The 57,671-nt window shown below is 46.1% G+C and carries 48 protein-coding genes and 3 tRNA genes (2 of these 51 cut by a window edge); 21 read left to right on the forward strand and 30 right to left on the reverse strand.

The window, feature by feature from the left end; all coding sequences use genetic code 11:
* On the forward strand, nt 1-304 hold the 3' portion of the coding sequence (locus FTU55_RS02185) for a phosphoenolpyruvate carboxykinase (GTP) (protein WP_104470892.1). It extends 1,526 nt beyond the left edge of the window; the window shows 304 of its 1,830 coding nt (coding positions 1,527-1,830); the start codon falls outside the window, past its left edge; its stop codon occupies nt 302-304.
* A 175-nt stretch (nt 305-479) separates the two neighbouring features.
* A complete protein-coding gene (locus tag FTU55_RS02190) occupies nt 480-914 on the forward strand; it encodes a hypothetical protein (RefSeq protein WP_005176335.1) in 435 nt (144 codons plus the stop codon).
* A 30-nt stretch (nt 915-944) separates the two neighbouring features.
* Here the strand turns inward: FTU55_RS02190 and FTU55_RS02195 are convergent, their stop codons facing one another.
* Both FTU55_RS02195 and folD read right to left on the reverse strand, forming a co-directional pair.
* Nucleotides 945-1,613, reverse strand: coding sequence for a methyltransferase (locus tag FTU55_RS02195; protein ID WP_180046079.1), 669 nt, complete (start codon nt 1,611-1,613; stop codon nt 945-947).
* 201 nt (nt 1,614-1,814) lie between these two features.
* The gene (gene folD / locus FTU55_RS02200) at nt 1,815-2,663 is read right to left on the reverse strand and encodes a bifunctional methylenetetrahydrofolate dehydrogenase/methenyltetrahydrofolate cyclohydrolase FolD (RefSeq protein WP_005176331.1); all 849 of its coding nucleotides are present in this window, start codon (nt 2,661-2,663) and stop codon (nt 1,815-1,817) included.
* Between the two features lie 153 nt (nt 2,664-2,816).
* On the opposite strand from folD, the gene FTU55_RS02205 reads away from it, so the two are divergent.
* From FTU55_RS02205 to FTU55_RS02215, 3 genes are all read left to right on the forward strand, one after another.
* Nucleotides 2,817-2,890 (forward strand) — tRNA-Cys (locus FTU55_RS02205).
* Nucleotides 2,891-2,904: 14 nt separating this feature from the next.
* A tRNA-Leu gene (locus tag FTU55_RS02210) sits at nt 2,905-2,990 on the forward strand.
* A 91-nt stretch (nt 2,991-3,081) separates the two neighbouring features.
* The gene (locus FTU55_RS02215) at nt 3,082-3,813 is read left to right on the forward strand and encodes a hypothetical protein (protein WP_075167184.1); all 732 of its coding nucleotides are present in this window, start codon (nt 3,082-3,084) and stop codon (nt 3,811-3,813) included.
* Nucleotides 3,814-3,853: 40 nt separating this feature from the next.
* Here FTU55_RS02215 and FTU55_RS02220 read toward each other — a convergent pair whose 3' ends face one another.
* A complete protein-coding gene (locus FTU55_RS02220; RefSeq protein WP_180046081.1) occupies nt 3,854-5,623 on the reverse strand; it encodes an alkaline phosphatase in 1,770 nt (589 codons plus the stop codon).
* A gap of 199 nt (nt 5,624-5,822) precedes the next feature.
* Here FTU55_RS02220 and FTU55_RS02225 point away from each other — a divergent pair.
* Nucleotides 5,823-5,908 (forward strand) — tRNA-Leu (locus tag FTU55_RS02225).
* A gap of 363 nt (nt 5,909-6,271) precedes the next feature.
* Here FTU55_RS02225 and FTU55_RS02230 read toward each other — a convergent pair.
* The 5 genes from FTU55_RS02230 to rlmE all read right to left on the reverse strand — a co-directional run bounded on the left by FTU55_RS02230 (nt 6,272) and on the right by rlmE (nt 11,024).
* Entirely contained in the window at nt 6,272-6,586 is a 315-nt protein-coding gene (locus FTU55_RS02230; RefSeq protein WP_180046083.1) for a DUF5713 family protein, read from the reverse strand.
* A 105-nt stretch (nt 6,587-6,691) separates the two neighbouring features.
* Complete coding sequence (gene folP, locus FTU55_RS02235) at nt 6,692-7,543, reverse strand: dihydropteroate synthase (protein ID WP_180046085.1); 852 nt, start codon at nt 7,541-7,543, stop codon at nt 6,692-6,694.
* A gap of 78 nt (nt 7,544-7,621) precedes the next feature.
* Complete coding sequence (locus FTU55_RS02240; RefSeq protein WP_180046087.1) at nt 7,622-8,236, reverse strand: GNAT family N-acetyltransferase; 615 nt, start codon at nt 8,234-8,236, stop codon at nt 7,622-7,624.
* A gap of 113 nt (nt 8,237-8,349) precedes the next feature.
* Nucleotides 8,350-10,239: an ATP-dependent zinc metalloprotease FtsH gene (gene ftsH, locus FTU55_RS02245; RefSeq protein ID WP_005176319.1), complete on the reverse strand. Its 1,890-nt coding sequence runs from the start codon at nt 10,237-10,239 to the stop codon at nt 8,350-8,352.
* 134 nt (nt 10,240-10,373) lie between these two features.
* A complete protein-coding gene (gene rlmE / locus FTU55_RS02250; RefSeq protein WP_005176316.1) occupies nt 10,374-11,024 on the reverse strand; it encodes a 23S rRNA (uridine(2552)-2'-O)-methyltransferase RlmE in 651 nt (216 codons plus the stop codon).
* A 196-nt stretch (nt 11,025-11,220) separates the two neighbouring features.
* Here rlmE and yhbY point away from each other — a divergent pair, with 196 nt between their 5' ends.
* Nucleotides 11,221-11,544: a ribosome assembly RNA-binding protein YhbY gene (yhbY, locus tag FTU55_RS02255; protein ID WP_005176314.1), complete on the forward strand. Its 324-nt coding sequence runs from the start codon at nt 11,221-11,223 to the stop codon at nt 11,542-11,544.
* A gap of 9 nt (nt 11,545-11,553) precedes the next feature.
* Nucleotides 11,554-12,093 carry a DOMON-like domain-containing protein gene (locus tag FTU55_RS02260; protein ID WP_075167187.1) on the forward strand — a complete coding sequence of 180 codons (540 nt, stop codon included), beginning with the start codon at nt 11,554-11,556 and terminating at the stop codon, nt 12,091-12,093.
* A gap of 95 nt (nt 12,094-12,188) precedes the next feature.
* On the opposite strand, the gene FTU55_RS02265 is transcribed toward FTU55_RS02260, so the two are convergent.
* The gene (locus FTU55_RS02265) at nt 12,189-12,680 is read right to left on the reverse strand and encodes a hypothetical protein (protein ID WP_005176311.1); all 492 of its coding nucleotides are present in this window, start codon (nt 12,678-12,680) and stop codon (nt 12,189-12,191) included.
* Nucleotides 12,681-12,990: 310 nt separating this feature from the next.
* Here FTU55_RS02265 and carA point away from each other — a divergent pair, with 310 nt between their 5' ends.
* From carA to FTU55_RS02295, 6 genes are all read left to right on the forward strand, one after another.
* Entirely contained in the window at nt 12,991-14,130 is a 1,140-nt protein-coding gene (carA, locus tag FTU55_RS02270) for a glutamine-hydrolyzing carbamoyl-phosphate synthase small subunit (protein ID WP_005176309.1), read from the forward strand.
* A gap of 14 nt (nt 14,131-14,144) precedes the next feature.
* Nucleotides 14,145-17,375, forward strand: a complete 3,231-nt coding sequence (gene carB / locus FTU55_RS02275; RefSeq protein WP_180046089.1) for a carbamoyl-phosphate synthase large subunit — start codon at nt 14,145-14,147, stop codon at nt 17,373-17,375.
* Between the two features lie 92 nt (nt 17,376-17,467).
* A complete protein-coding gene (gene greA, locus FTU55_RS02280; RefSeq protein ID WP_016659940.1) occupies nt 17,468-17,944 on the forward strand; it encodes a transcription elongation factor GreA in 477 nt (158 codons plus the stop codon).
* Between the two features lie 132 nt (nt 17,945-18,076).
* On the forward strand, nt 18,077-19,513 hold the full coding sequence (locus tag FTU55_RS02285; RefSeq protein WP_016659939.1) for a deoxyribodipyrimidine photo-lyase: 1,437 nt from the start codon (nt 18,077-18,079) through the stop codon (nt 19,511-19,513).
* Nucleotides 19,514-19,555: 42 nt separating this feature from the next.
* The gene (locus tag FTU55_RS02290; RefSeq protein ID WP_005176296.1) at nt 19,556-20,179 is read left to right on the forward strand and encodes a CatB-related O-acetyltransferase; all 624 of its coding nucleotides are present in this window, start codon (nt 19,556-19,558) and stop codon (nt 20,177-20,179) included.
* A 317-nt stretch (nt 20,180-20,496) separates the two neighbouring features.
* Nucleotides 20,497-20,934, forward strand: a complete 438-nt coding sequence (locus FTU55_RS02295; RefSeq protein WP_005176293.1) for a universal stress protein — start codon at nt 20,497-20,499, stop codon at nt 20,932-20,934.
* Nucleotides 20,935-20,986: 52 nt separating this feature from the next.
* Here FTU55_RS02295 and FTU55_RS02300 read toward each other — a convergent pair whose 3' ends face one another.
* The 3 genes from FTU55_RS02300 to FTU55_RS02310 form a co-directional block, all read right to left on the reverse strand.
* Nucleotides 20,987-21,316: an MGMT family protein gene (locus tag FTU55_RS02300; RefSeq protein WP_168390664.1), complete on the reverse strand. Its 330-nt coding sequence runs from the start codon at nt 21,314-21,316 to the stop codon at nt 20,987-20,989.
* Between the two features lie 137 nt (nt 21,317-21,453).
* The gene (locus FTU55_RS02305; protein WP_016659937.1) at nt 21,454-22,359 is read right to left on the reverse strand and encodes a neutral zinc metallopeptidase; all 906 of its coding nucleotides are present in this window, start codon (nt 22,357-22,359) and stop codon (nt 21,454-21,456) included.
* A gap of 47 nt (nt 22,360-22,406) precedes the next feature.
* Nucleotides 22,407-23,333, reverse strand: coding sequence for a DUF808 domain-containing protein (locus FTU55_RS02310; protein ID WP_075174426.1), 927 nt, complete (start codon nt 23,331-23,333; stop codon nt 22,407-22,409).
* Nucleotides 23,334-23,536: 203 nt separating this feature from the next.
* Here FTU55_RS02310 and trpS point away from each other — a divergent pair, with 203 nt between their 5' ends.
* From trpS to FTU55_RS02325, 3 genes are all read left to right on the forward strand, one after another.
* Nucleotides 23,537-24,550, forward strand: a complete 1,014-nt coding sequence (gene trpS / locus FTU55_RS02315; RefSeq protein WP_075167197.1) for a tryptophan--tRNA ligase — start codon at nt 23,537-23,539, stop codon at nt 24,548-24,550.
* A gap of 404 nt (nt 24,551-24,954) precedes the next feature.
* Nucleotides 24,955-25,602: a YqiJ family protein gene (locus FTU55_RS02320; RefSeq protein ID WP_045796468.1), complete on the forward strand. Its 648-nt coding sequence runs from the start codon at nt 24,955-24,957 to the stop codon at nt 25,600-25,602.
* 25 nt (nt 25,603-25,627) lie between these two features.
* A complete protein-coding gene (locus FTU55_RS02325) occupies nt 25,628-27,358 on the forward strand; it encodes a flotillin family protein (protein WP_075167198.1) in 1,731 nt (576 codons plus the stop codon).
* A gap of 59 nt (nt 27,359-27,417) precedes the next feature.
* Here the strand turns inward: FTU55_RS02325 and pgaD are convergent, their stop codons facing one another.
* The 13 genes from pgaD to sdhC form a co-directional block, all read right to left on the reverse strand.
* On the reverse strand, nt 27,418-27,906 hold the full coding sequence (gene pgaD / locus FTU55_RS02330) for a poly-beta-1,6-N-acetyl-D-glucosamine biosynthesis protein PgaD (protein WP_005176275.1): 489 nt from the start codon (nt 27,904-27,906) through the stop codon (nt 27,418-27,420).
* A complete protein-coding gene (pgaC, locus tag FTU55_RS02335) occupies nt 27,899-29,167 on the reverse strand; it encodes a poly-beta-1,6-N-acetyl-D-glucosamine synthase (RefSeq protein ID WP_171065070.1) in 1,269 nt (422 codons plus the stop codon). Before pgaC ends, pgaD begins: the two co-directional genes overlap by 8 nt.
* Nucleotides 29,167-31,017 carry a poly-beta-1,6-N-acetyl-D-glucosamine N-deacetylase PgaB gene (gene pgaB, locus FTU55_RS02340; RefSeq protein WP_075174424.1) on the reverse strand — a complete coding sequence of 617 codons (1,851 nt, stop codon included), beginning with the start codon at nt 31,015-31,017 and terminating at the stop codon, nt 29,167-29,169. The genes pgaC and pgaB overlap by 1 nt, the downstream gene beginning before the upstream one ends.
* On the reverse strand, nt 31,017-33,476 hold the full coding sequence (pgaA, locus tag FTU55_RS02345) for a poly-beta-1,6 N-acetyl-D-glucosamine export porin PgaA (protein ID WP_180046091.1): 2,460 nt from the start codon (nt 33,474-33,476) through the stop codon (nt 31,017-31,019). Before pgaA ends, pgaB begins: the two co-directional genes overlap by 1 nt.
* A gap of 191 nt (nt 33,477-33,667) precedes the next feature.
* Nucleotides 33,668-34,558, reverse strand: a complete 891-nt coding sequence (gene sucD / locus FTU55_RS02350) for a succinate--CoA ligase subunit alpha (protein WP_005176265.1) — start codon at nt 34,556-34,558, stop codon at nt 33,668-33,670.
* A gap of 11 nt (nt 34,559-34,569) precedes the next feature.
* Complete coding sequence (sucC, locus tag FTU55_RS02355) at nt 34,570-35,736, reverse strand: ADP-forming succinate--CoA ligase subunit beta (protein ID WP_005176263.1); 1,167 nt, start codon at nt 35,734-35,736, stop codon at nt 34,570-34,572.
* A gap of 170 nt (nt 35,737-35,906) precedes the next feature.
* Entirely contained in the window at nt 35,907-37,340 is a 1,434-nt protein-coding gene (gene lpdA, locus FTU55_RS02360) for a dihydrolipoyl dehydrogenase (protein ID WP_045796462.1), read from the reverse strand.
* A 99-nt stretch (nt 37,341-37,439) separates the two neighbouring features.
* The gene (gene odhB / locus FTU55_RS02365) at nt 37,440-38,648 is read right to left on the reverse strand and encodes a 2-oxoglutarate dehydrogenase complex dihydrolipoyllysine-residue succinyltransferase (RefSeq protein WP_005176259.1); all 1,209 of its coding nucleotides are present in this window, start codon (nt 38,646-38,648) and stop codon (nt 37,440-37,442) included.
* Between the two features lie 16 nt (nt 38,649-38,664).
* The gene (locus FTU55_RS02370) at nt 38,665-41,490 is read right to left on the reverse strand and encodes a 2-oxoglutarate dehydrogenase E1 component (RefSeq protein WP_005176258.1); all 2,826 of its coding nucleotides are present in this window, start codon (nt 41,488-41,490) and stop codon (nt 38,665-38,667) included.
* A gap of 818 nt (nt 41,491-42,308) precedes the next feature.
* Nucleotides 42,309-43,019 carry a succinate dehydrogenase iron-sulfur subunit gene (locus FTU55_RS02375; RefSeq protein WP_005176256.1) on the reverse strand — a complete coding sequence of 237 codons (711 nt, stop codon included), beginning with the start codon at nt 43,017-43,019 and terminating at the stop codon, nt 42,309-42,311.
* A gap of 14 nt (nt 43,020-43,033) precedes the next feature.
* On the reverse strand, nt 43,034-44,932 hold the full coding sequence (locus FTU55_RS02380) for an FAD-binding protein (protein WP_104470394.1): 1,899 nt from the start codon (nt 44,930-44,932) through the stop codon (nt 43,034-43,036).
* A gap of 12 nt (nt 44,933-44,944) precedes the next feature.
* The gene (gene sdhD, locus FTU55_RS02385) at nt 44,945-45,310 is read right to left on the reverse strand and encodes a succinate dehydrogenase, hydrophobic membrane anchor protein (protein ID WP_005176252.1); all 366 of its coding nucleotides are present in this window, start codon (nt 45,308-45,310) and stop codon (nt 44,945-44,947) included.
* The gene (gene sdhC, locus FTU55_RS02390; RefSeq protein WP_005176242.1) at nt 45,310-45,708 is read right to left on the reverse strand and encodes a succinate dehydrogenase, cytochrome b556 subunit; all 399 of its coding nucleotides are present in this window, start codon (nt 45,706-45,708) and stop codon (nt 45,310-45,312) included. The genes sdhD and sdhC overlap by 1 nt, the downstream gene beginning before the upstream one ends.
* Before the next feature lie 1,021 nt (nt 45,709-46,729).
* On the opposite strand from sdhC, the gene gltA reads away from it, so the two are divergent.
* Nucleotides 46,730-48,004, forward strand: coding sequence for a citrate synthase (gene gltA, locus FTU55_RS02395; RefSeq protein ID WP_005176240.1), 1,275 nt, complete (start codon nt 46,730-46,732; stop codon nt 48,002-48,004).
* Between the two features lie 119 nt (nt 48,005-48,123).
* On the opposite strand, the gene FTU55_RS02400 is transcribed toward gltA, so the two are convergent.
* From FTU55_RS02400 to FTU55_RS02420, 5 genes are all read right to left on the reverse strand, one after another.
* Complete coding sequence (locus tag FTU55_RS02400) at nt 48,124-49,578, reverse strand: NAD(P)/FAD-dependent oxidoreductase (protein ID WP_180046103.1); 1,455 nt, start codon at nt 49,576-49,578, stop codon at nt 48,124-48,126.
* A 175-nt stretch (nt 49,579-49,753) separates the two neighbouring features.
* Entirely contained in the window at nt 49,754-50,605 is an 852-nt protein-coding gene (locus FTU55_RS02405; protein ID WP_180046105.1) for an SDR family oxidoreductase, read from the reverse strand.
* 15 nt (nt 50,606-50,620) lie between these two features.
* Nucleotides 50,621-51,577, reverse strand: coding sequence for a metal-dependent hydrolase (locus FTU55_RS02410; RefSeq protein WP_016659915.1), 957 nt, complete (start codon nt 51,575-51,577; stop codon nt 50,621-50,623).
* Nucleotides 51,578-51,787: 210 nt separating this feature from the next.
* Entirely contained in the window at nt 51,788-53,251 is a 1,464-nt protein-coding gene (locus FTU55_RS02415; protein ID WP_180046093.1) for a VWA domain-containing protein, read from the reverse strand.
* The gene (locus FTU55_RS02420; protein ID WP_180046095.1) at nt 53,239-54,741 is read right to left on the reverse strand and encodes an AAA family ATPase; all 1,503 of its coding nucleotides are present in this window, start codon (nt 54,739-54,741) and stop codon (nt 53,239-53,241) included. Before FTU55_RS02420 ends, FTU55_RS02415 begins: the two co-directional genes overlap by 13 nt.
* Nucleotides 54,742-54,895: 154 nt before the next feature.
* Here FTU55_RS02420 and FTU55_RS02425 point away from each other — a divergent pair, with 154 nt between their 5' ends.
* The 3 genes from FTU55_RS02425 to FTU55_RS02435 form a co-directional block, all read left to right on the forward strand.
* On the forward strand, nt 54,896-55,396 hold the full coding sequence (locus FTU55_RS02425; RefSeq protein ID WP_016659914.1) for a hypothetical protein: 501 nt from the start codon (nt 54,896-54,898) through the stop codon (nt 55,394-55,396).
* 374 nt (nt 55,397-55,770) lie between these two features.
* Entirely contained in the window at nt 55,771-57,396 is a 1,626-nt protein-coding gene (locus tag FTU55_RS02430; RefSeq protein ID WP_005176221.1) for an NAD+ synthase, read from the forward strand.
* A gap of 237 nt (nt 57,397-57,633) precedes the next feature.
* Nucleotides 57,634-57,671, forward strand: partial view of a hypothetical protein gene (locus FTU55_RS02435; RefSeq protein ID WP_180046097.1) — the 5' portion only. 157 nt of this gene lie beyond the right edge of the window; 38 of the gene's 195 nt are visible here — the first part of the coding sequence; it begins with the start codon at nt 57,634-57,636; its stop codon lies beyond the right edge, outside the window.

A 57,671-nucleotide genomic window follows, 5' to 3' on the forward strand; every position in this document is an offset into this window, starting at 1 on the left:
CAACTTCGTATGGCCTGGTTTCGGTCAAAACATGCGTGTACTTGAGTGGATCATTGACCGTTGTGAAGGTCGTGCAGATGCTGTAGACACTCCAATTGGCCGCGTTCCAACTTACGAACAGCTGAACTGGACTGGTTTAGATTTCTCTAAAGAGCAATTTGAAACTGTGACAGCACAAGACAAAGATCAATGGATCAAAGAACTGGAAAGCCACACTGAGTTATTCAATAAACTGGGTGATCGTTTACCAGAAGCATTGAAAAAACGTCAAGCTGAGCTTTTAGAAGCGGTTAAATCTGCTTAATTGCTGATTAACATGAAAGAGGTCGCGAAAGCGGCCTTTTTTATTGCCTGCCTATATACGCTACATTTTACCGGCAATAAATTTCAACACATCATTGAGGAAAGCAGTCGTCCCCAGGTCAGGCTTTTATGGCATACTTGAAAGTATAAATTAGAGATCATGAGCCATAATAGCGATGAACAATACTTATAAACTTTTAGGACTTGCCTGTACGGTTACCCTGCTCACTGCCTGCCAGAGTGGGCCACGCGAATTTAATGGCAATGTCGGTTATCAGATCGAAAGCCGCACTGACAGCACAGCCACCTTGGCTTACACCCTTGCAACACGCAACAATCAGCAATTAGATGAACAGCGCCTACAACGTGCCTGCCAGAAAGTGCTGGCCAGCAATAAAGTCTTTAAATTAAATATTCTCAGCGTCAATGAAATTGCCAACCCGGCGGCCGGTAATAATCTTACTGCTCCAGGACGTCAAATTGGCGATACCCGTGCCACCTTCAGCCTGTCGAATACCCCTGGCCTGCACAGCAGTGAAAATCCGGCCACACGTGATGCCCTCACTGCCCGCCCAAGCACTTTAACTGTGGTGCGCTATACCTGCTCTTAAGCTTCTGCAAGCCAATAAAAAAGACGCTGTTTACAGCGTCTTATAAAAACTGACATTACGAAATTCGGGCGACTCATCTAAATCGGGCCAAGTGGTGGCACTACGCTCATCCAGCTTTTCATATTTGGGATGGCGAAAGTTTTTCACCCGGCTGTCCGCCACCCACACTTCTGGGGCAAATTTTAAAAACTCATCCAGGAAAAAACGGTTGCATTGATCGTATAGCACATCCGCTGCGAGTAGTACATCAACCTGCTCGGCTTTGTAGAGATCATCCAGATATTCCAGCTCGACGCCATTAAGTTCGGCATTGACTCGACAGGCATCCAGACTGACCTGATCAATATCACAGCAGATCACCCGTTTAGCACCCGCCATTTTGGCAGCAATGGCCACCACACCTGAACCTGCGCCAAAATCTAGCACTACTTTATCTTTCACATGATGCGGCTCAGCTAGCAACCACTGTGCCATCGCCAATCCTGAGGCCCAGCAGAAAATCCAGTATGGCGTATCATTCCAGATCCGGCGGATCACTTCATCATCGAGTTTATCGGTGGGAAAAACCGGCGGAATCAACCAAAGTGAAATCGGTGTTTCAGGCAATTGCTGTGCCTGCAGTTCACAATGTGGAATCACATCATGCAAAGCACTTAATAGATGTTCAGGGGCTTTAGGAAATTGAAAGGTGCAGCTCATTGGGTTTTTATTCTTTATGTATTTCAGCAAAAATCTGATGTTAGAGGTTTTACCCTCATCCCAACCTTCTCCCTGAGCCGTATACGGCGCAAGAGAAGGAGTATCCATTATTTTTACAATGATTTTTCCCTCTCCTGAGCAAGATTTAAAGCACTGCTTTTAAATCGAAGCGCAAGAGAGGGTCAGGGAGAGGTCAATTTATTAACCCAAAGCCTTCTCAGCCGCTTCTACGGTTTGACGAATCAAGGTTGTAATCGTCATCGGACCAACACCACCTGGCACTGGTGTGTAAGCAGAAGCGATGTCTTCGATACCAACGAGTTGGATATCACCAACACCGCCGCCTTCACGTGGGTGGAAGCCCGCATCAACGACCACTGCACCTGGCTTAATCCAGTCTTTCTGAATCAGTTCAGCTTTACCAACTGCGCCCACAATAATGTCTGCCTGCTTCACGAATTCAGCCAGGTTTTGTGTGCGTGAGTGACAGGTGGTTACAGTTGCATTGGCTTCTAGCAGCATCGCCGACATTGGTTTACCCAGAATAGCCGAACGACCAACCACCACTGCATGTTTACCCGCGATTTCGATGTTGTTTTCTTTCAGAATAGTCATGATGCCCGCTGGTGTTGCCGAACCATAGGCCGCTTCACCCATCGCCATACGACCATAACCCAAACAAGTCACACCATCGACATCTTTTTCAAGTGAAATGGCATCGAAGCAGGCACGCTCATCAATTTGTGCCGGTACCGGATGCTGTAACAGAATACCATGTACATCAGGATTGGCATTGAGCTTTTCAATTTCAGCCAATAACTGCTCAGTGGTGGTTTCCTGTGGAAGCTCGATTTTTAAAGAGTCCATACCGACACGGCGGCAGGCATTCCCTTTCATACGTACATAAGTTGCAGATGCACCGTCGTCACCTACCAAAATAGTCGCCAGAATTGGGGTACGACCTGTTTTCGCCTTTAATGCTTCTACGCGTGTTAACAAGTCAGCTTCAATTTGCTTTGCTAATGCACGACCATCCAAAACTAATGCCACGGCACATCTCCAAATGTTGATAGGAATCAATTTTGCAAATAATACATGATAATTTAGGCAATTTTCTTTCATATGCCGAATTTATGTGCATATGCGCGATTTATAGTATTGTTTTTTTTCCAGAGCTTGCTAATATGTGCATCACCAAGACGTGGCGGGGTGGCAGAGTGGTCATGCAGCGGACTGCAACTCCGTGGACGCCGGTTCGATTCCGACCTCCGCCTCCAATCTTGGTAAAAATGCCCGAGTGGTGAAATCGGTAGACACAGGGGATTTAAAATCCCCCGCCCTCAAAGCGTGCCAGTTCGAGTCTGGCCTCGGGCACCATTTTAACAGATCTTAAAATGGTGCAGTAAAGAATCCAGCGTCAAGCTGGTTTTTTTATGCCTGCAATTTAGCTTCTGCGTTGACCCTGCCCATGCCCCCACAACAGCCCCTGCTTTTTCTACAACAGCTACAACAACACCATCCGGCTGCATTTAAACGCAATTTTCTGCTGTATGGCGCAATAAAAATCAAAGGCATGCTGGATGAGTGGAAAGAAATCCTCCCCTGGGTGCTGGCCCTGCTGATTTTTATTCCGCTGTCGATGGTCTTTGCAGATGCGATTCAGCAGCACTTGCCACAGTTTGATGCCGCACAAAGCAAAAGTATGGCAATTTTAGCGCTCATGTTGCTGTTGATGCTCACGACACCCTATGTGATTTACCAACTCAAACACAGTGCAGCGGCCTTATATCGCATGCTCCGCCATACCCCAATCAAACTGGCGATCGTGATTTTAGTGCAGGCGCTGAATGTCTATTACTGGCAAAGCGTATTCTTGCAAGGCGTACTGTTCTTTTTTGCCCTGAGTTTTGGCTTTGTACGTTTTTATAAAGAAAACCTGTTTCGTCATGAGGCTACACCAGAACAGCAATACTGTTTGCAGCAGATTCGACGTGCAGCGTACTGGTCACATCGTCAGCTTCGTAATACCCACCTAAAAATGTACTTTTATCCAAAAAGTTCGGCACGCTATGCAGACCTGGCGGTACAGCGGATGAAATATGCCAATCTGCATCAGCAAATCATGCAGTTTGAACACAAGTTTGCGCAGCAGATTAAATTTATTGATCTGGACAGTTATCTCAACGAAATCAGCCAATAAAAAAAACCGGGACAATCCCGGTTTTTTATAGAAACAGGGTTTAAGCACTGGCCGGCAGGTCTTTAATTTCCACCAGAGCCGGCGTGTATTGCAGACGGTGATAACGCGTATCATCCAGTTGATAATCTGCTGCTTTGACCGTGTTCACGAATTTCCACTCGGCCAGCATCTCATCTGCCGTAAAGCTGACGGTCAGATAACCTCGCTGATTCAGGTTGCAATAACTCAGCTCATCAATCAGGGTATTAAAGGCAAATTCAAACTCGTACAGCTTGGCCGCCGGAATCTGCAGATATTTTTCCATCCCCGGAGAGGACACCGAACTGGTGGCCAGCTCCACCCCGACAAAGTTCTGCTGGGCATCATACAGCTGTGCAGACCAGGCATTATGAGTATCGCCCGCCAGCACCACCACTTTTTTACCCAGTTGACCCAATACGCTATACAGTGCTTCACGCTCGTAAGCATAGCCATCCCAAGCATCCAGATTATACGGCACCACGGTCAAAATACGGGCCTTTTCCTGTGCGGTTAAAGTGGGATCGCCCTTTAAATAACGGCTTTTCAATGTGACCAGTTCTACCAGCATCCGCTCGACATTGGCCAAGGTCTCTACGGTTGCCTGACCACTGGTGATTTGCCCGAGCACCTGCAAGATTTCCGCCGGAATCAGCATTTTCGCCATCAGCACCTGTTGCCCCAGCACATTCCAGGTGGCTTGAGATTGAGTCAGCTGCTGGGCCAGCCAGGCAAACTGAGTACGCCCAAGCAAGGTACGGTTAGTGTCAGTTAAATCTGCGCTAAATCGGGCGGCATCCAGACCGGTCGCGGTTAAATAATGGGCATAATCCAGCTGCTTGTGACGCGCCAATACCCGCGTATCCAGCATATTTAACTGCACCAGCTGACCGAAATTAAACTGGCGATAAATATTCAGATGGTCATTTTCAGAGACCGGACGAATTGGCATCCACTCAAAATAGGCCTGCAATGCAGCCAACTTGCGTGCAAAGAAATCACCTTCGTTGTCCTGATGATTCTCCGCCCCTTCCATCCAGGTATCATTGGTCAGCTCGTGGTCATCCCAGATTACAATAAATGGATGGCGCTGATGCACTGCCTGCAAATCGGCATCTCCACGATACAGAGCATAACGCTTGCGATAATCATCTAAACGGATAATTTCCTGATTGTTATCGGCGGCCAGGGTACGCCCCAGTTTTTCGGCATCTTCAGTGGCATAACCATCGGCGCCATATTCATAAATATAATCACCCAGGTGGATGACCACATCCAGATTTTCCTTGGCCATTTCCTTATAGACATGGAAATAACCGGCCGGATAGTTAGAGCAAGAACAGACTGCAAACTTTACGGCAGCGGTATCAAGCGGCAAGGTTTTGGTCTGGCCCACCAGTGAGCTTTGTGCGCCATAGCGGAAACGGTAGAAATAGGTCTGATTGGCTTGCAAACCGTCTGCATCAACTTTGACGGTAAAGTCCTGCGCCTGTGTGGTCAGCACTTTGCCCGTATTTACAATGTGCTGAAACGCCTGATCGGTCGCGATTTCCCACTGTACTTCCAGACGCATAGCCGTATCTTCGGGGCTAAGACGGGTCCATAGAATCACCCGGTCTGCCAATGGGTCACCACTGGCCACACCATGTAAAAATTGTATTTGTGGCGCATCAGGAGATGAATGCTCTGGATCATCATCGCCACAGGCAGTTAAGCTGAGTGGCAAAGACAGTGCCCCAAAACCTGCAATGGTTTTTTGAATCAGTTCGCGACGGTTCATGTGCGTTGTCATACGGTTTTCCTGTTGTTTTTATTTGCACTACCTTAGAAAACCGAGGTTTAGCTTTGATCTCATTTTGATGAAAAAATGATGACAGTCGACATCCAGCCTGCTTCGAGTTTAGGCTAATACAATGATTTGCTTGAAAAGAAAGCAATTGTAAGCAAATTTACTTGCCAAGTTTTCCATCCTCCTCTATTATTGCGCACATGCCCGAGTGGTGAAATCGGTAGACACAGGGGATTTAAAATCCCCCGCCCTCAAAGCGTGCCAGTTCGAGTCTGGCCTCGGGCACCATTTTAATAGATCTTAAAATGGTGCAATAAATTACCCAGCGTCAAGCTGGTTTTTTTATGCCCGAAATTTAATAAAACAGATTGAATAGAAAGAGAAGAAATATAAAAAGAAGAATGAAATATCAGGTCACCCTACTCACCTTGCCAAGCTGTTTTTCAAGCATTTATGCCGCCGATGAATCAAGCATTTAATATGATCAAGAAACGCCCGTACAGCAGAGCAACACACTGAGTAGGTCGTGCAGGTAGATGAGAGGACTAAAGCATATCCGAAACAGAGCTGCTATTTACTGGACACCCTGTAAGATTGAGCGATGGAATCATCTCAAACCCAGATCATTCCATCATAAAAAAAGAGAGCGGCTTACCACTCTCGATTCGATACCAGCTCTTCCATTTCCAGCTCAAAATAGCCGGCGTCTTGCAGCACCATCATCATCGCTTCAGCAATATAGTCCGCTGCAGTATCATCCAGTGAGGAATCCAGATCTTCAAATTGTGGTTTCATCTTGTTGATAACGTTTACCGTTTCATGTGCGAAGTGATAAATATCCGCCTCGGATAAATTCGGCTTGGCGACTTTTTTCGCAAACTGTTCAATGGACTGTTTGATTTCTGCAACCAGAATATCGGGATAATATTCATCATCGAACATGGGGAGAAGTAAATCTGCAAACATTACAGGCACTCTAAAAGATGACAATCTAACTTAAGCGTGCCTGTATAGCACATTGCTGTTTAAAAGCCAAACAGCTTGTGCTCCTATATGTCTTTCAGCCCAGATTTAGGCATTTTGCATAGCTTTCCAGATTTTGATGGCGTCTGCTGTTACCTTGACATCATGTGCTCGAACCATACAGGCACCTTGCTGAATGCTCAGCAAATGCGCCGCAGCCGAACCTACTGCACGTGCTTGTGGTTCTGCACCATTCAGAGCAGCACCAATAAAACGTTTGCGGGATAAAGCAGACAAAATCGGATAGCCCATTTCTGTCAATTTATAAAACTCTTGCAACAGCTTTAAATTTTGCTGGGCATTTTTTGCAAATCCAAAACCAGGATCAATCATGATATATTCAGCTTTAACACCCACATCTAGAGCATCTTGAACCCGTTGTGACAGTTCCCGAATCACATCCTGAGTCACATCATCATACTGATCCAGATTATTCATCGTAGTCGGCTCACCACGCATATGCATGATGATCACCGGAATATTCAGTTCTGCTGCCGTCTCTAACGCTTGTGGACGAGTGAGCGCGCGTACATCATTCCAGATATGTGCACCCGCTTTCACGGCTGCTTTAATCACTTCTGGCTGTGAAGTATCAATCGAGATGATCACATCATGCTTGGCCAGTTCTTCAACTACAGGCACAACACGACGGATTTCTTCTTCAACTTCCACGACTGATGCACCTGGACGTGTAGATTCACCACCCACATCAATTACGGTGGCACCATCAGCAATCATTTCCAGGGCTTTTACTACTGCCTGATCTTTCTGATTGTGCAGCCCCCCATCGCTAAAGGAATCCGGAGTCACATTTAAAATTCCCATTACATGCGGCTGAGACAAATCCAGTTTCAAATGACCGAAAGTCCAGATCTGTGGTCGTAGTGGCTTCAGCTGCATGGTTCAATCCTAGTTCACAATAACCCCGGTATTGTCTTATGGAAAGATCAATAAAGCAAAGCTCAATCTATTCAATAGCTAGATTTCAAAATAGTTCTTATTGGAATATTGCATCAGCTTGGATTGCAGTAACGCTTTTACATCAACCCATTCGCTTTTTAAAATACTATAGATATAACTATCTCTGAGTGTCACGCCATCTTTACGCAGCATATGACATCTAATGATGCCATCCTGTTTGGCACCCAGAGCTTCAATAGCTTTTTGACTTTTAAGATTCAGATGATCAGTCCGAAAGCCTACCACTTGAGCATTCAGCTCTTCAAATGCATGCTGCAGCAAAAGATATTTACAGACCCGGTTTACATAGGTTCGTTGATAAGGTTTGGCATACCAGGTAAAGCCAATTTCAACACGTGGAATTTCCGGCTTGATATCATGAAAGCTGGTGGTGCCGATTGCTCGGTCTGAAGTTAAATCAATCACGGCAAAAGCCATTCTTTCACCTTTGGACTGCTGTTCAAAAGCTTGGGTAAAGTAGTGTTTAAGTTTATGTAGGTAAGGTACCGAATTATATAACACTTCCCCCAAGCCCCCTTCGGCACATGCATTTTCTAATTCTGCAAAATGTTCCCAGCTCAGTGGTTCTAAACGTAGCTGATAAATACTGGATTCCAGAACAGGTAAAGTCATTCTTATTTTTACTCAGTGATTTTTATAAATTGACTATACTATAGCATTCAACTAGATATGACAAAACAATAGCCATAAAAAAACCACCCGAAGGTGGTTTTCTTAAAATATTCTTAGTTGGCTGGCAATGGTGGCGGTGTGCTTGGACCATTGCTTGGGGTTACATCAATCACCGGATTTTCTGCAACATATACTTTTGGTGGCTGTGGTTCACGACCTTCCATAATGTCACGAATCTGCTCACGATCAATGGTTTCCCAATCCATCAGCGCTTTTACCATAGCATGGGCAATATCTTTGTTGTTTTCCAGGATATCCCAGGCCACTTTATATTGCTCATCCAGAATGCGGCGCACTTCACGGTCCACTTCCAGCTGCGTCGCTTCAGAAATGGTCCGGCTACCCAGGCTGCCCATGAAGGATTGCTGTGAATCATCTTCATAAACCATCACACCTAGTTTGTCCGACATACCGTATTTGGTCACCATGGCACGCGCCATTTTGGTTGCACGCTCAAAGTCGTTCGATGCACCGGTAGATTGCTGATTAATGAAAATTTCTTCAGCAATACGACCACCAAACAGGATTGAAATTTCTTTCAGCATCTTGTCTTTGTAATGGCTGGTCTGGTCAAACTCAGGCAACTGCCAGGTTACACCCAGCGCCCAACCGCGCGGCATAATCGTGACTTTATGCACAGGATCCGTACCCGGCAGCATTTCTGCCACAATGGCATGGCCTGCTTCATGATAAGCCGTCGCACGACGTTCTTCTTCACGAATCACCATTGATTTACGTTCAGGACCCATGTACAGCTTGTCTTTGGCGTCTTCAAAGTCATGCATGTCGACCGTGTTCTTGTTACGACGTGCAGCAAATAGCGCTGCTTCGTTCACCAAGTTGGCCAACTGTGCACCCGAGAAGCCCGGTGTACCACGTGCAAGGACTTTTACATCCACACCTGTGGTTGAAGGCAATTTTTTCAGGTGAACATTCAAGATTTGCTCACGACCTTTAATATCGGGTAAGCCCACCATCACCTGACGGTCAAAACGACCTGGACGTAATAAAGCTTTATCCAGTACATCGGCACGGTTGGTTGCAGCAATGACAATAATACCTTCATTACCTTCAAAACCGTCCATTTCGACCAGCATCTGGTTTAAGGTCTGCTCACGCTCATCATGACCACCACCGGTACCTGAACCACGGTGACGACCGACCGCATCAATCTCGTCAATAAAGATAATACATGGCGCGTGGCGTTTCGCCTGCTCGAACATGTCACGGACACGAGAGGCGCCCACACCCACGAACATTTCTACGAAGTCAGAACCTGAAATACTGAAGAATGGCACTTTAGCTTCGCCAGCAATGGCTTTTGCCAGCAAAGTTTTACCGGTACCCGGAGGACCAACCATTAACACGCCTTTCGGAATGGTTGCCCCCAAACGTTTAAATTTGGCCGGATCTTTCAGGAAGTCGACAATTTCAACCACTTCCTGTTTGGCTTCATCACAACCTGCAACATCGGCAAAGGTTACTTTAATCTGGTCTTCAGACAGCATTTTCGCTTTGGACTTACCAAAGCTCATTGGGCCGTTTTTACCACCTGCACCGCCACCCATGTTGCGCATAAAGAACATGAATAACAAAATGATTAAAAGTACAGGGAAACTAGCAATGAGTAGTTGCATCAACAAACCTTGACGTTGAGGTGCAGTACCTTCAACAACAACGTTGTTTTCAATGAGGCTCGGCATGAGTTCAGGATCTTGAACCGCCGGACGAATACTTTCAAATGGTGAGCCATTGGCTTTTTCACCACTAATTCTTTCGCCATCAATTGTAACTTTTTTAATTTGACCAGCATCCACCGCCGCAACGAACTCGGAATAGTTCATTGACGTTGGCTTATCACTGCCATTGATGTTACTGAAAATCAGAATCAGTACACCAAGTATAATTAGCCACAATACGGCATTCTTGAAGAGATCGCTCAAAGCTTTATTCCCATATCAATCTAATTTGATCATGCCCTTTACAGGGTGACCTTAATGTTAAAGCTGAAGATCAGCCTACAAAACTCTTAAAAACGTACAAAATGCACAATTTTTAACGGCTTGGCAAGTAAACTTTATTTGAATGCCTTCTTCCGGCCCTGTCCGATCAAAAACACTTCTTTCGAACGTGCACGAGAAGCTGCCGGTTTTGCAGTCTTTAATACATCGAAGCTGTCGACGACCTGTTTGCGAAATTCATCGAAGCCAGAACCCTGGAACACCTTCACAACAAACTGTCCGTTTGGCCCCAGCACTTTTTGCGCAAAGTCCAAAGCCAGTTCACATAAATAGATTTGTCGTGGCTGATCTACTGCTCTATTACCTGATGTATTGGGGGCCATATCGGAAATTACAACGTCTACAGTCCGGCCATTTAAAATATTTAACAATTTTTCAAAAACTTCTTCCTCACGGAAGTCACCTTGCAGGAAGGTCACATCTGGTAAGGCATCCATAGGCAAAATATCCGATGCAATCACCAGCCCTTTGTCACCGACCAGTTTGCCGGCAATTTGCGACCAGCTGCCGGGCGCAGCACCCAGATCGACCACCGTCATGCCGGGTTTGATAATTTTATATTTTTCCTGAATCTCTAGCAGTTTATACGCAGCACGCGCACGATAACCTTCCTTCTGGGCTTTTTTCACGAAAGGGTCATCCAGGTGCTCTCTCATCCACGCACGACTACTTTTGGATAATTTCTGGTTGGTAATGCGTGTTGCCATAACTCTCTAAATATTAAAAACCTTCTAATTTATAATTGTACGTGAAAATTGCCGCGCTTGCAGTACAGATGTGTAGTTAAATGGACGTAGAGGGTGTGATTTTTTCTATTATTTGCATCGATTATTTGCGCAGATTTTACAGCGTTTCAAATTGGGATTTGCTATACTAAGCCGTTTTTAAAATCAGGTTATTTTTATGGCGGCTTTATCTATTCAGGAACGCAAGCGTTTACGTCAAATCGGTCATGCACTCAATCCGGTTGTGATGATTGGCGGACAAGGGCTTACTGAAAATGTCATTGAAGAAACCACGCGTGCGTTAAACGACCACGAACTGATTAAAGTGAAAATTGGCGGTGAAGACCGTGAAGCACGTGCAGCTGTAATTGAGGCAATTGCAGAAGCGACTGGTGCAGAAGTGGTACAGACCATTGGTAAAATTGCCCTGCTGTATAAAAAAGCCAAACCGCAAAATCCAAAATTATCGAACCTGGTTCGTCACGCGCATCTGGCAAAATAATTTTTCCTTATGGCAAGTTATGAACTGAGTGCTTTTGATCGCCGTTTTCAGGCCATCTCCCTAGTCGGGGCGATTGAGCAGCAAAGCCCGTTTAACCTGAATATTGGTTACTGGCTGCGTGATCCGAACCAGTATGTGCAGTGGCCCGATCTGGTGTCTGCGCATCCGCGTCAGGATTTTCTCTGGCAGAACACCTGTTTTGAAGTGTTTATTGGGGTTCATGGGGAAGATTTTTATCGTGAAATTAATCTTTCTCCATCTCAAGCCTGGCAGGCCTATCAGTTTGAGGAATATCGCTATCCGGAAGATATGCCGCCGCAAGCCGCCTATGATATTGAGCTCAACCAGCTGAAACGCACCCATTATGGACTGAATGTCAGTCTGGACTTGGGCGAATTCATGGCCAAGCATAAATTAAAGTGGTCGGATCTGTTCATTGGTTTAACTGCCGTGTTAAACACTTCTGAAGGTGAACACTATTACGCCATGCAGCACAGCAGCCCACAGGCCGATTTTCATAACAAGCGCGATTGGCTGCATCAGTTCTAGGCATTATGTCTGAACTAAAACGCAGTATAAAAAAAGTGAGGCACATGACCTCACTTTTTTATTGCCTGCATCGCACGCACCCGCTACAACACGCCTTAGCTTTTAAGGGTGGTGTCGGTTTCAGAAGCAGGTGCCGCCTCTTTTGCTGGTACAACTTTTTTCCAGGTTTCCAAGGTATGTTCTTTGGAGCGCTTGAAGGTTTCGGTTAACTGGTCTTTATGCTTGACTGAAATCTGGCTGACATCGGCTTTAAGCTCTTTGCCAATTTTATTCAAATCTTCAATCACCGCATTAAACTCGGTTTTCACAAACTCTTTCAGTTCACCAAGATCTTTTTGTGAGCTGCCAAAATGCTCCTTGAGCGATTCAATTTTCTGTAGCAGCTCTTTCTTGAGCTGACTGAGCTGCTCCTGCACGCTGCCATTAAATTTTTTCGCTTCGGTCTGCAGTTTTTCCTGGGTCTCCCCGACTGCTTCAGTAACCTGCTGCTTGGCCTCTTGCGCTGCCTGTTCAAGCTTTTCAGTGCCTTCTGCCACCACGTCTTTTAAGGAGTTTTTAGCCGCTGGCTGTTTTTGTTCTGCTGTCATTGCCGTTCACCCGCCTGTTATTATGAAAGACCATAGCATAGTAGAAACAGATAAAATTTAAGTTTTGATTTGTTAGACAATTATTAAATGCTTACATTTCTGTGACATTGCGTGACAAACATGCTTTTGCACCAAAAGAATACTTTTTTATTGGATATTCCGCTTCAATAACGTGGACTTTTTCAGAGTTGGTGCGTATAATGCGCTGTTAAGTTCAAGCGAGCAGATGTGAGGAGGGTAGGTTGTATAGTAGCCTTCCTTTTTTTTCGTCTACTCGCTTTTTTACAGCCTAAATTTCAGGAGCTTTGGTTTGAGCACCCCCGCCATTTTAGCCCTTGCCGACGGTACGATCTTCAAAGGAACGTCAATCGGTGCATCGGGTAGTACGACTGGTGAAGTCGTTTTTAACACTGCCATGACTGGCTATCAAGAAATTTTGACTGACCCGAGTTATGCACAGCAACTTGTGACTTTAACTTACCCACATATTGGTAACACAGGTTGTAATGAAGAAGACGCAGAATCTGGTCGTATTCATAAAGTATGGGCCAACGGATTAATCATTCGTGATCTGCCTTTATTGCATAGCAACTTCCGTTCTACACAGTCTTTAGCGGATTACCTGAAGCAACACAATGTGGTTGCCATTGCCGATATCGACACGCGTAAACTGACTCGCATTTTACGTGCAAAAGGTGCGCAAAACGGTTGTATTCTGGCTGGTGAAAATATCACTGAAGAAGAAGCAATTGCAAAAGCACGTGCATTTGGCGGCTTAAACGGTTTAGACCTTGCAAAAGAATGCTGTGACCCGAACGGTTTTGAATGGACCGAAGGCTCATGGGAACTTGGCAAAGGCTTTACTCAACCTGAACTTAAATTCCATGTGGTTGCATACGACTACGGTGTCAAAACCAACATCCTGCGTATGCTGGCAGACCGCGGCTGTAAACTGACCGTTGTGCCTGCACAAACCCCTGCTGCTGACGTACTTGCGTTAAATCCAGATGGCGTGTTCCTGTCGAACGGCCCTGGCGACCCAGCTGCTTGTGATTATGCAATTGAAGCTGTAAAAACTATTGTTGAAACCACCAATCTCCCTGTGTTTGGTATCTGTTTAGGTCACCAGATTCTTGCTCTGGCTTCTGGCGCAAAAACCATGAAAATGGCGCACGGTCACCACGGTGCCAACCATCCTGTACAAAACATCGAAGATGGTACAGTGATGATTACCTCGCAAAACCACGGCTTCGCAGTGGATGAAAGCAACCTGCCAGCAGTCTTGCGTGTTACCCACCGTTCACTGTTCGATGGTACTAACCAGGGTATCCACCGTACAGACAAGCCGGCATTCAGCTTCCAGGGTCACCCTGAAGCCAGCCCAGGTCCACACGACTGTGCCCCACTGTTCGATCATTTCATCGAACTTCTTGAAGCAGCTAAGAAGTAATTAAGGAGCAAATAATGCCAAAGCGTACGGATATTAAAAGCATCTTAATTATTGGTGCTGGTCCTATTGTTATCGGTCAGGCCTGTGAGTTTGACTACTCGGGTGCTCAAGCCTGCAAAGCGCTGCGTGAAGAAGGTTACCGCGTCATTCTGGTGAACTCGAACCCGGCGACGATTATGACTGACCCGACAATGGCGGATGCAACCTATATCGAGCCAATCACCTGGCAAACCGTTGCAGCGATCATTGAAAAAGAACGTCCAGATGCAGTTTTACCAACCATGGGCGGCCAGACTGCACTGAACTGTGCCCTTGCTCTGGATGCCAACGGTATTTTAGAAAAATACAATGTTGAGCTGATTGGCGCGACTAAAGAAGCGATTGAAAAAGCAGAAGACCGTAAACTGTTTGACGAAGCAATGCGTAAAATTGGTCTGGAATGTCCAAAAGCTGCGATTGCGGAATCTATGGAAGAAGCGCTGGACATTCAGGCGCGCTTCGGTTTCCCTGTGATTATTCGTCCATCATTCACCATGGGTGGTTCTGGTGGCGGTATCGCGTACAACCGCGAAGAATTCCTTGAAATCTGTGAACGTGGTTTCGACCTGTCTCCGACTCACCAGTTATTGATTGATGAATCACTCATTGGCTGGAAAGAATACGAGATGGAAGTTGTTCGTGACAAAAACGACAACTGTATTATCGTCTGTTCAATCGAAAACTTTGACCCAATGGGCGTGCATACTGGTGACTCCATCACAGTTGCTCCGGCACAAACATTGACCGACAAAGAATATCAACTCATGCGTAACGCGTCTTTAGCGGTACTGCGTGAAATTGGTGTAGAAACCGGTGGTTCTAACGTTCAGTTCGGTATTAACCCGAAAGATGGCCGTATGGTTATCATTGAAATGAACCCGCGTGTATCGCGTTCATCTGCCCTTGCGTCTAAAGCAACAGGTTTCCCGATTGCGAAAATCGCAGCGAAACTGGCAGTGGGTTATACCCTGGATGAGCTGAAAAACGACATCACTGGCGGTACAACTCCTGCATCGTTCGAGCCATCAATTGACTACGTTGTAACCAAGGTTCCACGTTTCAACTTCGAAAAATTCCCGCAAGCAGATGCAACACTGACGACTCAGATGAAATCTGTGGGTGAAGTAATGGCAATTGGCCGTAACTTCCAGGAATCTGTCAACAAAGCCCTTCGTGGTCTAGAAGTCGGTGCTTCTGGTTTTGATGAAAAAATCGAAGTGGGTACTGAAGGCGCACGCGAGAAAATCCTGCAAGAACTTAAAGTTCCAGGCCCAGAGCGTATCTGGTACGTGGCCGATGCCTTCCGTCATGGCTTCACTTTAGACGAAGTATTTGAAGCGACCAAAATTGACCGCTGGTTCCTGATTCAGATTGAAGACATTATCAATACTGAAAACCAGATCAAAACTTTAGGTTTCGGCGACTTAAACGCAGACAATATCCGTGCGTTCAAACGCAAAGGTTTATCGGATCTGCGCATCGCCAACCTGATGGGTATTTCACAAAAACAATTCCGTAAACACCGCTGGAACCTGGGCGTGACTCCGGTTTACAAACGTGTGGATACATGTGCGGCAGAATTCGAATCTGATACCGCTTATATGTATTCAACTTACGATGAAGAATGTGAATCGAATCCATCTGCGAAAGACAAAATCATGGTCATCGGTGGTGGTCCTAACCGTATTGGTCAGGGTATCGAATTCGATTACTGCTGTGTACACGCGGCGCTTGCGATGCGTGAAGACGGTTTTGAGACCATCATGGTGAACTGTAACCCTGAAACGGTTTCTACTGACTATGACACCTCAGATCGTCTGTACTTCGAACCAATTACTTTGGAAGATGTGCTTGAAATCGTGCGTACCGAGAAGCCTAAAGGCATTATCGTACAGTACGGTGGTCAAACACCGCTGAAACTGGCGCGTGCGTTAGAAGAGGCTGGTGCACCAATCATTGGTACATCTCCAGATGCGATTGACCGTGCCGAAGACCGTGAACGTTTCCAGCAAATGATTCAACGTCTGCAACTGCGTCAACCAAACAACAGCATCGTAAAATCTGCTGAAGAAGGTATTGCTGAAGCGGCGAAAGTGGGCTATCCACTGGTGGTACGTCCATCATACGTACTAGGTGGCCGTGCGATGGAAATCGTGTACAACGAAGAAGAGTTGAAGCGTTACTTACGTGATGCCGTTCAGGCGTCGAATGATGCCCCTGTTCTTCTTGACCGCTTCCTGGATGATGCGATTGAAGTTGACGTAGACTGCGTATCTGACGGTAAGGATGTGGTGATCGGCGGGATCATGCAGCACATTGAACAGGCGGGTATTCACTCAGGTGACTCTGCATGTTCGATTCCACCTTACTCGTTATCAAACGAAGTACAGGACGAAATGCGTCGTCAAACCGTAGCGATGGCCAAAGAGCTGGGCGTTATCGGTTTAATGAACGTACAGTTCGCGGTAAAAGGCGATGACGTTTACATTCTGGAAGTGAACCCACGTGCTTCTCGTACCGTGCCGTTCGTATCTAAGTGTATCGGTGAATCATTAGCGAAAATTGCTGCACGTTGTATGGCGGGTCAATCTCTGGAGTCACAAGGCTTCACAACCGAGATTATTCCTGAGCACTTCTCTGTTAAAGAAGCGGTGTTCCCATTCAACAAGTTCCCGGGTGTTGACCCAATCCTTGGCCCTGAAATGAAATCTACAGGCGAAGTAATGGGTGTGGGTAAAACTTTTGGTGAAGCATTCTACAAAGCTGTGTTAGGCTCGAATGAACGCTTACCAGGTTTGCCAACCGAAGGCGAAATCAAGCATGCATTCATTTCAGTACGTGATTCTGATAAACCACGTGCAGCAGGTATTGCCAAACAGCTTGCAGACTTTGGCTTCAAAATTATCGCTACCGGCGGTACTTATGATGTGATCAAAGCCGCAGGAATTGAATGTGAACGTGTGAATAAAGTAACTGAAGGTCGTCCGAATATTGTGGACCGCTTGAAAAATGGCGAAATTCACCTCATTATCAATACCACTGAAGGCAAACAAGCGCAGCAGGATTCATTCTCAATCCGCCGTTCTGCCCTGCAAGGTAAGGTCTATCATACGACTACCCTGAATGGTGCCGATGCGGTATGCCAAGCGTTAGCCATTAAATTGCCGATGGATGTTTATCGTTTGCAAGATTTAAGCAAAGGTTAATTGTCTACCGAGAAGTCCCGTCACCTCTCGGTGGCGGGCTTTTTTTCATTTATAGAGCTGTATTTTTCTAATATTCAACTTGAGGGACAACAATGCAACGTTATCCTATGACTCCTGAAGGCAAAGTCGCCTTAGAGAAAGAATTACACCAGTTAAAAACTGTTGAACGCCCACGTATTACTGCTGCGATTGCAGAAGCACGTGAACACGGCGACCTAAAAGAAAATGCAGAGTATCATGCAGCACGTGAGCAGCAAGGTTTCTGTGAGGGGCGTATTCAAGACATCGAAGGTAAACTCGGTGCTTGCCAAGTCATTGATGTAAAAGAACTTGAGCAAAATGGTCGTGTTGTATTTGGGGTAACAGTAACCATTGAGAACCTGGACACTGAAGAACGCAAAACTTATAAAATCGTTGGCGATGACGAAGCAGACTTCAAGATCAATAAAATCTCTGTGAACTCTCCTATTGCTCGTGGTCTTTTAGGTAAAAATGAAGGCGATGAAGCAAAAATTGTAACACCACAAGGTGAAGTTGAGTACGAAATCGTCAGCGTTGAATACATCTAATCCTTAGATGGTTTGACATCCCAAAGCCCCTCTTCTGAGGGGTTTTTTTATTATCTTTAAAACAAAAGTTCACGAAAAAATTACAGCAAATGTATATGCTTTAATAGTCAATATTTTTCTATAAATTTTAAAATGCAGCTTATTTGGTTCCGTCAAGATTTAAGAATTCATGATCATGCAGCTCTTTGGCATACTCGCGAAGCTGGCCCTTGCATTGCCTTAGTCGTGCTATCGCCAAAACAATGGCAAGTGCACAATGATGCGCTAATTAAAATTGACTTCTATTTAAGACAACTGAATCATCTAAAAAATGAACTTGCCACGTTAAATATTCCACTTGTTATTTTAACTATTCCATTATGGAAAGACCTGCCAAATCAATTATTAAGCTTATGCCAAAATCATAATATTCAAGCTGTTCATGCCGATATAGAATTGGGTGTAAATGAATTAAAACGCGATGCTCAAACTCAACAGCTATTAGAAAAGAATAATATTCGTTTTGAGTTGTATCATGACCGAACTATTTTCCCTGTTGGAAGCATTCGTAATAAAACTGGTCATCCATATCAAGTATTTGGTGCATTTAAAAAGCAATGCTATGAGAAACTCAGCATAAGCTTGCCACAATGCTACCCAACTATTGAGGTTCAAAAACCAATTCCACAGCACAATGACTTTACAAGAGAAGTTCCACAATTAAGTGATATTTACTCAGATTCAGAAGAAAAAGTAATCAGCGAAAACCTACAAAATCTTTGGCAAATTGGTGAGCATCATGCTTGGGAACTTTTAGATGAGTTTATTGAAAATCAAGTTGAGTATTATCATATTGAACGTGATTTCCCGAATTTGAATAGCACGAGCAAACTTGCAGCTTATTTAAATATTGGCATTCTTTCTATTCGCCAATGTTTACAAGCTTTGTTTCGCCACAGTCACGGCTGTATGGAATTTGAAAACAATGGGCAACAAATTTGGTTAAATGAACTCCTTTGGCGTGAGTTTTATCAGCATATTTTATTCGACTACCCTCGCGTATCGAAAAACTTACCATTTAAATTAGACACTCAACGCATTGTATGGCGCAATGCTCCTGAAGATTTACAGGCTTGGCAGCATGGGCAAACAGGTATCCCAATTGTAGATGCTGGCATGCGACAGTTACTTGCAACGGGTTGGATGCATAACCGTGTTCGTATGATTTGCGCGATGTTTTTAAGCAAAAATTTACTGATAGATTGGCGTTTAGGCGAATCATGGTTTATGCAGCATTTAATTGATAGTGATTTGGCTGCCAATAACGGTGGATGGCAGTGGTGTGCATCTACAGGAACAGATGCTGCACCGTATTTCCGTATTTTCAACCCTGTAAGTCAGTCGCAAAAGTTTGATGCAAATGGCGATTATATTCGTCAATGGGTACCTGAAATTTCACATTTAAATGCGAAACAAATTCACGAACCTTATGCGAAAAATCCACAACTAAAATTGGATTATCCAAAACCGATTGTAGATTTAAAAAGCAGTCGTGTTCGTGCAATTGAGGCCTTTAAGCATTTGAGTTAACTTCGGCTATAATGGCGTTACGCTTGTTCTTTGATTGCTCTTATGGCTGAACCCTTAATTAATTCCCCTGTTAAGCATTGGTGTGAATTCGAATTTATTTCTAAAACTATGAAAAACCCTAATATTCACATTAAGGGAAACTATTCTTATTATTCTGCTTATTGGGATCAGGGTTTTGAGCGTTGTGTTGTGCGTTATTTGCATGACAAGCCTTCTACGCCTGAGAAGCCAATTGATCAGCTTTATATTGGCAATTTCGTGTGTTTTGGGGCGGAATGCGTGATTATGATGGGCGGTAATCAGTTACACCGAACTGACTGGATTTCTGCCTTTCCGTTTGATACGCGCAGTTTTGTACCTGCTGGCGATACTGTTATTGGTGATGGTTGCTGGATTGGCTCACGTGCCATGATTATGCAAGGCGTGACGCTGGGTGAAGGTGCAATTGTGGCAACTGGTGCGGTCGTAACAAAAGACGTTCCACCTTATGCCGTGGTGGGAGGAGTTCCTGCCAAAATTATTAAATATCGCTTTCCACAAGAAGATATAGAAAAACTGCTTTCCCTTAAAATTTACGAGATGGATGAAAAGCAGTTTTTAAAGATGCGGGAACAGTTACAGACAGAGGATGTTGCTGCTTTGGTTGATTATTTCAAAGACTGCTGATTATTCCCTTGGACTTTTGCTTAGGCCAAGCATCAGGTCAAAACTTTCATCTAATCGATATTAAAACTCAAAAAACCTAAGCTAAACTCACTCTAAAGCCAGACTTAATGAAATAAGCCTTCAACTTTAGTGTAAATTGCTGATTAATTACTCAAAAACATGTTAAATTAGAAAGGCTTAAACTTCCTTAAAAATAATTATCCCTATGAAATTACTGGGTTTTATTATTTAAAAATAAGCGCTAAGATAAGATTAAGGCAATAGAAAGTGTTCCCTCAATTTTTTATTGTTGAATGACACAATAAGGAGAAATAACGATGGCATTTCAACACATTTTAGTTCCAGTGGACGGTTCTGAAACTTCTTACGCAGCAGTTGCCAAAGCAGTCGAGCTTGCCAAAGCTTTCGGCAGTAAAGTAACCGTTGCACAGGTGTTAACACTCGATCCATATATTGCATCAGAATACATTTCAGCAGGCCAGACCAATGACCTGATTGAACGTGCGCGTGTGTCTATTCTCAAAACACTGGATGAAGCCAAAGCAAAATTCCAGGAACAAGGTGTAGCAGTTGAGTCTCGTCTGCTTGAAGGTCAAGTGATTCATCGTGAAATTGCACGTGCTGCAACTGAAATGAATGCAGACCTGATTGTGATGGGTTCTCATGGCCGTACCGGTTTGAAAAAGTTATTCCTCGGTAGCGTCGCGCAAAGCGTACTGGGCGAAGGTAATGTTCCTGTACTCATCGTACGTTAATCTTTCCTCCAGAAAATTCCCTGTACCTGCGGGTATGGGGAATTTTTTATTTTTAGGGCTGCCATTGATACTGCTTTAAGCTCACCTTGTTATTCAGGACCACTACACCCTCCTGTATCAGTTTTAACGCCTGTATATTTTCACCCTGCGCATTGATTTTGCTTAGGCTAATTTTCCCTTGCGCATTTAGCACCCGATGCCATGGCAACACATGCCCCGGTGCCAGATGTTTCAGTACATAACCCACCAGACGCGCATGTTTCGGCAAACCGGCCAGTTTTGCAATCTGACCATAGGTGGCAACTTTACCAGGTGGAATCTGGGCAATCACCGCGGTGATATAAGCGGCCAACTCCTGACTGGGACGTGCTGGAATAGACATAAAAAGAATCTTAGAGTGTTGAAATCTATTGGGATGAAAAGCTGTGCTGGTTAGAAAAGCTAGGCTTAAAAAACTAGAGGACATGCAGTTGCACATTCTCCTGTATTCACCTTGAGTTAAAAAGCGGATGCAACGCTTTAGATGGCTTGTCCAAAGGTATCGCAATCATTCATATTGCCCGACTTCAGACCAGTATTAAACCATTGCACGCGCTGGGCACTGGTACCATGGGTAAAGCTATCCGGCACTACTTGTCCACTCGAACGTTTCTGCAAATAGTCATCACCAATTTTATGTGCGGCATCCATCGCTTCCTGCACATCACCCTGTTCCAGGAATTGAGTACGCTGATGGTTATGATGCGCCCAGACACCGGCCAGACAATCGGCCTGAAGTTCCTGACGAACCGATAACTGGTTGCCTTCGACCTGACTGGCACGCTGACGCATCTGCTGTACCTGTCCGGAAATCCCCAGAATGGTCTGAATATGATGGCCGACTTCATGTGCAATCACATAAGCCTGGGCAAAATCTCCAGCCTGATCCTGACGCGATAATTCGGTCTGGTTCTGCTCGCCGGAAATTCCCATCTGGGTGCGCATATCTTTAAAGAAACCAGTATCTAAATAGACTTTCTGATCGGCCGGGCAATAAAACGGCCCCATGGCAGCGCTGGCATTGCCACAGGCGGAACTGACCGCACCATTAAACATCACCAGTTTGGGTGGCACATATTGCTGATTCAGCTGCTCGGCAAACACCTGCGTCCAGGTATCTTCGGTATCGGCCAGAATAGTGCCAATAAACTCCATCGATTCCTGCTGCTCCGGCGTCGGATTTTCCAGACCACGCGTTTCCGCGCTCTGCCCCTGATTAGTCACCTGTTTGGTGGCCTGATAGGCTGTTTGCGGATCGACCCCAAAAAACTTCCAGGCCACAAAAGCCACCACCAGACCCAGAATACTGATTCCGCCGGCTTTGGCACCGCCACCACCGCGACGATCTTCTACATTGCTACTGACGCGACGACCTTTCCAACGCATAGCAATCTCCTTATTATCTTTATCTCTTGGCTAGAATTTTACATAGTTTAAGAGGCTTTGGAACGTGGCCAGACCTTTTTCACCAGACCAATTAGCGCCACCACAATCAAACCGGCAATAAAGCCCACAGCAAAATTGATCAAGGTTGGAGTAAGCGCACCAAAAATACTGCCGATATTGGGAATTTCCTGCACGTATTCCACACTGTCTTCGGTAAAGTGATGTACCAATGGAATAGCGTGGTTGATAATCCCGCCGCCCACCAGGAACATGGCCAGAGTCCCGACAATCGACAGGATTTTCATCAAGATTGGCGCAAAGGCCAACAAGCCGCGCCCGACCGACTGTTTAAAATTAGAAGCCTGTTCCGAGAGATGCAGCCCAATATCATCAATCTTGACAATAAATGCCACTAACCCATAGACCCCAATGGTCATGGCGATGGCAATAATACTCAGCACTGTGACTTTTACACCAAAGGCCGCGGTAGCTACAGTACCCAAGGAAATGACAATAATCTCTGCCGAGAGAATAAAGTCGGTCCGGACTGCCCCTTTGATTTTTTCATTTTCAAACGTGGCCAGATCGGTTTCGGTTTTAATTAATTCCTGCTGCGCTTCTTCGGCAGTTTTGGCTTTTTTCTTGTGCAAGGAATGCAGAACTTTTTCAACCCCTTCATAACATAAGAATAAACCGCCCACGACCAGTAACGGGTTAATCAGCCACGGCGCCACCACGCTAATCAGTAGAGCTAAAGGCACCAGAATCAGTTTATTGACAAAAGAACCTTTGGCCACGCGCCAGACCACCGGCAGTTCCCGCTCCGAACGTACACCGCTGACCTGCTGGGCATTCAGGGCCAGATCATCACCGAGTACACCGGCCGTTTTCTTTGCGGCCATTTTACTCATGACCGCCACATCATCTAAAACAGTGGCAATATCATCTAATAATAGTAATAAGCTACTCGCCATAATTTTTATCCTTATCGTGTTCTAGGCTTATTCTAAGGAGAAATCTTCCAAAACTCTGTATTTACTTAATTAATAAATCTTTAAAATTTCCAGACAATTGTTGATTCTGTTCGGCTTATCCCGTGACATTCAAAAATATTATGCCGTACAATGTAGCCCAATCATCGGTATAGAAATGTCGTAACAACGACTTGGAAGAGATAATGAGTAATCAAGATAATCGTCCTGTTATTTTGACTGGCGACCGTCCAACCGGACAACTTCACCTCGGTCATTTTGTAGGTTCTTTACGTTCACGTGTAGGTTTACAGGATTCTCACCATCAACACCTTTTACTTGCCGATGCTCAAGCCCTGACTGATAACGCCGACAACTTTGAAAAAGTACGTCGCAATATTATTGAAGTGGCGACCGACTACCTGGCGGTGGGCATTGACCCGACCAAAACCACCATTTGTGTTCAGTCTTGCCTGCCGGCCTTGAATGAACTGACTATGCTGTATTTAAACTTTGTCACTGTGGCACGTTTAGAGCGCAACCCGACCATTAAATCTGAAATTCAGATGCGCGGTTTTGAACGTGATATTCCAGCCGGTTTCCTGTGCTATCCGGTTGCCCAAGCGGCCGATATTACCGCGTTTAAAGCGACTGTAGTGCCCGTGGGTGAAGATCAGATTCCTATGATCGAACAGACCAACGAAATTGTACGCCGCATTAACCGTCAGGTGGGTCAGGACCTGCTGCCTGAATGTAAAGCGCTGCTGTCGAATGTAGGCCGTTTACCTGGTTTTGATGGTAAAGCCAAAATGTCAAAATCATTGGGCAACACCATTGTGCTCGATGCTACTGACAAAGACATTAAAAAAGCAGTAAATGCCATGTACACTGACCCGAACCACCTCCGCATTGAAGATCCGGGTCAGGTTGAAGGCAACGTGGTATTTACCTACCTAGATGCTTTCGATCCGAACAAAGAAGAACTGGAAGAATTAAAAGCCCATTATCGCCGTGGTGGTCTGGGTGATGGTACCGTGAAAAAACGTCTGGAAGGCATTTTAAAAGAGCTGATTGGTCCAATCCGTGAACGCCGTTTAGAACTGGCCAAAGATCCGGATTACATCATGGATATCTTAAAAAGCGGTACCGATAAGTGCCGTGACATTACTCAAGCCACTTTAGATGAAGTTAAAGCCGGTTTAGGTGTGTTCCGCTTCTAAGCAGCCATGCTGATCTTGAAAAGCCTTTCCTCGCGAAAGGCTTTTTTATGCCGTGTTTACAATGATGGAGAAAATATGGAGAGAAATGTCACACAATTTTTATAGAAGCAACAATCTTTAACATGAATTTACCTGAACGCTGCTGAACCTGGCCTGATGCCGGCGTATTCTAGTCACATGTTCTAGGAGCAATCCTAATTCATAACATTTCTCCTTTACCGAAACTGTGCAAGCAGATTCGTTGTTCTACGCAATGATCACCCCAATCATTGCGTATTTTTTTGCCTAAAATATGCAGGTTTTTGAGACAAAAACGCGACCTAATGCTATGCTAGGCGCATTCAATAATAATATATATTGAATATCAATAATTTAAACACAACAGAACAATAGAGTATTCAGTTATGTGGGATTTGCTCACTCACCCTTCCAATCTGATTTTTAGTGTCTGTATCTGCCTGCTGTTTTTCTTTGCCCTGCTGGAAGTGTTTCTGTTACTGGCCGGCGGCGGCAGTCAGGGCATTCTGGACCAGTTTCTGCCGGATGACTTAATTCCGCATAAAGATGTGGAAGTGAATATTGATGGTTCTAGTGGCCTGTTGGTCCAGTTTTTAGACTGGCTGTACATTGGCCGGGTACCGCTGCTGATCTGGCTGATTATTTTCCTGACCTTATATGGTCTGTCTGGCCTGATTTTACAATCTGTACTGTTTCAATGGACCGGACAATATATTACAGCCTGGATAATGGCACCGGCCTGTCTGTTTCTGAGCATGCCTCTGGTGCGTTATAGCGCCATGCTGATTGCCCGCATTTTACCGCAAGATGAAACCACCGCCATTTATAGTGACGAGCTGATTGGCCGCACAGCCACCATTATTTTAGGTGTGGCCACTCCAAACTCTCCGGCAGAAGCCAAAGTGCAAGATCAGCATGGTCTGACCCACTATATTCTGGTAGAACCGGAACAGGACGAAAGTTTTCAACAGGGTCAATCCGTAATTTTAACGGGGAGAACCAAAATTGGCTTTTATGCCATGCATTTAAATTAACAACTGAAAAACACAAGAGATAACAATGTTAAGTTCAAATATGTATAACATCTTGATTATTGCTGGAATTATTTTCCTGGCCTTATTTGTGATTGGTTTAATCCTGGCCCGTCTGTATCGCCGCTCTAGCAAGGAAATTTCCTTTGTACGTACCGGTTTTGGCGGTGAGCATGTCATTCTCGGCGGTGGTGCGATTGTGTTACCGGTGCTGCATGAAATTATTCCGGTCAATATGAATACCCTTCGTCTGGAAGTACGCCGTGCTGAAGATCAGGCCCTGATTACCCGCGACCGTATGCGTGTGGATGTCATGGCCGAATTTTATGTGCGGGTTAAACCGACCGCTGAATCTATTGCCACCGCAGCACAAACGCTGGGGCAAAAAACCATGTCCCCGAATGAATTAAAAAATCTGGTCGAAGGTAAATTTGTCGATTCTTTACGTGCCGTAGCCGCAGAAATGGCGATGGAAGAACTGCATGAAAAACGCGTCGACTTCGTACAGAAAGTACAGCAGGTGGTGTCGGAAGATCTGTTTAAAAACGGTCTGGAACTGGAAACTGTATCTTTAACCGGACTGGATCAGACCAGTTTCCGCTACTTTAACCCGCAAAATGCTTTCGATGCTGAAGGTCTGACCAAATTAACCGAAACCATTGAAGACCGTCGTCGTAAACGTAACGATATTGAACAGGATGCCGACTTAGCCATTAAAGCCAAAAACCTGGAAGCTGAACAGGCGCGCCTGCAAATTCTACGTGAAGAAGAATATGCCAAGTTACAGCAAGAACGTGAAATTTCCGTGCGCCGTGCTGAACAGCTGGCGGAAATTGCAGCCCAGGAAGCAGCCAAAAAACGTGAAGCGGAAGAAGCCCGCATTGCTGCTGAACGTGAAATTGAACTGAAACGGATTGGCTCAGCACGTGATGTCGCCAATGAAAATATTTTAAAAGAACAGCTAGTCCAAAAAGCCCAAGTGGAACAGAAGAAAACCATTGAGCTAGCCGAACAGGATCGTGCCATTGCCATTGCGGAAAAATCCCGTGCCGAATCTGAAGCCAAAGCGCAGGCCGATTTAGCCCGTGCTCAAGCGGTAAAAGCAGAAGAAGAAGTGATTACCGTACGTGAAACCCAGCGCGCAGAACGTGCCAAGGCAGTCGAGCTGGTGGCTGCCAAGCAGGCCGCTGAAAAAGATGCGATTGCCATTACTGTTGCTGCTGAAGCGGGCAAACAGGCGGCGGTCGATGAAGCGGAAGCGGTGCGGATTACCGCAGAAGCCAATGCAGAACAGCTGCGTTTAAAAGCGCGTGGTGAAGCCGATGCCAAAGTCCTGCTGGCACAAGCGATGGAAAAACAGTATCAGGTTGATGCTGAAGGTACCCGTGCAGTCAACGAAGCCAATAACATCCTGTCGACGGAACAGGTCGAAATGCAGGTACGTCTGGCCATGCTGAAATACCTGCCAGAAATTATCCGTGAAAGCGTCAAGCCAATGGAAAATATTGATGACATCAAGATTCTGCACGTCAATGGTTTAAATGGGATGGGCAGCGCACATGTCGATGGCAGCGAACACGGTCATGGTCAAGTAGCCCTGTCTGATCAGGTGGTGAACAGTGCCCTGCGCTATCGTTCGCAAGCGCCGTTAATTGACAGCCTGATGAGTGAACTGGGTATTCATGGCGGTGATATTAACGGTCTGACCCAAAGCCTGAAATCTCAGCCGAAAATCAATCAGGAAACTTCATCAACTTAAATGAGGTGAATAAAAAAACGCAGCTAAGGCTGCGTTTTTTATGGCTGTTTTTCAATGTTCTATGATGAAGACAGTGGCTGATGAACTTCAAATTTTTCCAGCTGTCCATCTTGATCATAATGTAAGGTCAGATTTTTGGCCTGCTGCAAATACGCCATTTCAGTTGTGTCGACCTGAAAACTTTCCGCCAGCTGCTCAGTCTGAATATGCTCCGGAAAAGCCCGGCGCTCATTATCACGAAAACGCAGCCAGTTATACACAGCCCAGATCAGCAGAATCAGAATAAACACCATAATCGCCAGCCCCAGATAAAACAGGCTGAACGAGCTTTGCGGTGCCGACATCACAAACAGCTGCTCATATACGGTATAGCCCTGAAACAGCCACAGCAACATAGTGATCAGAGGCAGGAATAACCAGATCCAGGCCAGCCAGCCCAGAAAGAATAGTCCATAGCCTGCGGCCTTGTTACGTACATAGCGCGGCTCATCAATATATTCTGGTAGCTCCAGCTGAGCTTCATCCTCAATCATTTTAAATTTAGCCATGCTCGTGCTCCTTGGTAAAACCACGGTCCGGGCTGACCCAGCGTGCACGTTTCTGCTTTTTCAGCAAAGTTTTTGGCACAGACACCACCGTGGTCAGCGCGGTAATCAGCCAGAAAAATAGCGGATACCAGATTACCCAGAAATAGGTTCTCAAGGTACGGTTTTTATCATATTGATGATCGATCATTAAGCTGACCAGAAACTGCAGCAAACAGGTCAGGCCCAAAATCACCCCGTACCACTGCGGCAGAATCGATTGAATTGCCCACTCGCCCGGCAAGGGGAAAAACAGCCCATAAAAATACAGCACAAAGATGCCCATAATCACATAGGCCCATAGCACGCTGATGATCGATTCAATCACAATCGGCCACATCCGTCTAAGGCGCCATTTAAACAGTTTTGGCACATAGGCAATCAGCACTTCAATCCCGCCTTGTGCCCAGCGTAAGCGCTGTTTCCATAACCCTTTGAAGGTTTCCGGCATATAGATATAACACAGGGCTTTGGGCACATACTGCAAATCCCAGTGGTCGAACTGCAAACGCCACGAAACATCAATATCTTCAGTAATCATGTCATCACGCCAGTAGCCAATCCGGTCCAGCGCGGTTTTACGAAAACCGGCAATCGCACCTGATACGGTAAAAATCCGGCCATAGGTACGCTGCGCGCGTTTAATCAATCCAATAATTGAAGAGAATTCACCGACCTGAATTTTACCGAGCACGCTGGAACGGTTAATAATCCGTGGATTACCGGTAACCGCCCCGACACGCGGAAAGCTGGTCAGCTGATGCATCATCCAGAATACTGCGTGTGGATGCAGCAGCGCATCACCATCAATACAGACCAGAAATTCATAGCGACTAACCATTGCCCCGGCTCTTAAGGCATAGGCTTTGCCCTGGTTTTCGGCCAGATGGACCACCCGTAGCTTTGGATATTGCGTGGCCAGCTCATCCAGAATTGCTGCAGTCCGGTCCTGACTGCCATCATTGACTGCAATCACTTCAAATTCCGGATACTGGCTTTGCATGGCAAACTTGATGGTACGTCTGACCTGCTCTTCTTCATTGAAGCAAGGAATGATAATACTGCAGCCTTCATCGCTCGGTTCAGGGAAATGATCCTGACGATGTTCCCGTTTAAAATAAAACCAGATCCCGCCCGCAATCCACAGCCAGGCCATCAACAAGGGATATAAAAATGCAAAACCAAAATAAAAATCGTTAAAACTCAATTTCGAGAACACTTCCATCATTGCGGCTCTCCCTGTTCCAGGACATAGGGATCACGATAACTCAGCGGACTTGCATTCAGGCTCAACGCCCGGTACAGGTGCTGATGCACGGCCTGCCCATGGGTCGGCTGATAATTATCAATACCAATTTTTTGAATGCCCTGACGTCTTAGCTGCTGATACATCTGCTGATAATGTCGCCAGTCTGTTGCAGTGCTGTCCGGATTAATCTGCAAGTTAATCATCAAATGCTGCTTTTCCCGCTCATTTAACTGGTTTAAAGCCTGATGCAGATGTTTGATGGCTTGGGGTGATGCCAACGGATCGACAGCCAGATACAGGAAATCGGCATGATCCGGCAGTTGCTGCAGCAGTTTTTTCAGTCCGTCAAGTGGCTGATTCTGAATCTCCAGCTTTAATGCAGTCTGATAGTTGTTACTGATATTGGCATAGTATTTACCCTGGCTTTTGGTCCGGTTCTTGATGCTCAATACCTGTTGCAGCTGTGCCTGACAGCTTGCATTCCATTCGGCCTGAAATACGGCGCAATGTAACGCATCGCCGGTTTCAATCATCAGCCCTTCAATCGAGCTGTTGTTTTTCACCAGATCTGCGGTCAATTCTGCCAGATCATAACCTTGCCGGGTTTCCAGACTCAGCGGCATTTCTGCATATACCCGATTAGCAATCCGGGTCCGGGCCTGCCATACCACCCGGTTCAGCAAATCCTGAGCCACCGGCAAGGTCCGATTCGGAAAATAAGCCACATCAATTTTACCATCGGCATTCTGATCGGCCACCGCATTTAGGACCAGCGTATTGGATTGAAAGGCATTGACCTGATTGAGCAGCTGGCTCAAATGTGCTTCTGATGCGGTGATATTGCTCCCTGCCAGATCTGCCAGGTTGATGCGTAATAAACTTTTACGCTGCTTATGCGGCGCCCGGCTATTCATTAAGAAATCTTTAATTTCACCAAACACTTCTTCTGGCGATGGGTTTTCCGTAATCAGGGCACGCTGATAGGTGGTATCGGCATCGGCCAATGTCAGTACGCTGCCCAGACTAAACGACATTGGTAGACCGGCTTCACGGGCCAGCGCTTCAGTTTCCTTGGTCACCGCACCATACGGCCAGAAAATGGCACGGGTATTGATTCCCAACTCACGATCCAGAATCTGCTTTGATTGACGCAAGTCTTTTACCACTCGCGTCGCATAGGCGCGATCAGATTCATAACGCTGCTGGGCCGGGAAATATTCACGGGTAATCGCGGCCGGCTGCTGGTTCAGCTGCGGATTGGCAATAATCCCGTGATGCAGATCATCACTATGTGAGGCAAACTCGACCAGACCGGATTGCTGCATTTCACGCATCTGCGGCCAGTTCATCAGGTTGCCCTCTCCATAGGCTTCATAGGCATCTTTGGTATTGCCATTAATCCAGCTGGTCGGAATAGCAAAAACAGCCGGAACCTGATGCAGTTTTAATAAGGGGAAAATATGGCTATAGCTGCTGAGCGCGCCATCATCAATAGTTATTAATACTGCTTTTTCCGGTAAGGCTGTCTTATGCTGACGGGCCTGCCAGACATCTTCTAACCGAATAGGCTGCCAGCCATGTTCCCTGATCCATTGCAGGAACTGGGCAAAGTTATGGGTACTGATGGCGTATAGATCACGGTCACCCTGTTTGGCAACGTCATCACGCACATCATGAAAAGTTAAGGTAACAAATTCATAGGCCTGCGCATCAAGCGGCGCTGTAGTTGCTGCTGGCGCTGTGCTGGTCTCGGCCTGCACGGTCAAAGGAGAATAAACACATGCAGCGATACAGGCACTCAGGAGTAAAGCGGGTTTCATTTGCATTAGAATCGTCCTTCAAAGCCGAATACTGCATAGGTTTTTTCTTCTGTTTTGCCATCGTATGGATGGCTGCCCCAACCAATGCCATAGTGCAGTTTCCAGGTTCGTGACACATGCCAGTCATGGCGATACAACAGGTTATATATCGGCTCATTGGAATAGTCTTTCTGTCCAAATGTGCCCAGCGTCAGTTCAAAATGCTGATTAAAATATTGCTCATAACGACGCCAGGTCATCCAGTCATGTTCCAGTTTCAGCTCTAAACTATGGCTGGATTCAGGATTAAAATAATCCACGGCGACGGGCTTATTTTTTCCATAATAGCCGCTGAGCGTGGCACGACTCAGATGATGCGGTGCCTGATAAAACTGCTGGCTAAAATAGGCCTGATATTCCTGACGGGTGTTGCCATCATCAATATCGGTCAATTGAAATTGTGCACCGGCTTTACGCGACTCGTTGGCCTGCCAGTTGAGGCCAGCCCGATACGATTGCCCTTCATGTGCTTTGGCCACTGCCTGCAACGGAATATCGGCCTGGGTATTCACCGCCAGATGATATTGCCAATGATCATTTAACCAGTGTGACCAGTCCAGTGCAGCGCCCACACGGTCTTCATCTAAAGATTGAGACAGCAACAGGCTGGCATACTTGCGATCTTTGGACCAGGCCACACCCAGACCTAAACGCGGATCATCCAGAGTGCCATCTTCATAACGCCCCTGCCGATGCTGATGGTCAATAAAAACCTGATAATGCTCATTTAGCCACGGGCTGTTAAGACGGGTCCAATGGGTACGCTCTTCTGAACCTTTTAAACGGTTCAGCAACTGTTCCTGATCGGAACGACTTTCAGAAAAATAACTTTCATGCTGAATGCTGAAATGATCGCGATCCTTTAATTCTTTGCGGCTTAATTGCACACCGGTATCATCTGCAGCCGTCTGTAACAAGGCCTGATTCAGCTGACGCCAGCTCCTAATATCATTCAGGGCTTGGGCATTTTGCATCTGGTTAATCTGGGTGATTTGACTGACCTGATCCAGGCCATTCCACTGCTCCAGCGTCTGTTGGGAAGTCAGTGGTTTTTCACGCCAGCGCTGAATTTGTGCCAGATTGTTCTGATAGGCCAGATTATTCGGTGCAATTGAAACCAGGGTTTCAAAATACTGCTCGGCTTTGGCATGTTCGTTGCGGTAGGCATAGTTCAGCCCTTTTAAAGCCAGATACTGCTCCCGGTCTTCATGGGTACTGCGATCCACGCCTTTGGCCTCACTATAACGATAACGCGGCAACTGACGGTCCATGTCTTGAATCAGCTGATCAGCCTGCTTGAATTTTTCCTGTTCGATATAGGCATAATACAAACCGGCATACACCGTATAGTCTGCATAGTTCTTTTCCTGAAACAGGCTTAAATACACCGGTTCAGCCAGTTCGGGCTGTCGGGTGGCCAGATAGGCATCGGCAATGGCATGGCGTACATAAGCCGGCCAGTTTGCAATTGGCTGATGCTGCTGTTGCACAATTTTCAAGACCTGCTGATGACGCTTACGCTGTCCCAAGACATACAGATAATCGGCATAGAATGCGTGCTGCAGTTCAGCGTCAGCTGCCACCTGTGGTTCATGTGCAGCCATATCGGCCAATACCGCATCCAGCTCGGTATAGGCTGTTGCATATTCACTGCGCAGTTGTGCCGTTTTATAGGCCTGTACTGCATTCTGAATCCGGGTAGAAAACTGGTGCTGTTTGACTTGCAATAATAAACGAGGATGGCTCTGTGCTAACTGTTGTTGCAGCAGATAGTGCTCTGCTGCCTGATGCTTGCCATTAAGCATCAGCGCCAGCACATATTGTTCATGACCTGCGATACTGCTTTGCTTTTTTAATCCGGCTTCGGCCGCCTGCAAGGCTTGTACCGGCATATTCAGGATACGATAGGTATAAGACAATAAACTCAGGTCATCGGCACTAAGCTGTTGCCATTGCAGGTTTTTCAGCAACGTTTTAGCGGCTGCTGTCTGCCCCGCCTCGGCTTCCAGTACCGCGCGCCAGACTTTGCCGCTGGCCTGGGCATTTAAGGGCTGAAACCGGGCCAGATACGCTTTAGCCTGAGCGTACTGCTTGGCATCACGGAGCACCTTAATGGCGCTGACCTGGGCATAGGCAGGAAAGGTTTTAGGTTGAATCTGCTGCGTTAGGCGGTATAAATCCTGTGGATGTACCGCAGGCTGACCATAGGCCAAAACCAGATAATCCGCAATTAACTTTTGATCTGTGGGAAATTGAGCTAATAACGCCTGCAAGCGATTGAGTCCAGAGACCACCTGTCCGGACCGAACCATCTCCACCGCGTGCTCACGTTGCTGATCAAGCATATTGGCATGAGCAGAAGAAAAAAATAAAAAAGAGCAAAGCGACAGACACTGAATCGGCATGATCGTTGTTATTTTGATCATATAAATTCTCAAGTTTATGATAATTATTTCTCAATATTCTATTAAAGTGTGATGCAAATCACAATTACCAAAACAATCATTTTATTTGTTTTGTATGCTTTACTTTTTTCCTCAATAGAAGCGTCATCATTATCTATGTTCTTTGCCATAAAAAAACCCCAAGAACTGGGGTTTTTTTAGTCAGTTAGGTTTTACACCAAACCTTTGTCCTGCAATACTTTCAGCATGGTTGAACCGAGCTCGGCCGGGCTACGGGTATAAGCCATTCCGGCACGTTCAAAGGCAGCAAATTTCTCCTCTGCGGTTCCTTTACCGCCAGAAATAATTGCGCCAGCATGGCCCATGCGTTTGCCTTTTGGTGCGGTTACACCGGCAATATAGCCCACCACAGGCTTGGTCACATGCGCCTGAATGTATTCGGCTGCTTCTTCTTCGGCTGTGCCGCCAATCTCACCAATCATGATAATGGCTTCAGTTTGTGGATCGTCCTGGAACAGTTTCAGACAGTCAATCTGGTTCATGCCCGGAATCGGATCGCCGCCGATGCCGATACAGGTTGACTGGCCCAGACCCAATTTGGTAGTTTGCGCAACCGCTTCATAAGTCAGCGTTCCTGAACGCGAGATAATCCCGATTTTCCCTGGTTGATGAATATGACCAGGCATAATCCCGATCTTACATTCGCCCGGGGTAATAATACCCGGACAGTTCGGGCCGATTAAGCGTGTACCATTACCATTGGTTTCCAGATAGCGTTTGGCTTTTAGCATATCTAAGGTTGGTACACCTTCGGTAATTACCACAATCAGCTCAATACCGGCATCGACTGCTTCAACAATCGAGTCCAGTACAAAAGGCGCGGGTACATAAATCACTGAAGCGTCAGCCTGAGTTTCACGGACCGCCTGCTTCATGGTGTTAAATACTGGCAGGTCTAAATGGGTTTGACCACCTTTACCTGGAGTTACACCGCCGACAACACGCGTGCCATAATCCAGCGCCTGAGCCGAATGAAAGGTTCCGTTTTTACCAGTGAAACCCTGAACCAATACTTTTGTGTCTTTATTTACTAATACGCTCATGATGCATCTCCTTAAGCTTTTACCGCAGCAACAATTTTTTCTGCAGCATCGGCCAGGCCATTTGCAGAAATTAAGGTCAGGCCAGATTCATCTAGTAATTTAGCCCCCAGCTCAGCATTGTTTCCTTCCAGACGTACCACCACCGGCACGCTGACATTGACTTCCTGAACTGCTGCAATAATCGCTTCCGCAATCATGTCACAACGTACAATCCCACCAAAAATATTGATTAATACTCCCTGAACCGAATTGTCGGCCAGAATAATTTTAAATGCTTCAATCACGCGCTCTTTGGTTGCACCGCCACCGACATCAAGGAAGTTGGCCGGTTGACCACCATACAATTTGATGATGTCCATGGTTGCCATGGCAAGACCGGCACCATTGACCATACAGCCAATATTGCCTTCTAGCGCTACATAGTTCAGATCGAACTCAGAGGCTTTCAGTTCGCGCTCATTTTCCTGACTCTTGTCACGCAGCGCCGCCACTTCCGGCAAACGGTACAGCGCATTGGAATCAATGCCAACTTTGGCATCGACACATAAAATTTCGCCGTTTTCACGTACAGACAATGGGTTAATTTCAAACAGGGCAAAATCGTTTTCAATAAAGGCCTGATACGCCGCAGTCATGATTTTAACAAACTGGTTGATTTGTCCATCTTTTAAGTTCAGGGCAAACGCAACTTCACGTGCCTGAAATGGCAATAAGCCGACTAGTGGATCAACTTCAACTTTAATAATTTTTTCTGGGGTTTCTTCTGCGACTTTTTCAATTTCGACCCCACCTTCGGTTGAGGCCATAAAGGTCACGCGACGGCTAGAACGATCCACCACGGCACCTAAATATAATTCACGCTCTACCGGATAGACATCCTGGGCCACCAGAATACTGTTCACCGGCTGGCCATTGGCATCGGTCTGATAAGTGACCAGTCGAGTACCGATCAGCTGATTAGCATACTCTGCCGCTTCTTCAGCCGATTTCACCACTTTCACACCACCCGCCTTACCACGGCCACCCGCATGCACCTGGGCTTTCATGACAGCGAATTTGCCACCGAGCTGTTCAAATGCCTGTACTGCTTCATCTGCATTGGTTGCAAGCAAACCTTCCTGCACCGGCATACCATATTTTTTTAATAGCGCTTTGGCTTGGTACTCATGTAGATTCATTTATTTACCTTTTACTACTTTTCACGTTTTTTTATGACTCGCTAAAACTCCAACATCCATCGTCGTGAGTATTAACATTTATACAGTTTTATCGTTTTAGTTTTAGATGATTATTCAAACAAAAACAACCACCAAATGAAAAAGAGCGGTCGAAACCGCTCTTTTTTTATTTATTTACGCTTACGCTGAATCGCGTGGATGGCACGTCCATCGACGGCCAATGCTGCTTCGTGCACCACCTCAGAGAAGGTTGGGTGACCGAATGTCATTAATTGTAAATCTTCAACTGAAGATACAAATTCAAGCGCGATCATACCTTGGTGAACAATATCAGACGCCGCAGGTCCGATCACGTGCATACCCAGTAAACGGTCAGTTTTTGCATCGGCAACAAACTTCACGAAACCCGCACCTTCACCGGCAGCTAAAGCACGGCCATTGACTGCGAAACCGAATTGACCGGTTTTCACTTCATGACCTTTTTCTTTAGCCTGCTCTTCTGTTAAACCTACCCACGCCGCTTCAGGGTGTGTATAGATAACAGAGATGATGGTGTCATAGTTCACTTGAGCAGCATGACCGTGAATACGTTCAACTGCCATTACGCCTTCTTCCATAGCCTTGTGTGCCAGCATTGGACCACGTACCAAGTCACCAATTGCATATACGCCTTCAACAGAAGTCGCACACCAGTCGTTCACTTCAACCAGACCACGTTCAGTCAGTTTGATACCGCAGTCATCAGCCAGTAAGCCTTCAGCATACGCACGACGACCCACACACACGATCAGCTTGTCGAAAGTCTGTTCTTTCTCTTCGCCGCCTTGGGTGTATTTTACAGTCACTTCACGACCATTGACTTCAGTGCCAGACACTTTCGCGCCTACACGAATATCCAGACCCTGTTTGGTCAGCAGTTTCTGGTAGTCTTTTGCCAGCGCTTTATCCGCCATTGGCAAGAAGGCATCCATTGCTTCAAATACAACAACTTCAGCACCTAGACGACGCCATACTGAACCAAGCTCCAGACCGATCACGCCGGCACCAATCACGCCTAAACGCTTCGGTACCTCAGGGAACTCAAGCGCGCCAGTAGAGTCAACAATAATGTCTTGATCAACAGGAGCTACCGGAATGTTCACTGGTACAGAACCAGACGCAAGAATTACATATTTTGGCTCTAGAACCTGAGTTTCACCTTCGTGAGGAACAAACTCAACTTTCTTACCCGCCAGTAATTTACCAGTACCTTTTAACCATTCGATGCCATTGCCTTTCAGCAACTGGTCAATACCGCCAGTCAACTGGTCAACGATCTTGTCTTTACGTGCCAGTAATTTAGACAGGTCAAAGTTTACTTCACCTGTCGTAATACCATGATCAGCCAGGTGATGAACGGTATCTTCATAACGGTGTGAAGAATCAAGCAGTGCTTTAGACGGGATACAGCCCACGTTTAAGCAGGTACCACCTAAAGATGGTTTACCTTTGTGGATGCGTTTTTCGATACATGCCACTTTAAAACCAAGCTGAGCCGCACGAATGGCTGCTTCATAACCGCCTGGACCACCGCCAATAACAACTAAATCAAATTGTTGAGACATTTTTATCTCCAATCAATCTCTCTAAATTCCCCCTTTTGCTCAAGGGGGAACCTTTCCCCTCTTTTTTAGAGGGGTTAGGAGAGATTTTTAATTAATAAATTATAAGTCAAGGATAAGTTTAGCTGGCTCTTCTAACAATTCTTTGATTGTTACAAGGAAACCTACCGCTTCTTTACCATCGATTAAACGGTGGTCATAAGACAGCGCTAAATACATCATTGGCAAGATTTCAACCTGACCATTGACTGCCATAGGACGTTCCTGGATTTTGTGCATACCTAGAATAGCAGTTTGTGGTGTATTCAGAATTGGCGTAGACAGCAGTGAACCGAAAGTACCACCGTTAGTAATGGTGAATGTACCGCCAGTCATGTCTTCAATCGCAAGTTTGCCTTCACGCGCTTTCGCAGCATAAGCGCCAATGCCAGATTCAACTTCAGCGTAGTTCATACGGTCTGTATCACGTAATACAGGAACCACCAGACCACGGTCAGAAGATACAGCTACACCGATGTCATAGTAACCGTGATAAACGATATCGTCGCCATCAATTGATGCATTTACTGCTGGGTAGCGTTTTAGCGCTTCAGTCGCAGCTTTTACGAAGAATGACATGAAGCCAAGACGCGCACCGTGGCGTTTTTCAAATGCGTCTTTATATTGCTTACGCATTTCCATGATTGGTTTCATGTTCACTTCGTTGAACGTCGTCAACATTGCAGTTTCTTGAGTCGCTGCAAGTAAACGTTCAGCTACACGCTTACGTAAACGCGTCATAGGAACACGTTTCTCGATACGCTCGCCTACTGCTGCAGTTAAAGGCGCAGCTGCTGGTTTCGCCTGGTGGTTGGCCACATCTTCTTTAGTGATGCGACCGCCACGGCCTGTACCTTGTACGTCAGCAGCGTTGATACCGGTTTCAGTCAATGCTTTACGCACTGCTGGTGCCTGGTCCGCAACAGGTTGAGCACGCTCAACTACAGGTGCTGCACCTGCTTCAGTTTTCGCAGCCGCCTGTTCAACTTTCTCTTCAGACTGAACTGCTTGAGTTTGCGCAGCGCCAGATGCAGCACCTTCTTCAAACTGTGCAATCACTTCATTTGAAAGTACAGTATCGCCTTCATTTTTAATGATTTGAGCAATCGTACCGTCTGCAGGAGCTACAACTTCCAGAACAACTTTGTCAGTTTCGATGTCACAGATCACTTCATCACGTGATACTGCTTCACCTGGTTGTTTGTGCCAAGTCGCGATTGTTCCATCTGCAACTGACTCTGGAAATACCGGTGCTTTAATTTCGGTTGCCATTACTTCGAATCTCCTGTTATTCAGCTACGATCGCAAGCGCGTCATTGATGAGCTGAGCTTGTTGTTTTGCATGCAAATATGGTGAACCACACGCTGGAGCGGCAGAAGCCTCACGACCAGCAAAGCTGATACGAACCTGTTTACCAGCTTTCATCACGTCATCATATAGACGCGGCGCGATGAACAACCAAGCACCTTGGTTCTTCGGTTCTTCCTGAGTCCAAACCAGTTCTTTCACGTTTGGATAAGCTTCAAGAATTTCCGCAATGCGTTGTTCTGGGTATGGATACAACTGTTCAATACGAACAATTGCCGTGTTGTTCAATTCTTTTTCACGACGTTTTTCAAGCAGGTCGTAATACACTTTACCACCACAAAGTACCAGACGGGTCACGTCGGCCTTGTTGATGTTGCTGTCGATTTCGTCAATCACGGTCTGGAAGGTACCAGTTGCCAGCTCATCAAGAGATGAAGTTGCCAGTTTGTGACGCAGCAATGATTTCGGTGACATCACAATCATTGGCTTACGGATTGGACGAATTGCCTGACGACGTAAAGCGTGGAAAATCTGTGCTGGTGTAGTCGGGGTAATCACTTGCATGTTGTCTTCAGCACACAGCTGTAAGAAACGTTCTAAACGTGCAGATGAGTGTTCCGGACCTTGACCTTCAAAGCCGTGTGGCAGCAACATGGTTAAACCACATACACGTTCCCACTTGGTTTCACCAGAGGCGATGAACTGGTCAATCACCACTTGCGCACAGTTAGCGAAGTCACCAAATTGTGCTTCCCAAATGATCAGACCGTGTGGAATCGTGGTCGCATAACCATATTCAAATGCCAGTACCGCCATTTCAGACAATAGCGAGTCATATAAAGCAAAACGCGGCTGGTTTTCTTTCACATGGCACAATGGAATATAAGTTTCGCCATCAACCTGGTTGTGCAGTTTGGCATGACGGTGCGAGAAGGTACCACGACCTACGTCTTCACCAGTAATACGTACCAGGTAACCCTGATCTAGCAGTGTTGCATAGGCTAGAGTTTCAGCAGCACCCCAGTTCAGCGGCATTTCGCCGGTCTGCATTTTCAGACGTTCGTCAATCACTTTAGACACCTGACGCTGCATCACGAAACCTTCTGGAAGTTTACGCATGCCTTCACCAAGCTCTTTTAAGCGCTCAGCCGGGAAAGTGGTATCCCATTCGTCAGTGTATTCATGGCCCAGGTACGGCGTCCAGTCCACAAACATTTTCTTGTTCGGTTCAAGAACCAGCGCATTGGCAACGTGATTACCTGCTTCAAGATCGGCACGGTAGTCTTCAACCATTTGGTCTGCAGCAGCGCGATCTAATACGCCCTGTTGTACTAGTTGGTCTGCATACAAAGTACGTGTAGTGGCTTTCTTGTTGATCACCTGATACATCAGTGGCTGGGTTGCAGATGGCTCATCCGCTTCGTTGTGACCACGACGACGGTAACAGAACAGGTCAATCACTACGTCTTTACGGAAAGTATGACGGAAGTCGTGTGCCAATTGCGTTACGAAGATTACCGCTTCAGGATCATCACCATTCACGTGGAATACTGGCGCCTGAACCATTTTCGCGATGTCGGTACAGTATTCTGTAGAACGCGCATCACGTGGATCAGAGGTGGTGAAACCAACCTGGTTGTTAATTACGATGTGCACAGTACCACCCACGGTATAACCGCGTGTTTGTGACATCTGGAAAGTTTCCTGGTTCACGCCCTGACCTGCAAATGCAGCATCACCGTGTACGATTAATGGCAATACGTCATCGCCACCAATGTCTTTACGACGTACTTGACGGGCACGTACCGAACCTTCAACCACAGGTCCAACAATTTCAAGGTGCGACGGGTTAAACGCCAATGCCAAGTGAACTTCGCCACCTGGGGTCATTACGTTAGATGAGAAACCTTGATGGTACTTAACGTCACCCGAACCTTTCTTGTGTAAAGATTTACCTTCGAACTCGCCAAACAGGTCAGCCGGGTTTTTACCCATGATGTTAACCAGCAAGTTCAGACGGCCACGGTGCGGCATACCAATCACGACTTCTTTACAACCAACCGCACCGGCACGTTGAATTAGTTCGTTAACCATTGGAATGAAAGATTCACCACCTTCCACACCAAAGCGTTTTGCACCAACGTATTTATTACCTAAATATTTTTCCAGACCTTCAGCGGCAGTTAAACGCTCAAGGAAGTGTTTTTTCTGTTCTGCATTGAAGCCATACTGACCACGGGCACTTTCAAGACGCTGTTGAATCCAGCGTTTCTCTTTGGTGTCAACAATGTGCATGTACTCTGCACCAATTGAACCGCAGTAAGTTGCTTCCATCGCTTCAACCATTTCGCCCAGCGTGGTATCTGTTTTACCAATCGCCAGGTTGCCTGTGTTGAATACGGTATCTAAATCAGATTTGGTTAAACCGTGCGCAGCAAGATCAAGATCTGGCACTTCTTCGCGTTTTGCCAAACCTAGCGGATCTAATTTTGCTTTTTGGTGACCACGATTACGATACGCTGCGATCAGTTGCAGGACGCCTATTTGACGACGTTCATGCTCAGAGCTTACCGCGCTTTGAGCCACAGACTGAATACGATTTGAGTTGCGACCCAATAAAAGGAATTGCTCACGTACATTGCTATGAGGTTGATCACCTTTTGGGAATTTATCGAAGTACACTCTCCAGTCTTCACCAACTGACTCTGGAGACGTTAAATACTGCTCATAAAGTTCTTCAATATACGCTGCACTATCAGCGGAAAGTTCAGTGTCAAGACGCAGAGCGTCAGCAACTTCTTGCATTTGTGGACCCATTTCCTATTGCAAAAACATTTTTCAGGATGCTTTTTAAGCAAAACCCATGATTGATAATGTCAAATTGGTAACATGACATTCGTCCCCATTCGACAACTGTCATGAGGCGTTATCACTACATTAGGACTACCCAATGTGAATAATGAATCATAACGCCCTGATTGGCATCATCACTCATTTTATACTCGGCCAAAACCGAGCAATTTTTTTGCAAATCGACTTAGAAAAATTAATTCGGCAAATTAGCTTTTCTAAATAGGTTTACTCTAATTTCTGGCTTTCTACATCTCTTTAAATGTTGAAAAAATGTACATAAATTCAACCTCAATTTTTAAATATAGAAGTTTATTAATCGTAACATGATCTCCAACTCTCAATTGATTTTTTTGACGTATACCTCCTATAAATTGGCGAAATACAAGAAACATATTTTGCTCTAACATATGGTGCTTTATTTAATAATTAGAAGCAATTAAGACCAAAGTCCAACGGCTTCTTTATTCCATAAAACAAAAGAGAGCACATCTTTCAATCTGCCCTCTTCAACTTGCGTTATATAATAACATCTTGCACCACTTTTTTGCAGTCTCATGCCCCATTTCTGGGCGTATTAAAACAAAATACCATCACTCTATTACACTTTTGTAGAGGATTGATTTAAAACTATTCACCTGCACTTTTCATACCCAGTTTGTATGCAGCAATGCATCTCATCAGACCAACCCCACTCAAGTGTTCAATAAAGCAGCATAAAAAAAGCACATCCGGAGATGTGCTTTTTTGAGTTCACCAAACTGGCGTTCAGATTAACCTGCAGTATCCAGAAGCATGTTACGGATGTGACCGATTGCTTTGGTTGGGTTCAGACCTTTCGGACAAACTGACACACAGTTCATGATGCCTTTACAACGGAACAGCGAGAACGGGTCGTCAAGACGCGCCAGACGCTCTTGAGTTGCAGTATCACGTGAATCGATGATGAAGCGGTAAGCATTCAACAGCGCTGAAGGACCCAGGAATTTGTCCGGGTTCCACCAGAATGATGGGCATGAAGTTGAACAGCATGCACATAAAATACATTCATACAGGCCATCTAGGTGCTCACGGTCTTCCTGAGACTGTAAACGCTCTTTTGGTGGCGCAGGCTGGTTGTTGATCAAGAATGGCTGAATCTTGTTGTACTGGTCGTAGAACTGATTCATATCAACAACTAGGTCTTTGATCACTGGCAGACCTGGTAATGGACGAATGGTGATTTCATTTGGTAAATCGTTCAGGTTCCAAAGACACGCCAAACCGTTTTTACCATTGATGTTTACACCATCAGAACCACAAATACCTTCGCGGCAAGAACGACGGAACGTTAAAGTTTCGTCTTGTACTTTCAACGCCAAAAGTGCGTCAAGCAACATACGATGCTTATCAGTCAATTCCAGCTTGAATGTTTGCATGTACGGTGCTTTATCCTTATCAGGATCATAGCGGTAGATATGAAATGTACGAGTACCTCTACTCATCTTGTTTCTCCTGATTAGAATGTACGTGGTTTAGGTGGAATAGCTGCAACAGAAAGCGGCTTGTAACGTACTGGTTTGTACTCAAGACGGTTGTCTGCAGAGAACCACAGAGTGTGCTTCATCCACTCATCATCACGACGACCATAAGAATAAGTCGGGTGATCTGGTGGTAATTCAAAGTCTACAACAGTGTGCGCACCACGACACTCTTTACGCGCAGCAGCAGAAATCAAGGTTGCTTTTGCGACTTCGTATAGGTTTTCAACTTCTAATGCTTCTACACGTGCAGTGTTGAAGACTTTAGATTTGTCTTTCAGGTGGATATTGCGAACACGTGGTTCAAGCGCAAGAATCTGTTTCACACCTTCTTCAAGCAATGCTGAAGTACGGAATACACCTGCGTGATCCTGAACGATGTTACGAATTGCATCCGCAACTTCTTGAGCGTTTTCACCTGAAGTCGATTCGTCAAGTTTACGAATACGGTTCAGCGTGTTTTCAAGTACAGTTGTAGGTAGTGGTTCGTACTCGCCATCGTGCTGTTTAGTTACATACTCAATGATATGTTGACCAGCCGCTTTACCAAATACCACCAGGTCAAGCAGTGAGTTAGTACCTAAACGGTTTGCACCGTGTACAGATACACATGAACATTCACCAATTGCATAGAAACCTTTTACAGGTTTCGCAAAGTCACGACCTTCCGCATTTGTAGAATATGTGTCAGTGTCTTTGTCGTAGTTGGCAACCAGCGGAGTCGTTTCACGAGATTCTGGAACAACAACCTGACCATGAATGTTGGTCGGAATACCACCCATTTGGTAATGGATTGTTGGTACAACCGGAATTGGCTCTTTAGTACAGTCAACGTTCGCGAATTTCTTGCCAATCTCGAATACAGATGGCAGACGTTTCATGATCGTGTCAGCACCCAGGTGCGTCATATCCAGCAAGATGTAGTCTTTGTTCGGACCACAACCACGGCCTTCTTTAATTTCCTGGTCCATAGAACGTGATACGAAGTCACGTGGCGCCAAGTCTTTTAAAGTTGGAGCATAACGTTCCATGAACGGTTCGCCAGAAGCGTTACGAAGGATACCACCCTCACCACGACAGCCTTCCGTTAACAATACGCCTGCGCCCGCAACACCTGTTGGGTGGAATTGCCAGAATTCCATATCCTGTAATGGAATACCTGCACGAGCAGCCATACCAAGACCGTCACCCGTGTTGATATACGCGTTAGTAGATGCACGGTAAACACGACCTGCACCACCAGTAGCAAATAACGTCGCTTTGGCTTGGAATACCGCAATTTTACCTGTTTCCTGGTCAATTGCAGTGACACCCAGTACGTCGCCTGCTTCGTTACGGATTAAGTCAAGCGCAATCCATTCAACGAAGAATTGAGTACCCATTTTCACGTTACTTTGATAAAGCGTGTGAAGCAGCGCGTGGCCTGTACGGTCAGCAGCAGCACATGCACGTGGCACAGCTTTTTCACCGTAGTTTGCAGAGTGACCACCGAATGGACGCTGGTAAATTGTACCGTCTGCGTTACGGTCAAATGGCATACCCAAGTGTTCTAATTCATAAACCACTTGTGGCGCTTCACGCGTCATGAATTCAATCGCGTCTTGGTCGCCTAACCAGTCAGAACCTTTAACCGTGTCATAGAAGTGGTAGTGCCAGTTATCTTCTTGCATGTTACCAAGAGATGCACCAATACCACCTTGCGCTGCAACCGTGTGCGAACGTGTTGGGAATACTTTGGTCAGTACTGCAACTTTCAAACCCGCTTGAGCAAGTTGGTAAGATGCACGCATACCTGAACCACCACCACCAACGATGACTGCGTCAAAAAATTGGTGTGGAATATTTGAATAATCTTCTTTAGGGTTAATCGCGCCCATGATATCTTCCTATCAATTCGCCCAGAAAATCTGGATTGCCCAGATTGCGTATGCAAAAACAGCAATAATCACTGCTGAAGTCAGCACTAGGCGTAAACCTGAAGCTGAAGGACCCATCTGACGAGTAGTCACGTAATCTGTGAATACCTGCCACATACCAATCCATGCGTGTGCAACAAGAGATAAGACTGCCAATAAAGATAAAATCTTCATTGGTAATGTCATCATAAAGCCGTACCACTGTTCAAAGTTAAATCCGCCATTCAGCAGAATCCAACCAAATACCACAACGGTATAAACAGCAAGAACAACAGCACTTACGCGTTGGATAAACCAGTCGCGAGAACCTGAACCCGTTAAACCTGTAGCACTTTTCATTAGAGAACAATCCATACAAAGGCTGCGAGAATACCAATCGCAGACAAGACTAATGCGATAGTAGCTGCAACACGACCACTTTGCAGTTCCTCTGCAACACCAAGGTCAGCAAGTAAATGCTTGACACCAGCGATGAAGTGATAGATTAATCCGGCTACAAATACCCATACGATAAAGCGGACAAAGAAACCGTTAAAGATTTCCTGTACTTCTGCAAAACCTTCTGGTGAAGACAAAGACTTGTCTAATAACCAAAGAAGTACCGGTACGAGTAAAAATACGATGACACCTGAAAGACGGTGTAAAATTGATGCAATAGCCACAGGTGATTTTAAGTTTACTGATAAAACTTGACCCATGGACAAATTGACAGGTCTGTTGCTTTTCACAGCGGGCATCCTGTAAGTAAAAACTCCATCCGGAGTTTGTTGGAATTAATTCGAAGGAAAGCTGGCATTGCTAGGCATTCGAATGCCTATATTCAAAACGACACTGAATTATAAAACGTCAACTATTAAAATACAAACAACCGCACCGGGCTTTTTGAACAAAAAATCCTTAAATAAGAATCATTAACAAATAGGTAATTTGTGAAACACATTAACCAGATACACCGTTAAGGCATCATCTCACTGTTTTTTATTAATTTATTTTATATTTCTGCTATTGGTTTTAGCTATAATTGCAATTTTCACCGGACTGAAATATTTAGACTAAAGCAGCACAGTAAATGTCTAGGCACTATATTGTTGAATCTTTTCACTTTATCTTTGGGTGCCTGAATATTTTTTCCTTGAATATTCGCTATCAGGAAAACAACATGAAATATTTTCAGCGCCCTGCCCGTGCTTCCCGCTTCAGGCTGACATTTGGTCTTCGCTTTTAAAAAAATGCCGATAGATTGTTCTGCCTTTACTTGCAATTTCAGCGCATCAGAACAAGTTAACTGGCTGAATGGCTGATTTAATCAGCTATTTTTTAACCAGTTAAACCTAAAAAAATGACAGACTTAGCGCTTTTATTTATGAATAACAAAGCAGCAGCAGAACCGGCAAAGCCCAGCTAAGTTATGAAAAACAGATACATTTCGGAAAGCTTAAAATTCCAGCAGCCTGGCTTTTCAAGAGCTTTTAACGCTAAAAAATTGCTTACAATTAAAGCATTCCTATTATTTTTTTCTGCACCTGTCCGGGAATTTGACTTATTATAGCGCGTCGGTGCTGTGATTTTACTCAGTTTTTCATACGAATATTTTTTGACTAAGCTGCTGTGTCAGCGTCACTTTTTATCCATAAGTATAATTGACAAAATTTCAGTACACACTAATCTTATAGCAAATTTTCGATCCGTCTGATTCGCGCATTAAAAGATTGATACTACGAGTCAGATCAACATTCACCAGGACAGGAGATCTATTGAATGTCTGAAGCAACTGGCAAGAAAGCCGTTTTACAGCTTGATGGCAAAGAAATTGAATTACCAATTTACAGCGGCACATTGGGCCCAGATGTAATTGACGTTAAGGATGTGTTGGCTGCAGGTCACTTTACTTTTGATCCTGGTTTTATGGCGACAGCTTCTTGTGAATCTAAGATCACATTCATTGACGGTAACAAAGGTGTTCTGTTACACCGCGGTTACCCGATTGATCAATTGGCGACTAAAGCTGATTACCTGGAAACTTGCTACCTGTTATTAAACGGCGAGCTTCCAACAGCTGAGCAAAAAGAAGAATTTGACGCGAAAGTTCGTAACCACACCATGGTTCACGACCAAGTTAGCCGCTTCTATAACGGTTTCCGTCGTGATGCGCATCCTATGGCGATCATGGTTGGTGTTGTGGGTGCATTATCTGCGTTCTATCACAACAACCTGGACATCGAAGATGTTAACCACCGTGAAATCACTGCGATCCGTTTAATCGCGAAGATTCCTACTTTAGCGGCTTGGAGCTACAAGTACACTGTGGGTCAACCATTCGTTTACCCACGTAACGACTTAAGCTACGCTGAAAACTTCCTGTACATGATGTTTGCTACGCCTGCAGACCGTGACTACAAAGTGAACCCGATTCTTGCCAAAGCAATGGACCGTATCTTCACGCTTCACGCTGACCACGAGCAAAACGCGTCTACGTCTACAGTACGTTTAGCGGGTTCTACCGGTGCTAACCCTTATGCTTGTATCGCTGCGGGTATCTCTGCACTTTGGGGTCCTGCGCACGGTGGTGCGAACGAAGCAGTTCTTAAGATGCTGGATGAAATCGGCACTGTAGAAAACGTTGCTGGCTTCATGGAAAAAGTGAAGACTAAAGAAGTTAAACTGATGGGCTTCGGTCACCGTGTTTACAAAAACTTCGACCCACGCGCGAAAGTAATGAAAGAGACTTGCGACGAAGTTCTTGGTGCATTAGGTATCAACGATCCACAATTAGCGTTAGCAATGGAACTTGAGCGTATCGCGCTTTCTGACGAATACTTCATCAAGCGTAACCTGTATCCAAACGTAGACTTCTACTCTGGTATCATCCTGAAAGCGATTGGTATTCCGACAGAAATGTTTACTGTGATCTTCGCGCTTGCACGTACAGTTGGTTGGATCAGCCACTGGTTAGAAATGCACAGCGGTCCTTACAAGATCGGTCGTCCTCGTCAGCTTTACACTGGCGAAGTTCAACGCGACATCAACCGTTAATCCGGTTCGCGTTCAACGACGAAAAAACCACCCGTTTGGGTGGTTTTTTTATGGACATTCAAACTAAATGCGCGTTTCGACCAGACCGAGGCAACGCCAATATTCAGCGCAAAAGTACGTTAAGCTACCTGATAATGCTCCAGATCTAGGCGCTGTAAACGTCGCTTTAACTCGGCCAGTGACCACGGCCAGGCGGCAAAGTTGCGACCATTCTGGTCCAGATAATAACTTTGACAGCCGCCACGGTTAAACACAGTTTTCTGCACATGAGTCTGTACTTTGGCATTGTGGTATTTCAGCACATCCGGCTTGATTTCAATGCGCTTTAAGCCCTTGGCTTTCATTTGCAATAAACCACTGACAATATAGTCCAGTTGCGCTTCGGCAATGCCAATAAAGGAATCATAGACCAGAATATTCGGCCCGAGCACCAAAAAGGCATTGGGTAAATGCTGGATACTGGTGCCCAAAAAGGCTTCGGGTGAACTGCTCTGCCACAGCTCGGAAAGTCGTTGGCCTTGGGCATTCTGCACACGGCGACCAATCGGTGGATGTGACACCTCAAAGCCCGTTCCCCAGATAATCACATCGACCTCATGCCGGTCACCATTGGCGGAAATCACCGTATTGCCTTCAATTTCCACCAAGCCATGCGGAATTAAAGTGCTATTCGGGGCCTGCAAGGCCGGATAATAATCATTGGCAAACAGTAAACGCTTACAGCCGACCGAAAAATTGGGGGTAACCGCCTGACGTAAAGCCGGATCTTTGACCTGTAATTTTAACAGCTGCCGGCTGAGTACATTCACGGGCTCCAACAAAGGTGGATGACGCAGGCCAAAATTAATCAGATTCAAAGATTGCGATACCGCACCGCGCCAACGCTGCTGGATGACCGGAAACTTGGCCAGTGTACTTTTCATCACCTGATTCAGGGGCAGATCAGGCTTTGGCAGGACCCACGGCGCTGTACGCTGGAAAATATATAACTCTTTGGCCAGAGGCTGAATTTTCGGAATAAACTGAATGGCCGAGGCGCCGGTGCCAATGACCGCAATGCGTTTACCACGCAGGTCATAGGCATGGTTCCAGCGTGCCGAATGGAACATTTCGCCCTTAAAACTGTCGATGCCTTTAATTTTCGGCAGTTGCGGCTCGGTAATCGGGCCGGTAGAGAAAATCACGGTTCTGGCCCGATATCGCCCTTTGCTGGTGTTGAGCTCCCACATCTGTTCAGTCTCATTCCAGCGTGCATCTTGCAGTTCATTATGAAATTCAATCTTGGCATATAGCTGAAAACGGGTCGCCACATCTTCCAGATAACGCAGGATTTCCGGCTGCTTGGCAAATAAATGACTCCAGCCATGACTTGGCGCAAAGGAAAAAGAATATAAGGCCGAGGGCACATCACAACCACAACCCGGATAGGTATTGTCCCGCCAGGTGCCTCCTACCCGGCCGGCTTTTTCCAGCACCAGATAATCCTGATAGCCAGCCTGATTCAGTTTATAGGCCGCTGCCAGACCGGAAATACCCGCCCCAATAATAATGGTGTCATAGACCCGGCTTGACATAGTAGTTGATCTACCGCGCTGCTCAGTTGTTTGAGAATTTGGCTGATTGGCCCCTGCCCTTACTGATGCTGCACTGGCACTTTTGGCTTTTCGACTAGGCTTTTTGAGCACAAGATCGGCCGGCTCAGCGACCGTTTGCAACGTGACTTGATCATCTTGTTTCATTTTTTTCTACTCAGGATTTTTGTACATATTTATTGAATAATGGATAACCCACACCCAGCAGCTTGGTATATAAACGCGGCGCGGCACGCTTGAACCACCAGAACAGTTTGGCATCTGGCTGTGGAATGGTATACAGCTCGCCCCGGTCTAAATTGTTTAAGGTCTGCGCTACCACCTGCTCACAGCTGACAAAGGCATGATGGGTCAGCAAATGATCTGCCAGTCCCGAATAATGCGCAGGCAAACGGCCATTTTTCATGATATTGGTCGGCACCAGCGTTGGGCATAACACATTGATGCGAATATTGGCGCCACGTAACTCGGCAGACAGGGTTTCAGACAAGGCCAGTACGCTGGACTTGCTGACGTTATAGGCGGTCATTTCCGGCGCTGCGGTATAACCAGCAGCCGAAGCGACATTAATAATCGCACCACCACCCTGCTGTTTCAGTTTCGGTACGAAATAATGACAACCGTGGATCACGCCCCATAAGTTGACCTGCATACACCATTGCCAGTCGGCCAGGCTGACTTCATCAAACTTGCCACCCAGCCCCACACCGGCATTATTGATCAGCAAAGTCACCGGATGGCCCAACAGCTGTTCAGACTGTTCAGCCAGTTGCTGCACCTGCTCGGCCACACCCACATCACATTGCAACGCAAAGGCCGCAGTCGCAAACTGGTGTTCAATCTGCTTGGCGGTTGCTTGAGCCGTCGCCAGATTGATATCGGCACAGATCACGCTGCCACCACGCCTGGCCAGTTCCAGCGCAAAACTGCGTCCAATCCCACTGCCTGCACCGGTCACCACCGCATAGGCCTGCTGGCTCAGTCGCACTTTTTTTGCAAATAATCCCATCATCCTTCTTCATCCTTACACTTTGAGCGCCGGGGTAAATTCCTTGACGAAATACGGCGTTAACACCCCGCTTTCCGGATGCAGCAAACGTTCCTTGTAATAGGCTAAAAAGGCCGAAGTATCATGATCATTCGGATGAAAACCGGGACGCAGATAATCCAGAATATGCGCCCAGCTACTGCCATACACGCCATCTTGCAGACCAAAAATCAGCTTGATGCTACGCGGCAGGTCTTTCCAGTAACTCAGGCTAAACAAATTAGACGGTTTGCGATAAAACGGCACCAGCAGCGAGGCAATGGAAATCAGCACCAGGATGGTGATGAGCGCCGGGAAGAAACCGGCAATGCGCAAGCCATAACTGTTGGATAAAGACTGGAACACATCATAGGCAATGTCTTTGTGTTCCGATTCTTCCAGCATGTGCCACATCCAGATGGCACGCTGCTTTTCATCATGCGACTGGAAGAAAATTTCCTCATGATTCATCATGTACTCGGCCAGCACCGCGGTGAAATGTTCAATGCCAGCCATCAGCGACAGTTTCATCGGCTGTGGCAAACGGTTAAAGCCGTGATCAAAGACAAATCTGGCCCAGGAACGGAACAGCTCAACCGGCAGATCGGCATCCCGAAAGGCATCATTCAGCTCTTCATGCAATCTGGAATGTAGCGCCTCCTGGCCAATTAGGGAGGTGACCCGCTGTTTTAGCACGGGATCATTTAACAGCTCACGATGATAACGCGCGGTGTCAATCACCAGATCTTCGCCATAGGTCAGGAAAATCGACAGCGAGGCAAAATAGGCACTGGCCAGTTCGGCATTCAAGTAAAATTTGGGATCTATTTCTTCGGCCTTAAAGTCGAATTTCATATGCCGGATTGGGAGGGCAGCCGACTGTTTCTCGGCATCAAAAGGTGTCGCGCTGAAAAAATGGCGAACAGGCTGAGGTAAAAACTGAGCAATCTGCATGGCTATTCTCTTTGTTTTGTCCATTTGAGCCAGGTCAAGACACCGTGGTCATCGACCTGAATGAGACCAAAACTAAGCCAGCCCTGCATTGAAACCAGTTGCCAAAATCGTCATAAAATTGGCAAATCGTGACTTTAAAAAATATTGTCTGACAATTTTCTCACACTTTTTTCCGCAGAGCTCATTTCCTTGTCAATTGGGGGGCAGCGCCTATTTGGACACTCTGTCACTGCGGTTACTGGGCAGATAACGCACTTTGCGTTCTTTGGACTGATAAATCCACTGATGATCGAACAGGCCCTGATTCAGATGTTCAAAACGGAAGTTACCAATCGCTACCGCATAAAAACCGGTGCCCTGCTGTTTCTGCTGCTCGACTTGGGCCATCAGTTCTGTCGGTAACTGCCCCATGATGAAATCGGACACCACAAGCACATCGGCATTGTGAAAATTTGGCTGGGCCAGCATCGACAGGGCATGTTCGATGGCGGGAATAACATCGGTGCCGCCATGAAAAGACTGGCTAAGAAAGTGAATCAGATCATCCAGCGAATAGCCTTCGAGTAAATTCAGGCTGGTCAGCTGGGTCGAGAAGTTAATTAAATACATCGGGCGTTTGGCTTTCATGGCCTGAATTGCCAGATACAGACTCATGGCTTTGGCAATCAGCTCCGGCTGGCCGTGCATGGAACCGCTGGTGTCCAGACACAAAATCATCGGGCCTTTTTGCCCCAGACGCTTGTGCCGTGCTGTTTGATCCTGAATTACCCGACTGCTGTGCTGACCTTGCAGGTTAAAGCTCATCAGGTTGGATTCCAGATATTTCAGGTCAAATAAAAGCGCCAGATCGGGATCGGCCAGTAAGGCCAGCTCGCTCGGCAGCGCCAGATTCAAATCCTGCGCCAGCTGAATACCGGTAATTTCTTCATGCCAGTGCTGCTCCAACAATTCCAGCTCCTGCTCTGGCCGATGCTGCTGCACGGCCTGGCGCGGATAATGTGCAGGCTGGGCAGAACCGATTTTCTGGCACAAGGCTTGCAGCTCACGATCCTCCTGCAAATAGCTGGCCCATTGCTCAAACTGCTGGATATCCTGTGGTTGTAACTGGCCTCTGGAATAGTCAATAAAAATACCGGTTTCGATGCCGGTGGCATCTTTGTATTTGGCCAGTCGCTGCATCTGGCTGAGAAAATCGCGAATCTCATCCAGAAAAGCATCCCGCTGCAAGGCCAGCTGCTCAAATTCCCAATGAGCAATGGCTTCGGTCAGTTTACGTTGCCATTTTTCTGTTAATAACTGTGCCTGTAGCTCGCGCTGTCCGGCAGAGAAAGTAGCGCTTTGAGTCCAAAACGGGCTTAAATCAGGCAGCCCCAGCTGAGCCTGAAAATCCTGATATTGCACCTGCATCTGCTGAAACTGGTCACTATTGATGGAGGGCTGCGCCAGCCAGTGTTCCAGTTGCTGCTGCACTTCCCTATAAGGATGCTGCTGATCGAGACTGGATTTGGCCTGATAGGCCCAGGCCCGGACTTTATCATCCAGATGCTGACTGACTTTCTGATCATCCAGCCAGTGTTTTAAGGAGGAATCGGCCAGCTCCTGATACAGCTGTCCGGTCAACTGCTCTAACGCTGTATGCTGACGCTGATGCTGCTGCAGGTCTAGCCTTGACATAGCTGTTCCAGCCGCGCGCAGTCTTGCAGTTGCAACTGATAGCGCTGTAACTGCTGCTGCACATGCTGTTGTAACTGGGCACTGTCGGCGGCGGCAACAAAGACTGAAGCAAAATGTGCTGACTGGGCATCAAAACGCTGCTGTAACAGGGCTAAATCTTCGCTCAGTGCATTTTGTAGCTGGGCAAGCTCTCCCCGCAACTGCTGCACCAACTTTTCATCAATGACACGGCGTGCGCTGCCTTTCGGGTATTTAATATACGGTGTGACCACTTCTTCCAGCCCATAATAGCCGCCTTTTAAGGTACAGACCCGGCCGCCATTAAAGTTACACACGATGCCGCGAATTTCCTCACCGGAAGCATCCACAGCAAAGAAATCCTGTTTGCTGTCCATTTTATTTAATAACAGATACAGCACTTTATCCTGATAATGATGATCCAGGTGAGTCACTGCTCTTAAGTATTCCTTGTCCTGAATCAGATAGCTTTCATAGACATCATCGGTATAGTAAAAGGCGTTCAGCATCTGCTGTTCCAGCTCGTCTTTGCGCTGAATTAGTGACTCCAATTGCAAATCGGCGTGCAAGCCTATCTCCAGAATGGCCTGATCAATCAGCTTGTGCATCTCCGGAATATCTTCCAGCTGATTCCACAGGCAGGATTTCAAGAGATACAAATCACTGACCAAGACCTGTGAGCGGCCATTTAAAAATGCCGCAGCTTTAAGCAGATAAGCCACACGTTGCCAGCGCCGGTCGGAAATATAGACCGACAGGCCATCGACATGCTGCTGTAAATACTGGCGAATCAGATCAATCACCTGGAATACCAAAGCCGGCAGCTCAATTTCATGAATCTGTTCGCGCCATTCGGCCAGTTCGGCCTGGGTAATTTTAAGCGGTTCATCCATCTGCAAATGAGCACTGCCCGGTTTGGCTTGTAGCAGCTGATGAAAATTGCCGGCCTGCTGAATGGGTTCGACCACCAGACGCAAAATAAAACGGTCATACAGCGCATCCAGTCCCTGATTCGGTTCAGGAATTTCATTGGATGCACCAATCAGCACACTTAAGGGCACCTGCTGCAGCTGCTCGCCATTTTTAAAGACTTTTTCATTCACCAAAGTCAGCAAGGTATTTAAAATGGCCGGGCTGGCCTTCCAGATTTCATCCAGAAAAGCAAAATCGGCACAGGGCAGATAATGCTCGGTTTTACGGATATAGTGATCTTCTTTTAAGGCTTTAATTGACACCGGGCCAAAAATTTCTTCCGGGGTACTAAAGCGGTTCATCAAATATTCAAAATAGGCATAGACCTCAAAAGCGGCTGCAACCCGTCTGGAAATCAGGCTTTTGGCCGTGCCCGGCAAGCCGTATAAAAAGGTATGACTGCCGGCCACAGCGGCCAGCAAGGTTTGTGCGATCACCTGTTCACGTTCATACATCTGCTGGGACATTTGCGAAATAAGTGTATGAATACGTGCTTTCATCGAATACCTGAACCTGCGCGAAAAACTGCATTGTAACGGTTTGCGGAAATGAAGAAAAACCGGCAAGCCACCGCAGATGAAATTTTTGCTACATATCTGCCTGCCAGTTTTGTTATAACTGGGAAAATTGAATGGCCCGACCTGATCTTTCACCATGCTGTTATTGAAACTGTTACCGCTGCTACTGCGCCTGCTTAAACTGGAGCAGTTTCGCTGCCGGGCTTTAACCCCGGGCGAAATTGCGTTGTGCCAGCGCGTATTCGGGCAGCTGATTGATTACAGCCGGGTCAGCATCATGAATCATCCTTATTTGCCCTGGCAACCGGCGCATATTCTGATGGCGCCGCAAGGTTATATTCATGTGCGTGATCCATTGTACCGGGAAGATTATAGCCAGGCACCGCTTGCCTTTCAGGCGGTGCTGATTCATGAAATGACACATATTTACCAGCATCAGCAGCAGATTAATGTGCTGCTGAAAGGTGCGCTGCTGCAAACCGCTTTTTATCTGTCTGCCGGGCGGTATAATCCCTACCGTTACCAGCTAATTCCCGGTAAGCCGTTTTTTGCCTACAACATTGAACAGCAAGGCGATATTGCCCGCGATATTTTTTTAAACAAGATTGACAATATTATTCTGCATCCACCGGCCTAAACTGCGCTGCAATAGCGCTTTCATGTTGCAAGCTGCCGGTTTTTTGTGCCATCAGGCCTGATTCACCAAACCCATGCTTTTGTTACTCAAGCTTACTAAATAAAGCATTATGCGCCTTCTCTCACGGCGCGAATTGCCGCTACTATGCAATTATCCTGAATATGCTCTAGCATCTGAATTAATTTAAGATAAAATAAACCCGTCTGATTTTTTGCATTGCAAAATAAGATTTTATCAAGTCGTATGCGTATTACTTTTTATACTTGAGCCAGTCGGCAGTACTTTTTAGTATCAGAATGCACCGCTGCCCGATCACCATAATTACAAGCGGCAGCCCGTGTATTCAAAACCCTATAGGAATAGGACGTAAATTAATGAAATCTTTTAAAATTGCCCTTGCACAGTTCTCTCCATACATTGGCAATCTCGAAGCAAATGCGCAAAAAATGCTTGAACAAGCAAATGAAGCGAAAAAACAACAGGCTGACCTGATCATTTTCCCAGAGCTTTCTCTGATTGGTTATCCAGCAGAAGATTTGCTGTTACGCCCAAGCCTCAAAAAACGCACGCAAAAAGCGTTTGAACAGCTCAGCCAGATTAAAGACATCGTCGTGGTATTTGGTTTTGTCAATGAAACTGAAGATGGCCAGCGTTATAACTCGGCTGCGGTAATGAAAGATGGCCAGATTCTGGGTATTTATAACAAACAGAATTTACCGAACTACGGCGTGTTTGATGAAAAACGTTATTTTAACGAAGGTCATCAACATCTGGTCTTTGAATACTTGGGGCATAAATTTGGCGTACTGATTTGTGAAGATGTCTGGTCTTTAGCCACTGTACAGCAACTGGCCCAGCTGAATGTAGAAACCGTGCTGGTGCTGAATTCATCGCCATACGAAGTTGGTAAACCACAGCACCGTATTGATACCATGACTGCGCTGGCCAAACAGCTGAATCTGAACCTGGCCTATGTCAATCAGGTTGGTGGTCAGGATGATCTGATCTTTGATGGCACCAGCTTCCTGATCAGCAAAGACGGTGAACTTGCTTTACGTGCGCCAACCTATCAGGAAGGCCTGTTTGTGGTGGAGTATGAAGCCGAACAGCAGCGCTATAAAACGGGCGAACAGGCGGCAGCCCTCGACACCATGGCTGAAATTTATCAGGGTCTGGTGCTGGCAACACGTGACTATGTACAACGTTCAGGTTTCCCAGGCGTGATTCTGGGTTTATCTGGCGGGATTGACTCTGCACTAACCTTGGCCATTGCGGTTGATGCCCTGGGTGCAGACAAAGTACAAGCGGTGATGATGCCGTATACCTATACCGCGCAAATTAGTGTAGAAGATGCTGCACAGCAAGCCAAAACCATGGGTGTGACCTTTGGCATTGCCGAAATTCACTCGATTGTGAACAGCTTTATGCAAACCCTGTATCCATTCTTTGGCAATAGCCCGGTTGATACCACCGAAGAAAACCTGCAGGCCCGTGCCCGCGGTACGTTGCTAATGGGCTTATCCAATAAATTTGGCAACCTGGTCCTGTCGACTGGTAACAAATCTGAACTGTCAGTCGGTTACTGCACCCTGTATGGCGATATGGTTGGTGGTTATGCAGTTCTCAAAGATGTCTACAAAACCATCGTGTTTGAACTGGCCAAATACCGGAACAGTATAAGCGAACAGCCGGTGATTCCGGAGCGTGTAATTAGCCGTCCGCCATCAGCTGAACTGAGCCCGGACCAGAAAGATCAGGACTCTTTGCCACCGTATGATGTGCTAGATGCGATCCTGTATGCCTATATTGAAGAAGACCTGAGCCAGGACGATATTATTGCCAAAGGCTTTGATCAGGCTGTGGTTGAAAAAGTGGTGCGTCTGGTTGACCGCAATGAATACAAACGCCGTCAGGGCGCAATTGGTCCGCGCATTACATCACGTTCTTTTAGCCGTGAACGCCGTTATCCATTAGTCAATGGCTGGAAACCGGGCCTATAAGCTCCTGATCTGATCCATCCTAAAAACCTCAAGCCAGTCTTGGGGTTTTTTATTGTCCGCTGGAATGAGGCTACTTAGAATACGCATCTTCCCCTGCCATCTAAACCGATCCTATATTTTTGAGTTCTACGTCATTCAAAAAAACCAATATCAATGAATCGTCTAGGTTGACTAAAAACAGATAGACAACGGTCTATGTTTAACCCTATGTTCAAGATATGCATGAGCTAAAATTGGATGCAATGGATTTCATATGACACTAAGAAATACCCTGC

It is taken from the genome of Acinetobacter sp. YH12117 (genome assembly GCF_013418865.1).
In the GTDB taxonomy this organism is placed as follows: domain Bacteria; phylum Pseudomonadota; class Gammaproteobacteria; order Pseudomonadales; family Moraxellaceae; genus Acinetobacter; species Acinetobacter indicus.

Bases quoted from the DNA above. Each gene is read 5' to 3' on its own strand.
- FTU55_RS02265 (WP_005176311.1), bottom strand. From the start codon at position 12,680: ATGACAGCAGAACAAAAACAGCCAGCGGCTAAAAACTCCTTAAAAGAC.
- FTU55_RS02430 (WP_005176221.1), top strand. From the start codon at position 55,771: ATGAAATCTTTTAAAATTGCCCTTGCACAGTTCTCTCCATACATTGGC.
- FTU55_RS02220 (WP_180046081.1), bottom strand. From the start codon at position 5,623: ATGACAACGCACATGAACCGTCGCGAACTGATTCAAAAAACCATTGCA.
- sucD (WP_005176265.1), bottom strand. From the start codon at position 34,558: ATGAGCGTATTAGTAAATAAAGACACAAAAGTATTGGTTCAGGGTTTC.
- FTU55_RS02425 (WP_016659914.1), top strand. From the start codon at position 54,896: ATGCTGTTATTGAAACTGTTACCGCTGCTACTGCGCCTGCTTAAACTG.
- FTU55_RS02295 (WP_005176293.1), top strand. From the start codon at position 20,497: ATGGCATTTCAACACATTTTAGTTCCAGTGGACGGTTCTGAAACTTCT.
- FTU55_RS02230 (WP_180046083.1), bottom strand. From the start codon at position 6,586: ATGTTTGCAGATTTACTTCTCCCCATGTTCGATGATGAATATTATCCC.
- FTU55_RS02305 (WP_016659937.1), bottom strand. From the start codon at position 22,359: ATGCGTTGGAAAGGTCGTCGCGTCAGTAGCAATGTAGAAGATCGTCGC.
- FTU55_RS02405 (WP_180046105.1), bottom strand. From the start codon at position 50,605: ATGGGATTATTTGCAAAAAAAGTGCGACTGAGCCAGCAGGCCTATGCG.
- FTU55_RS02415 (WP_180046093.1), bottom strand. From the start codon at position 53,251: ATGTCAAGGCTAGACCTGCAGCAGCATCAGCGTCAGCATACAGCGTTA.
- odhB (WP_005176259.1), bottom strand. From the start codon at position 38,648: ATGGCAACCGAAATTAAAGCACCGGTATTTCCAGAGTCAGTTGCAGAT.
- yhbY (WP_005176314.1), top strand. From the start codon at position 11,221: ATGGCGGCTTTATCTATTCAGGAACGCAAGCGTTTACGTCAAATCGGT.
- pgaD (WP_005176275.1), bottom strand. From the start codon at position 27,906: ATGGCTAAATTTAAAATGATTGAGGATGAAGCTCAGCTGGAGCTACCA.
- FTU55_RS02215 (WP_075167184.1), top strand. From the start codon at position 3,082: ATGCCCCCACAACAGCCCCTGCTTTTTCTACAACAGCTACAACAACAC.
- FTU55_RS02370 (WP_005176258.1), bottom strand. From the start codon at position 41,490: ATGCAAGAAGTTGCTGACGCTCTGCGTCTTGACACTGAACTTTCCGCT.
- pgaA (WP_180046091.1), bottom strand. From the start codon at position 33,476: ATGATCAAAATAACAACGATCATGCCGATTCAGTGTCTGTCGCTTTGC.
- rlmE (WP_005176316.1), bottom strand. From the start codon at position 11,024: ATGGCAACACGCATTACCAACCAGAAATTATCCAAAAGTAGTCGTGCG.
- folP (WP_180046085.1), bottom strand. From the start codon at position 7,543: ATGCAGCTGAAGCCACTACGACCACAGATCTGGACTTTCGGTCATTTG.
- trpS (WP_075167197.1), top strand. From the start codon at position 23,537: ATGAGTAATCAAGATAATCGTCCTGTTATTTTGACTGGCGACCGTCCA.
- carB (WP_180046089.1), top strand. From the start codon at position 14,145: ATGCCAAAGCGTACGGATATTAAAAGCATCTTAATTATTGGTGCTGGT.
- FTU55_RS02410 (WP_016659915.1), bottom strand. From the start codon at position 51,577: ATGCAGATTGCTCAGTTTTTACCTCAGCCTGTTCGCCATTTTTTCAGC.
- FTU55_RS02320 (WP_045796468.1), top strand. From the start codon at position 24,955: ATGTGGGATTTGCTCACTCACCCTTCCAATCTGATTTTTAGTGTCTGT.
- sucC (WP_005176263.1), bottom strand. From the start codon at position 35,736: ATGAATCTACATGAGTACCAAGCCAAAGCGCTATTAAAAAAATATGGT.
- FTU55_RS02400 (WP_180046103.1), bottom strand. From the start codon at position 49,578: ATGTCAAGCCGGGTCTATGACACCATTATTATTGGGGCGGGTATTTCC.
- FTU55_RS02260 (WP_075167187.1), top strand. From the start codon at position 11,554: ATGGCAAGTTATGAACTGAGTGCTTTTGATCGCCGTTTTCAGGCCATC.
- FTU55_RS02310 (WP_075174426.1), bottom strand. From the start codon at position 23,333: ATGGCGAGTAGCTTATTACTATTATTAGATGATATTGCCACTGTTTTA.
- greA (WP_016659940.1), top strand. From the start codon at position 17,468: ATGCAACGTTATCCTATGACTCCTGAAGGCAAAGTCGCCTTAGAGAAA.
- FTU55_RS02300 (WP_168390664.1), bottom strand. From the start codon at position 21,316: ATGTCTATTCCAGCACGTCCCAGTCAGGAGTTGGCCGCTTATATCACC.
- lpdA (WP_045796462.1), bottom strand. From the start codon at position 37,340: ATGTCTCAACAATTTGATTTAGTTGTTATTGGCGGTGGTCCAGGCGGT.
- FTU55_RS02290 (WP_005176296.1), top strand. From the start codon at position 19,556: ATGGCTGAACCCTTAATTAATTCCCCTGTTAAGCATTGGTGTGAATTC.
- FTU55_RS02190 (WP_005176335.1), top strand. From the start codon at position 480: ATGAACAATACTTATAAACTTTTAGGACTTGCCTGTACGGTTACCCTG.
- FTU55_RS02240 (WP_180046087.1), bottom strand. From the start codon at position 8,236: ATGACTTTACCTGTTCTGGAATCCAGTATTTATCAGCTACGTTTAGAA.
- FTU55_RS02195 (WP_180046079.1), bottom strand. From the start codon at position 1,613: ATGAGCTGCACCTTTCAATTTCCTAAAGCCCCTGAACATCTATTAAGT.
- gltA (WP_005176240.1), top strand. From the start codon at position 46,730: ATGTCTGAAGCAACTGGCAAGAAAGCCGTTTTACAGCTTGATGGCAAA.
- FTU55_RS02380 (WP_104470394.1), bottom strand. From the start codon at position 44,932: ATGGGCGCGATTAACCCTAAAGAAGATTATTCAAATATTCCACACCAA.
- pgaC (WP_171065070.1), bottom strand. From the start codon at position 29,167: ATGGAAGTGTTCTCGAAATTGAGTTTTAACGATTTTTATTTTGGTTTT.
- sdhD (WP_005176252.1), bottom strand. From the start codon at position 45,310: ATGAAAAGTGCTACAGGTTTAACGGGTTCAGGTTCTCGCGACTGGTTT.
- FTU55_RS02375 (WP_005176256.1), bottom strand. From the start codon at position 43,019: ATGAGTAGAGGTACTCGTACATTTCATATCTACCGCTATGATCCTGAT.
- sdhC (WP_005176242.1), bottom strand. From the start codon at position 45,708: ATGCCCGCTGTGAAAAGCAACAGACCTGTCAATTTGTCCATGGGTCAA.
- FTU55_RS02420 (WP_180046095.1), bottom strand. From the start codon at position 54,741: ATGAAAGCACGTATTCATACACTTATTTCGCAAATGTCCCAGCAGATG.
- FTU55_RS02285 (WP_016659939.1), top strand. From the start codon at position 18,077: ATGCAGCTTATTTGGTTCCGTCAAGATTTAAGAATTCATGATCATGCA.
- FTU55_RS02325 (WP_075167198.1), top strand. From the start codon at position 25,628: ATGTTAAGTTCAAATATGTATAACATCTTGATTATTGCTGGAATTATT.
- pgaB (WP_075174424.1), bottom strand. From the start codon at position 31,017: ATGCAAATGAAACCCGCTTTACTCCTGAGTGCCTGTATCGCTGCATGT.